Here is a 44,531-nt window from a genome sequence, read left to right on the forward strand (position 1 = left end):
TCCTTCTCGTATCCGGTAGCGGCCAGGCCCGCGACGGCGACCGCTGTCTCGTGGACTCTCACGGCTCCGGTGCGGTGGCCGAACGAGTTGTATCCCGCCTCCTTGGTGCCCAGTCCGCGCAACCCCCAGCCCGAGTCCATGGCGTCGAGCAGTCCCGGCGAATGGCGGCGGACCGGAAACGTGACCCGGCGGCATAGGTGGGACCATCCGCGCGCGACACGTTTCCAGCGGTCGTTCACCCCTCCCCCTCGGTGGCTCCACCTCCGGGTCGCGTGCCCTCGGGGCGGCGCACGTCGTCCTTGCCGGTGGTGCGGCGGCGAACAGCGCCGGGGCGCGTACCGCCGGCCGACCGGGAGCGCGGTCGGGATTCCTCCGCACCGGACGGTCGTCCTTCCGCATCCGCATCCGCGTCCGTGGGATGCGGTCGGGCGTCGACGCGAGCGCTGGAACGTGTCCGCTTGCGTCGGCGCGAGGCCGTGCCGGGCGCGGCCGACGCCCCATCGGTGCCGGTCGGGCACGACGCCACAGTCCGCGGCATTGTCCCTTCGGCACGAGACGGGCACGCCGACAGCGCCCTGTCGGATCCAGGCGGGGATACCGCCTGACTCGCTTCAGAATCGGCTGCGTTCGGTGGGACCAGGTTGTCGGACATCTCCGCGTCGACGGACTGCGCGGCTTCCGCCCGCCCGCGCGCCTCGCGCCCTTCGCGTTCCGCGCGCAGGCAGCGGCGGATCGACTCCGGGTCCAGACCCTCGTTGCAGGCCTGGTGCAGGAGGCGGGCGAACAGGTAGCCGGGGTCCGCGCCGAGGGCCATGGCCAGCGCTTCCCTGGCCTCGATCTCATCGCCGGCCGACCACGCGACCCAACCGGCCAGGGTGAGCGGCGCCGCCGCATGTTCGCCGTAGGGCCCGACGCAACGGCGGGCCAGTGCGCGCCACAGCCTCAGGGCCGGTCCCACTTCCTCTGCCTCCATCCACTCGGCGGCGCGGTCCCGGGTCGTACGGTCCTGCAGGCCGAGAATGAGTTCCGCCGCCTCTTCGTGCCCCAGCAGTTCGTCGTCGCGCAGGTCCGCCTGGAGGGCGCCCGACACGGGCGGCGCCTCGCCGAGGCGCGTCATGGTCCGCCTGGCCAGGCGGACCGTCTCCTCGGCCACGTCCGCCCGGCTCTTCAGGTCGAGCATCCTGGGCACCAGGGACATGCCCGCGGTGTCCAAGGCGATTTCCTGCTCCAGCGCGGCCGCGGTCTCCCAGGGCTGCAACCTGGCTCGCAATTCGCGAAGTGTGCCCCGAACCTGCAGCCCCGCGTACGTGGCCGCGGCGGCGAGCACGGATGTGCCGGGCAGACCCATCGGAAGACCCTCCGCGGGGCAGCATTCCTCGCTCGGACAACAGTACGACCAATAGTGGCCGTCGGAGATGCACAATGCCTCGATCACAGGAACGTCGAGCCGACCGCACTCCGTGCGCAGCAGCCCGGCGAGCGGGGCGAGCCGTTCCGTGATCTGCCGGCCGGTCTCACCGCCCGCCGGTTCCTGGCAGAGGTAGGCCACCATCTGCTCGGGGCGGGCGCCCCTGCGTTCGCTGCCGGTGATCAGTCCGTGGGCCAACTGCCGCGCCACGGCCGCCCAGTCGTCCTTGTTCGCGGGAATGCCGAGCCGGGCCCGTCCGCCGAACCGGCCGCGTCCGCCCCGGTCGTGCAGGGCGACCAGAACGATGCTGTCCTCGGGCCGATAGCCGAGCAGGTACGGCAGAGCGTCGGCCAGTTCACCCGGCGTCCGCAGAGTGACCTGGTGTTCGGCACCGTGTGCCTCGAACCCGACGCGATCGCCGATCCCCGAGCCACCGCTCTCCTGCCCGTCACTGCCCCGGCCGCCATTGTCGCCGTTTGCTGCCGATCCGGTCGTTTCGCTGTGATTCGTCATGCGCAGACGATCTCGCGGATCGCGAGCTTCCGGTTGCCCCTGTGGATAAGTCCGATCAGGGCCACGACAAACATCGTCCCGCCGTCCACAGCTCGGCCGCCGTGAGGCCCGTTGTCGGAGGTGTCCTGTTGTATGGGGGCATGACGCACACGAGCAAGGCGGAGTTGCGCGAGGCTGCCGACGGGATCCTCGCCCGGCTCGTCGGGGACAGCACCGGATCGGCGCGACTGCGCGAGGACCAGTGGCGGGCGATCGACGCACTGGTCGCCGACAAGCGCCGTGCCCTGGTCGTGCAGCGCACGGGGTGGGGAAAGTCCGCGGTGTACTTCGTGGCGACGGCCCTGCTGCGTGAACGCGGCGCGGGACCCACCGTGATCGTCTCTCCGCTGCTCGCGCTCATGCGCAACCAGGTCGAGGCCGCCGCCCGAGCGGGCATCCGCGCCCGGACCATCAACTCCTCAAATCCCGAGGAATGGGAGACCATCCGCGCCGAGGTCGCCGCGAGCACCGTGGACGTCCTGCTCGTGAGCCCCGAGCGACTCAACAACCCCGACTTCCGCGACAACGTCCTGCCCGAGCTGTCCGCCGCCACCGGCCTTCTCGTCGTCGACGAGGCGCACTGCATCTCCGACTGGGGTCACGACTTCCGCCCCGACTACCGTCGGTTGCGCACCATGCTCACCGACCTCCCGCCTGGCGTCCCGGTGCTCGCCACCACGGCCACGGCCAACGCCCGGGTCACCGCGGACGTGGCGGAGCAACTGGGCACCGGGACCGGCTCGGACGCGCTGGTGCTGCGCGGCCCGCTCGACCGCGAGAGCCTCAGCCTCGCCGTGCTTCAACTTCCTGACGCGGCCCACCGGCTGGCCTGGCTCGCAGATCACCTGGACGACCTGCCGGGCTCCGGGATCATCTACACGCTCACGGTCGCCGCCGCCGAGGAGATCACTGCCTTCCTGCGGCAGTGCGGGCACACCGTCACCTCGTACACCGGAAAAACGGAGAACGCCGAACGCCAGCAGGCCGAGGAGGCCCTTCTCGCGAACAAGGTCAAGGCGCTGGTGGCCACGTCCGCGCTCGGCATGGGGTTCGACAAGCCCGACCTCGGCTTCGTCGTCCATGTCGGCTCACCTTCTTCCCCCATCGCCTACTACCAGCAGGTGGGCCGCGCCGGACGCGGCGTCGAGCATGCCGAGGTACTGCTCCTGCCCGGCCGTGAGGACGAGGCGATCTGGTCCTACTTCGCCTCCGTCGCGTTCCCGCCCGAAGAGGCCGTACGGCGCACCCTCGACGCCCTCGCCCATGCGGAGCGGCCGTTGTCACTGCCCGCGCTCGAACCGCTGGTGGAGCTGAACCGCACCCGCCTGGAGATCATGCTCAAGGTCCTGGACGTGGACGGCGCGGTCCATCGGGTCAAGGGCGGTTGGATCGCCACCGGAGCACCCTGGTCGTACGACACCGAGCGCTACGCCTGGGTCGCCAAGCAGCGTGCCACCGAACAGCAGGCCATGCGCGACTACGCCACCACCACGGACTGCCGCATGGAGTTCCTACGTCGCCAGCTGGACGACGAACAGGCCGCTCCCTGCGGCCGCTGCGACAACTGCGCCGGGCCCCGTTTCACCGCCGCCATCTCCCCGGCCGCCCTGGACACGGCGGGTGGCTCGCTGGCCCGCGCCGGTGTCGTGGTGGATCCCCGCCGCATGTGGCCCACGGGTCTACCGGCCATCGGCGTCGACCTCAAGGGCCGTATCCCGCCCGGCGAACAGGCTTCCCCGGGCCGGGCACTCGGGCGGCTGTCGGACATCGGCTGGGGCAACCGGCTCCGCCCGTTGCTCGCACCACGGACCCCGGACGCCCCAGCCCCCGACGACGTGGCGAACGCCGTCGTGACCGTGCTGGCCGACTGGGCCAAGGCACCCGACGGCTGGGCCTCGGGCGCGCCCGACGCACCGGCCCGGCCGATCGGGGTGGTCACCGTGCCCTCGCGCAGTCGGCCCCAGTTGGTCCACTCGCTCGGGAGCCGGATCTCCGCCGTCGGCCGCATCCCGTTCCTGGGGTCCCTCGCGTACACGGACCACTCCGACGACCTCTCCGTGCCACGGTCCAACAGCGCCCAGCGCCTGCGGGCCCTGCACGGCGCGCTCACCGTGCCCCCGCCCCTGCGAGAGGCGCTGCAGGCCGCCGACGGTCCCGTGCTGCTCGTCGATGACATGACCGAGACCGGCTGGACCCTCGCCGTCGCCGCCCGGTTGCTGTTGCGGTCGGGCGCCCAGGGGGTGCTGCCTCTGGTGCTGGCCGTACGAGGCTGAACAGGCACCGGACACGCGCGTTCCCACTCAGCCCCTTACTGCCTGGCTCCATGGCCTCAGGCATCGATCGGTAAAACACTGGGTAGGGATATAAGCCACGAACCATAAGATTCGGGTCGGCGGCCCCAATTGCTCGTTGCCGCAACCAAGTTCGGCAGGAAGAATTGAGGTCCGCTCCCCGCACGGCTCGTCCGTGGACCGGTAGGGCTCTGCTGCGGTGCGCGCTCCCCCGAACCCGACCCCGCCCGAAGTATGGGCGCGTAGCCGAAGGGAGGACCGTGACCTTCGGATTCGCTCCGTCCTCCGCGGCGTCCACGTCGTCAGCCGACCTGTCCGCCGCATCCGCCAACCCTCTGGCCCGTCTGCTCGAACCCGCCGAGTGGGCCGAGGCCGGTATCCCCTTGCTGCGCAATCCGCGCGAGGTCGTCAGCGGCCTGCACTCCCGGCACCATCCCAAACCGGCGACCGCGATCGTGGCGGTCCTCGACCCGGACGAACGGCTGTGCGCGAGCGCCTCGTTCACGCGGCGCCAGGCACCGGCCGACGGCTGGCTGTTTCGGAACACGCTGCTCGCACAGCTGCGCCGGGTGATCCCGCACGACCTCCGGCGCCGCACCCCGGTACGCACCGCGGTGCTGCTCTACTGCCGTGCGGGCGACGCGCGTTGGACGGAGGAGGACGGCGCGTGGATGTGGGGCCTGCGTGACGCTTGCACCCTGCACGGGCTGCGATGCGGGGCATACATCACGCTGACACGTGACGGCTGGCAGGTACTCGGTGAAGGACGTGGCGGACGCCGCCCCAACGCGGACTCCGCGCCGGAGCCCTTCGCCACGTCCGAGTCACCGCCCTTGCTGCCGCGCACCGGCGGTGCCGCCTCGGAGGTCCTGCGCCGCGCAGCGGCTCGCTGAGAGCCGAGACCACCCTCCATCGCCGCTGCTCGGCCGTACGTCCCCGACGTACGGCCCACCCAGACCCACGATGTCGTGGTAACACCCTGCACGCGGGGCGAGCACATCCCGGGACAGGCAGATCGGGAGCAGGGCAACGGCGCCGACGCGGGCATGCGAGAACGCCCGCCGTGCAGGTGCCGCGCAGGCGGCACCTTTCGTCATCCCCGGGCGTCCCCCCGAACGCACCAGAACCGGCTCAGACGCCTGCGCCCAGTACCGAGTTGATCTGCTGCGGGTCACCGCAGACGATCAGCAGGGCTCCGGCCCGGGCGTGGGCCAGGGGCAGAACGTCGGCGGCAGCGGCGGCGGAACCGCCGTTGACGGCGACCACGACCACCGGACGGGACACGGCACGCGAGACCGCGGTGGCGTCCGCGTAGAACACGTCGTCACCGGCGTCATGCTGCGCCCAGTAGGCGGCTTCACCGAAGGACAGTTCATGGGCGGCCCACGGATGCTGTTCGCCGGTGGTGATCACCAGCACGTCACCGGGGGCGCGGCCCGAGTCCAGCAGGAGGTCGACGGCTTCCTCGGCAGCGTCGAGCGCACCGGCGGCCGAGGCCGGGATGAGCTGGATCTGCGGGGTCGCCGAAGCCTGAGTCGGAGCGGAGGCGGCGGGGGCAGTGGGGCCCGGCAGTCCGGGCTTGGCCACGTCGTGCGGCGTCCGTTGCACCGGCGGCGCGGGCCGCAGCGGGCCGGGACGACCGGGGCGCGGCGAAGCCGCAGGGCGTGGACCGGGTACGGGACGGGGGGTCGGCGCGATACGGCCGCTGGCCGGAGTGGCGCGGGGACCCTGGGCACTCTCGTGAATCTGAGGCTCCTCGGGAATGAGAGGCATGAGCTGATATTTATCAAACGTTGGTACGGCTCGCGTCGGCGGGTGGCACATCAGGTGCGAGCGGGACGTCAGAAATCGAAGCCGAGCTGACCCTCGATCTCCCGAACGCTTCCGTCCGCCCAGCTGCGGGCCTTCTTGAGGTGCCGCCACTGGGGCAGCGCATCAAGATAAGCCCACGACAACCGGTGGTACGGAGTGGGTCCCCGTACCTCCAACGCGGCCTTGTGCACAGGCGAGGGATACCCGGCGTTGGCCGCGAACCCGAAGTCTGCATGGTCGATACCCAGTTCGGCCATCATTTTGTCGCGCTGAACCTTGGCGATCACCGAGGCCGCCGCGACCGCCACACACGACCGGTCACCCTTGATCACAGTCCGAACCTTCCAGGGCGTCCCTAGATAGTCGTGCTTCCCGTCGAGGATCACCGCATCGGGGCGGACCGGGAGCGACTCCAGGGCGCGCACGGCGGCAATCCTCAGAGCTGCCGTCATCCCAAGATCGTCGATCTCCTGCGGAGTCGCGTGCCCCAGAGCGTACGACGTCACCCACTTCCGCAGTTGCTCGTCAAGTTCGTTCCGGCGTTTGACGCTGAGCAGCTTGGAGTCGGTGAGGCCCTGGGGCGGTCGGCGCAGTCCGGTGATCGCCGCACAGACGGTGACCGGGCCGGCCCAGGCACCTCGCCCCACCTCGTCGACACCGGCAATGATCTTCGCTCCGGTCGTGGCGCGGAGGGAGCGCTCGACGGCGTGAGTAGGCGGTTCGTACGGCATGGCGCCCTTAGCCTACGCCGACCGGATCACCCTGCGACACCCCGGTTCTGCGACCGGTGCCGGAACTCCCACGGGCGGTGGTCACGGACGACTCGGCCGCAGCAGCGGCAGCACGAACTGGTCGATCATCTCTTCGACATCACGGTCGCTCCATTCGCTGCCGCGCATCTTTGAGCGATACATCATCATTGCGGGGATGGCATCGAAGACGTAGTCGCTCGCCGCGTCCGGACGCACCTCACCCCGCTCTATTCCACGAGTGATGATCTCGCGCAGCAGTTTGACACTCGGCTCCACGACCCCGTTGAAGATCACCGCATGGAAGCGTTCCGCCTGGGACTGGTCGCATTCGTGAATGACTGCACGCAGTGCGAAGCCGGGGCGCGAGAACATCGCCTCACGTGCCTGCCGGCACAGTTCGAGCAGATCCTCGCGCACACCGCCGAGATCGGGCGCCTCGTCGAAGCGCGGCAGTCCGGCCCGAAGGGCATCCGCGACGAGGTCCTCCTTGGACGGCCAGCGACGATAGACCGCAGCCTTGCCGGTCTGGGCTCCGGCGGCGACGCCCTCCATCGTGAGGCCGTTCCAGCCGACCGTACTGAGCTGCTCCAGTGCGGCGTCGAGGATCGCACGCTCCAGCACGGCGCCGCGCCGGCGCAGGGAGGCCGTCTGAGCGGGGGCGGCCGTCCAGCGCGAGGTAACCATCTGAGTGTCTCCAACGAACAGAGAAGCGGGAATTCCGGGGACAGGAGGGACGCCGCGCGGCGACACAGGGGGATAAACCGCGCGCCGACAAACTTAAGTGAACGCTTGCGTTCACTAGTCGGGACTCACTACCGTTGACGCAACAGTGAACGCCACCGTTCACTAACGCGCCCGTGGGGGACCCATAGTGACAACCTCTCAGTTGATCAAAGATCAGAAACCGGGTGCGGCCCGCCGGGAAGGACGTCCCGGCATCGCGCTCACCGTCATCGCCGCCTGCCAACTCATGGTGGTACTCGACGCGACGATTGTGAACATCGCGCTGCCGCACATTCAAGACGCTCTCAAGTTCAGCACCACCGACCTCACATGGGTCGTCAGCGCCTACACGCTCACCTTCGGCGGTCTGCTGCTCCTGGGCGGCCGGGCAGGTGACATCCTCGGGCGCCGCCGGGTCTTCATGACCGGCATCCTGCTGTTCGCGTTCGCCTCGCTGCTCGGCGGACTCGCCCAGGAACCCTGGCAACTCCTGGCCGCACGCGTCCTGCAGGGTGTGGGCGGCGCGATCGCGTCGCCCACCTCGCTGGCGCTGATCACCACCACATTCCCCGAAGGGCCCGAGCGGAATCGGGCCTTCGGCGTCTTCGCTGCGGTCTCCGCGGGTGGCGGTGCCATCGGCCTGCTGGCGGGAGGCATGCTCACCGAGTGGCTCGACTGGCGATGGGTGCTCTTCGTCAACGTGCCGATCGGCGTACTGATCGCGATATTGACCCCGCTGTACATCAGCGAGTCCGAGCGCCACAGCGGCCGCTTCGACATCGCGGGCGCCCTGACCTCCACGGGAGGCATGGCCCTGCTCGTCTACGGGTTCATCCGTGCCGCCGACGAGGGCTGGTGCGACAGCCTGACCATCGGGTCCTTCGGCATCGCAGTGGTGCTCCTGCTCGCGTTCGCGTTCATCGAGTCGCGTGCCAAGGAGCCGATCACTCCCCTGCGGATGTTCGCCGACCGGAACCGCTCGGGCACGTACGTGATCATGCTGAGTCTCGCTGCCGCGATGTTCGGGATGTTCTTCTACATCGTGTTGTTCGTCCAGAACGTACTGGACTACAGCCCGATCGAGGCCGGACTCGCCTTTCTGCCCGTGACCGTCGTGATCGCGTTGGGTGCGGGCCTCTCGCAGCGGTTCCTGCCGGTGCTCGGCCCCAAGCCGTTCATGCTCACAGGCTCGGCACTCGCGGTCACCGGGCTCGCCTGGCAGGCCCTCATCAGCTCCGACAGCTCCTACGTCGGTGGAGTTCTCGGCCCCATGCTGATCTTCGGCTTCGGCATGGGCCTGAACTTCGTGACACTGACGATCACGGCAGTTTCCGGCGTCGCCCAGCACGAGGCCGGCGCAGCCTCCGGGCTGCTCAACACCACGCAGCAGGTGGGCGGTTCGCTCGGCCTGTCCATCCTGACGACGGTGTTCGGGTCGGCCAGCAAGGACGAGGCGGAGAAGCAGCTGCCGAAGTTCATGTCCGACGGTTCGGTCGAGCAGAAGGCGGAGTTCGCGAAGACGCACCAGCTGCCCGCCCCTTGGGGACACGAGGTGCTCGCCCAGGGCATCTCGACAGGCTTCGTCGCGGCCGCCTCCATGGCCGTACTCGCTCTGGTCACCGCCTGGCTGGTGATCAAGGTCCGTAAGAGCGACCTGGAGGCGCTCGCCGGCACGGCGGGGCCGGGCCTCGGCTGAGGGAACCAGGCTCACGATGAGCCGCGGACGGCCGGGCCGGGTTCGGGGGATCGACGGCGAGAACGCTGGTCCGACCATCCGCGCGACGAACACCACCAGCAAGGCGGCGAGCACCGACAACAACCCCATGGCCACACCCCCTGCGTCTCTCGCGCGACGTCCGCGTGCGGCGGCTCTTCCGCCGCACAGCAACTGCCACGACAACGCACGCACGGTCACGCAGAGTTCCCGGCATGCACAGAGAGTTTCGACGGAATTCCTGGACCGACGGAATTCCTAGACCGAGGACCGCAGCCACTCCGGGTAGGCCTCGGTCCGCTCCACCCAATGGGCGGGCGGCGCCCCGGTCTTCGCGCCGGCGATCACACCGCCCACGATGGCGCAGGTCGTGTCCACGTCGCCGCCTACCTGTGCGGTCGTCCAGAACGCCTCTTCGTAGTCGCTCAGGGACCGGGCGGCCGACCACAGCGCGAACGGCACGGTGTCGTGGGCCGTCGTGCGGCGCCCACAGCCCAGCACGGCCGCCACGGTCGAGGCGTCGCCGTAGTCGAGCATGTCCCGGGCCCGCCGCAGCCCCGCCCCGACGGCGCTCCTCGGGACGAGCGCGATGACCCCGTCGAGAAGGGCGCCGGGGCTGGGCGGACCGCCCGGGTCGGCGGCCAGCGCGGCGGCCGCCGCGACGGCCATGGCGCCGACGACGGCCTCACGGTGCTGATGCGTGGGATAAGCCGAGATCTCTGCCTGGTGGGTCGCCTGCTCCGGATCGTCCGCGTAGTACGCGCCGAGGGGCGGGATGCGCATCGCGGCGCCGTTGCCCCAGGAGCCCTGCCCGTTGAAGAGGGCCGCGGCGAGCTCGCGCCAGTCACCGCCCTCCCGGACCAGCCGCAGCAGGCGGTTGACGGCGGGACCGTAGCCCCGGTCGAAGTCGTGGTGATCGGCAAAGGAGTGGGCGAGGGCGTCCTGGTCGATGCGGCCGTGAGCGGCCAGGACGGCCACCACGGAGCAAGCCATCTCGGTGTCGTCCGTCCACTGCCAGTGATCGGGAGGCAGCTCCCGGTTCTTCAGCAGGGGGTAGTTCACCGGCACGAAGAATTGGGAGCCCAGCGCGTCTCCGACGGCCAGGCCACGCAGACTGGCCAGAGCGCGGTCCAGGCGCCCGTCAGCGGAGGAGTCAGCGGTCATCAAGGTGCCACTTTAGTCGCTGCTCCCGTACGGTTCCGGATCTCGCCAGCGTTCGAAGGGCCGGTCAAGCGCGTACTTGTCGTCCTCCCCGAGAACAAGCATCCGCATCTCCGCGTTCCCCGGGTTCGACAGGGACTCGAATTCCGCGACCGTCCAGTGGAACCAGCGCATGCAGAACAGCCGCATGGCCAGGCCGTGCGTGACGATCAGGACGTTCGGCGGATGGTCGGGCGCCTCGAAGCTGCGGTACAGGCTCTCCAGGAAGCCCCCGACCCGGTCGTACACGTCGGCCCCCGACTCGCCCTGGGCGAACCGGTAGAAGAAGTGCCCGTAGGCGTCCCGGTACGCCTTCTGGAGACGTACGTCGTCGCGGTCCTGCCAGTTTCCCCAGTCCTGCTCCCGCAGCCGAGGCTCCTCGCGCACCCGTATGAGCTCGGGGTCCAGATGGAAGGCGCGGAGCGTCTCGTGTGTACGGCGGTAGGGGGAGACGTACACACTGACGCGTTCACGGCCGAACACGTCGCGCAGCCGCTTACCGGTCTCCTCTGCCTGCCGCCAACCCTGCTCCGTCAGGGCCAGGGAGTGGTCGGGCTCGCGTTCATAGACGGTGTCATCAACATTGCCCGTTGACTCCCCGTGCCGGACAAGGACGATGCGCCGTGGTCGTGCCATGCCAAAACCCTAGATCGAGTGGGGGCATATCGAGCACTCGGACGGGCTCCATACGGCGTAGGTCACACAGTTTCCGCACCACGAGCCACATAGAGGAACACGTATAGCGGGTCCGGATCTCAAACTGTCCAGGCCGGTTCGAGGTCCACGAGGTCGCCTGTGAGGGCCGCTACGTCGGCCTCGGTCTGGGCGCGCAAGGCGAGCCGTTCCACCCGTTCGGTGCGGTACTTGCCGTGCTCTGCGGCCGATCGCCACATGGAAAGCACCAGGAACTCATGCCCTGGAGCCTCGCCGAACAGTCCACGAATCATCCCGGGCGACCCCGCCATCGCCGGGTTCCAGACCTTCTCCTGCATCAGCGTGAAGTGCTCTGCCCGCTCCTCGTGGACACGGCAGTGAGCGAAGCGCACCAGGTCGGCGTCGGTGAAACGGGGCTCGAAGCCCGTCTTCACGTCGAAGCGGTAGTCGAACAGCTTGACCTGGATGTCCTTGAACGTGCCTGACTGAGCCGCCGCGAGCCGATCATGGGAACGCGCCATGAAGGAGTCGTAGAAGGAACGGCTCTCCCAGAAGGAGAAAATGTGCGCCACACCCTGCCGCCCCCGGCTCCACCCTCCACCCTGTCCCCGAAACCCCGGCTCTCCCAGAAGCCCCGCCCACTTTCGCTGCCCCCGCTCGAAGCCGCGGCGGTCCACCACGGTGCAGCGAATCCACTTGACCAGCACCGCGCCATCGTAAGGCCACGGAGCGTGGCGCCGGTCACCCTCGGCGGCAGAGCCGACCCACAACTGACAGACACGCATGGCAGGATGGACAACCGGTCTTGCCCGACCGGCAGTTCGGGCCGTGGACGCAGGGGGAAGGGGACGTCTGGTGAGCGGCATCAACAAGGGGATCCGCAAGGTCGAAGTCGCACTCAAGTGGGATCCGAGTCCGGCCGGGCAGCCGGCCACCGACCTGGACATCGTCGCCGCGACCTATGTGGCGGGTGATCCGCACGGCGATCCCGCCTATGTGGTGCACTTCGACAGCCGGTCCCCCGACGGCACCATCTACCTCGACCGGGACAGCAAGGACGGCAAGGGCTTCGGCTGGGACGAGGTCATGACCCTCGAACTCGACCGTCTGGACGCCCGGTACACGCGCGTGGTGGTCGGCGCCGTCATACAGCAGCGCTCCGCGCACCGCACCTTCGTCGGCGTGATCAATCCCGCTCTGCGGATCCGCGAGGGCTACACGGTCCTGGCCGAGGACGACTTCGGGGGCGTCCTCGGCGCGACGGCGGCGACGGTCGGAGAGTTCGTACGCCAGGAATCCGGTAGCTGGGACTTCCATCCCGGGATCAGCGGCTTCGAGGACGACCCCGCCACGTTCACCCGGAGCATGGGCCGGGCGTGACGCGTCAGCCGGCGGTCCAGCCCGGGACCGTCGGCAGCACCGTCTCGGCGACGCGGAGCAGTGCCAGGTCATCGGGCACCACGTCGTCCTGACGCCATATGGACACTTCGAAGAAGCCGCCGCCATCCTTGGGGTCCCTGGCGACCAGCAGGCTGCGGGCGATACCCCCGGGACCGGTGTCGATCTTGTCGCCCGTGAAGGTCAAGGCGATGGTCCGGTCCGAGTAGAGGACCGCAGGGTGACCGTCCATCGTCCGGGTCTGCGCGGAGCTCCCCAGGAAGTCGGCCATGTCGGCCACCGCGACGTCGTCGTCCGACGTGGAGAGCTTCACCGAGTAGGTGTCCAGCTGGACCTCCGCCTCGGGTGAGACGCTCTTGGTGCCGTCGGCGGAGGTGCTCTCGCCCTCGTTGCCGCTGGCGTTCATCGCGTACTCGGTCGGGGTGCCGAGCAGCGCGGGCAGGTCGGCGCGGTTCAGCGCCATGCACAGCTGCGCTCCGGAGACGGGTTTCGACGGCCGGGTCTCATCCGAGGAGTGACACGCGGCCGGTTCGGGGTCGCCGGAATCCTGCTGAAAGATTCCTGACAACACCAGAGCCCCGAGACCCCCGACCACCACCAGCGCCGCGATGGCCTGGGCCCACTCACTCGAACCCTTCTCGGGCCGCCTCACACTGTTCGCGGCATCGGCGAATTGCTGCTCAGCCATGTTCCCCGTGTCCCCCACACTGCTGTTCGCGCCGGTCGTGCGCTGGGGGAGCCTAACTCGCGATCTCCTTGTGGAGAAACGGAAAAGGCCGAGGGCGGTGCAGCCGTTATCCGGCTGCACCGCCCTGGAACGGTCAGTTCACATCAGCTGCAACCGCTGGTCGAGCCGCAGCCCTCGCAGATGTAGCAGGAACCGGCCCGCTGCATCTTCGTACCGCAGGAGAAGCACAGCGGTGCGTCGGCCTGGATGCCCAGCTGCATCTCCACCAGCTCGGCGCTGGTGTGCGCCTGCTGCGGAGCCGGCTTGGCCGCCTCGACCTCGACCTTAGGCGTGGCGACAGCCTTCAGTTCCTGTGCGCGCGGCGCCGACTGAGCCAGGCCCTCGACGTCGACCTCGTCATCGGAAGGCTCGTACGAACCGGTCTCCAGGTGGCGCTGGCGCTCCTCCGCGGAGTGGATCCCGAGCGCGGAGCGCGTCTCGAAGGGCAGGAAGTCCAGCGCCAGACGACGGAAGATGTAGTCGACGATCGACTGCGCCATCCGCACGTCCGGGTCGTCCGTCATGCCGGCCGGCTCGAAGCGCATGTTGGTGAACTTCGATACGTACGTCTCCAGCGGCACGCCGTACTGGAGACCGACGGAGACCGCGATGGAGAAGGCGTCCATCATGCCCGCGAGGGTGGAGCCCTGCTTGGACATCTTCAGGAAGACCTCGCCGAGACCGTCGTCCGGGTAGGAGTTGGCGGTCATGTAGCCCTCGGCGCCGCCGACCGTGAAGGACGTCGTGATGCCGGGGCGGCCCTTGGGGAGGCGCTTGCGGACCGGGCGGTACTCGATGACCTTCTCGACCGTCTCGCGGATGGTCGCCTCGGCCTTCTCCGTGACCTCGGTCTTCTCCTTCTCCTTGGTCTTGGCGGAGAGGGGCTGGCCGACCTTGCAGTTGTCGCGGTAGATGGCGAGCGCCTTGACGCCCATCTTCCAGGCCTCGAAGTAGACCTCTTCGACGTCCTCGACGGTCGCCGTCTCCGGCAGGTTGACCGTCTTGGAGAGCGCACCGGAGATCCACGGCTGGATCGCGGCCATCATGCGGACGTGGCCCATCGCGGAGATGGAACGCTCACCCATGGCGCAGTCGAACACCTCGTAGTGCTCGTGCTTGAGGCCGGGAGCGTCGATCACATTGCCGTTCTCGGCGATGTGGGCGACGATCGCCTCGATCTGCTCCTCCTGGTAGCCCAGGCGACGCAGGGCCTGCGGAACGGTGCCGTTGACGATCTGCATCGAGCCGCCGCCGACCAGCTTCTTGAACTTGACCAGCGCGAGGTCGGGCTCAAGACCGGTGGTGTCGCAGGACATCGCGAGACCGATGGTCCCGGTCGGGGCGATGACGGACGCCTGGGAGTTACGGAAACCGTTCTTCTCACCAAGGCGCAGCACGTCCTGCCAGGACTCCGTGGCGGCGGCCCAGATCGGCGTGTCCAGGTCGTCCATGCGGACGGCCTTGGTGTTCTCGTCCGCGTGCTGCTTCATGACCCGCAGGTGCGGCTGCGCGTTGCGGGCGTAGCCGTCGTACGGGCCCACGACCGCGGCGAGTTCGGCGGAGCGCCTGTAGGACGTGCCGGTCATCAGGGAGGTGATGGCACCGGCGAGCGCGCGGCCGCCGTCGGAGTCGTACGCGTGACCGGTCGCCATCAGCAGGGCGCCGAGGTTGGCGTAGCCGATGCCGAGCTGGCGGAACGCGCGCGTGTTCTCGCCGATCTTCTGCGTCGGGAAGTCCGCGAAGCAGATGGAGATGTCCATCGCGGTGATGACGAGCTCGACGACCTTGGCGAACCGCTCGACCTCGAAGGACTGCTTGCCCTTGCCGTCGTCCTTCAGGAACTTCATGAGGTTCAGCGAGGCGAGGTTGCAGGACGTGTTGTCCAGGTGCATGTACTCGCTGCAGGGGTTCGAGCCGTTGATACGGCCGGACTCCGGGCAGGTGTGCCAGTGGTTGATGGTGTCGTCGTACTGGATGCCCGGGTCGGCACAGGCCCAGGCGGCCTCGGCCATCTTGCGGAACAGGACCTTGGCCTCGACCTCTTCGATGACCTCGCCGGTCATGCGGGACGTCAGGCCGAACTTGCCGCCCGTCTCGACGGCCTTCATGAACGTGTCGTTCACACGGACCGAGTTGTTGGCGTTCTGGTACTGGACGGACGTGATGTCGTCGCCGCCCAGGTCCATGTCGAAGCCCGCGTCGCGCAGGGCGCGGATCTTCTCCTCTTCCTTCACCTTGGTCTCGATGAAGTCCTCGATGTCGGGGTGATCGACGTCGAGGATGACCATCTTGGCGGCGCGACGCGTGGCGCCACCCGACTTGATCGTTCCTGCGGAGGCGTCGGCACCGCGCATGAAGGAGACGGGACCGGAGGCATTGCCGCCCGAGGACAGCAGCTCCTTGGAGGAGCGGATGCGGGAGAGGTTCAGGCCGGCGCCGGAGCCGCCCTTGAAGATCATGCCCTCTTCCTTGTACCAGTCGAGGATCGACTCCATGGAGTCGTCGACGGCCAGGATGAAGCAGGCCGAGACCTGCTGCGGCTGGGGCGTACCGACGTTGAACCACACAGGGCTGTTGAAGCTGAAGATCTGGTGCAGGAGGGCGTACGCCAGCTCGTGCTCGAAGATCTCGGCGTCGGCGGGCGAGGCGAAGTACTTGTAGTCCTCACCGGCCTTCCGGTACGTCTTCACGATGCGGTCGATCAGCTGCTTGAGGCCGGTCTCGCGCTGCGGGGTGCCGACGGCACCGCGGAAGTACTTGCTGGTGACGATGTTGACCGCGTTCACCGACCAGAAGTCGGGGAACTCGACGCCGCGCTGCTCGAAGTTCACAGAGCCGTCGCGCCAGTTGGTCATGACGACGTCACGACGCTCCCACGCCACCTCGTCGTACGGGTGTACGCCGGGGGTGGTGTGGATGCGCTCGATACGCAGGCCCTTGTTCGCTGCCGCCTTGGTGCCCTTGGCGCGGGAACTCCGTGCCGGACCGCTCGCCGTCTCTGTCATGCCGCCTCCCTGTACGGGCTAAAACGCCCTGAAGTGCCACGATGTTCCCGTGACACGGTGTTCTGTCTGATGCTGCGGGCACCCACTCGCTACCGCCCGCAACAGGTCTTGGATCGCCGCCGTCCGGCCGGCCCGGCCCCCAAAGCCCCGGTCCGGCCCGCCGATCAGTCGGCGGCGCGGGCGGGCTCGGGGACTTGAGTCCCGCCGGGCCCGCGATCGTCTTCCTGGCTCCCCGCGACGGCTTCCTCGCCGTCCGCAGCCCCTCCGCGGTCCTCGTCGTCCGCGGCGGGGGGTCCCGTCTGTTCCCTCAGTTCCGCGATGGCCGCATCGAAGTCCTCGAGCGAGTCGAACGCCCGGTAGACGGAGGCGAATCGCAGATACGCGACGAGATCAAGCTCCTGCAACGGGCCGAGTATGGCCAGTCCCACGTCATGGGTGGTCAACTCGGCACTCCCGGTGGCCCGCACCGCCTCCTCGACCCGTTGGCCGAGTTGGGCGAGCGCGTCCTCGGTGACAGGCCGTCCCTGGCATGCCTTGCGCACACCGTTGATGACCTTGGTACGACTGAAAGGCTCGGTGACTCCGGACCGCTTGACCACCATCAGCGAGCACGTCTCCACGGTCGTGAAACGACGGGAGCAGTCCGGACACTGACGGCGCCTGCGGATCGACGTGCCGTCGTCGGTCGTACGACTGTCGACGACGCGGCTGTCGGGGTGCCTGCAGAAGGGGCAGTGCATGAACGTCCAACCCTCCTCACAGCAGACTCAATAGCCTCGCTGAGCCCCATGGGCCCCTCGAAGCAGCCCCCAGCATAGGCGATCGCAGCGGGCGCGGAGACCCGGGGGACCACAACTTCTGGGCTGCTGTAGCAATCCAAGCACTACATGTAGGGATCGGCACTACGTACACGCCGTACGCGCGTGTCGCGCAGGTATTGGCATGTGCCATACGGCCACACCGTCCGCGGACCAACACCGCGCACAGCCGTATCGCTGCGACTCATGCGGAGATACCGTGGGCGCCACAAGGAGGGGACGTGGGATTCCCGCAGAGATGGCAGCCGGTACCCGGTTGACTGGGCACCGGATGGCAGACTGGGTCAACAACCCGCGAGGTCGCCATCGGCGGTGAAGAGTACAGCAATGGACCCTTTCGCTCGGTCGGCGGCGCGTTAGCCATACACCCAGACACATGATCGCGGCAGGTGCTTCGCGATTTTTCACTCGAACGTGTGTTTGGCGCAACCTTTCGAAAGCAACTACCGTTGTGCAGCAGGGAGACCATCGAGAGGGGCCGACGTGACCACGACCGCAGACAGTGCCACCATCACTGCCCAGGACCGTTCCCAGGGCCGACTCGAGCCGGTGCATGCGATGAACGAAGCCGCGAATCCCGAGGGGCACAAGCGCGCCCTGCCGGGCCGACCTCCAGGCATCCGTGCGGACAGCTCGGGACTCACCGACCGTCAGCGCCGGGTGATCGAGGTCATCAGGGACTCCGTGCAGCGGCGCGGCTACCCGCCGTCCATGCGGGAGATCGGCCAGGCAGTCGGCCTGTCCAGCACGTCCTCCGTCGCACACCAGCTGATGGCGCTGGAGCGCAAGGGTTTCCTGCGCCGCGATCCGCACCGCCCGCGGGCGTACGAGGTACGCGGCTCCGACCAGGGCACCTCGGCGCAGCCCACGGACACCGCGGGCAAGCCAGCCGCGTCGTACGTCCCGCTCGTCGGCCGGATCGCCGCCGGTGGCCCGATCCTCGCCGAGGAGTCCGTCGAGGACGTCTTCCCCCTGCCCCGCCAGCTCGTCGGTGACGGTGAGCTCTTCGTCCTCAAGGTCGTCGGCGACTCGATGATCGAGGCCGCGATCTGCGACGGCGACTGGGTCACCGTCCGCCGCCAGCCCGTCGCCGAGAACGGCGACATCGTGGCCGCGATGCTCGACGGCGAGGCCACCGTCAAGCGCTTCAAGCGTGAGGACGGCCATGTGTGGCTGCTCCCCCACAACTCCGCGTACGAGCCCATCCCGGGCGACGACGCGACCATCCTCGGCAAGGTAGTGGCAGTTCTGCGGCGCGTCTGAGCACCGCGACAGGCCTCGCCGATCCGACCGGGCCCCGGAACCCCTGCGCCGGTTCCGGGGCCCTGCGCTGTCCGGTCCCGGTCACCGGGCACTCCGCGTCGTGGGTTGGCCTGTCCCAGGCGCCGGGACAGGCCAACCGCGATCATCCGGCTTCTGCCTGGGCCTTCTCCGCATCGGCGACGAGCTCCGCCGCTTCCGTCGCCTTCGCCGCGGCGTCGATCGCCGCCAGCGACTTCCGGACCTGGTTACGGTCCGTGGTGTACCAGAAGTCCGGCAGTGACGCCTTCAGATAGCTGCCGTACCGCGCCGTGGCCAGCCGCTGATCCAGTACGGCGACCACGCCACGGTCCCCCGAGGCCCGTACGAGACGGCCGGCGCCCTGGGCCATGAGCAGCGCGGCGTGCGTGGCCGCGACCGCCATGAAGCCGTTGCCGCCGGCGTCCTCCACCGCCTTCTGGCGGGCGCTCATCAGGGGATCGTCGGGGCGCGGGAACGGAATCTTGTCCATGACGACCAGCTGGCAGCTGGGGCCGGGGACATCGACTCCCTGCCAGAGCGACAGCGTGCCGAAGAGACAGATCTTCGGATCGGCCGCGAAGTTCTTGATCAGTTCGCCGAGGGTCTCCTCGCCCTGCAGGAGGATCGGGAACTCCGGGATACGGGACCTCAGTTCCTCGGCGGCCAGCTGGGCGGCTCTCATGGAGGAGAACAGCCCCAGGGTGCGGCCACCCGCCGCCTGGATGAGCTCGGTCAGCTCGTCGAGCATGTCCCCGCGGTCGCCGTCGCGCGCGGGGCGCGACAAGTGCTTGGCGATGTAGAGGATGCCCTGTCTGGGGTAGTCGAAGGGCGAACCGACGTCGATGCCCTTCCACTTGGGGAGGTCTTCGCCCTCGGTTCCCTCCGGGGCGAGCCCCAGGGACGCCCCCACGCCGTTGAAGTCGCCGCCCAGCTTCAGGGTCGCCGAGGTCAGGACCACTGAACGGTCCGCGAACAGCTTCTCCCTCAGCAGGCCCGAGACCGACATGGGGGCGACGCGCAGGGAGGCTCCGAAACGGTCGTGGCGCTCGTACCAGACGACGTCCCACTCCGAGCCGTTCGTGATCCGCTCCGCGACGTCGTGCACCGACTCCACGGAGGCCAGCGCCTGTTTGCGGACCGCGTCCTCGTCCTGGACCGACTTGTCGCGGGTCGCGCCGATCGCCGAGATGACCGTGCGGGTGGAGTCGCGCAGGGCCATCAGCGCGTAGCCAAGGTCCTCCGGGATCTCCTCCAGGCGGCCGGGCAGGGCGAGCTCCATCAGCCGCTCGAAGCCTTCGGCTGCGGTCTGGAGCTGGTCGGCCGCCTTTTCGTTGACGAGTTTCGCGGCGCGGCGCACCGCACGGTTGACCTGGCCAGGGGTGAGCTCGCCGGTGGCGACGCCGGTGACCCGGGACACCAGTTCGTGCGCCTCGTCGACGATCAGCACCTCGTGCTGAGGGAGGACGGGGGCGCCTTCGATGGAGTCGATCGCGAGCAGCGCGTGGTTGGTGACGACGACCTCCGCGAGCTTGGCACGCTCCCGGGCCATCTCGGCGAAGCACTCGGCGCCGTAGGCGCACTTCGTGGCTCCCAGGCATTCGCGGGAGGACACGGAGATCTGTGCCCACGCGCGGTCGGAGACACCCGGCGTGAGGTCGTCGCGGTCACCCGTCTCGGTGTCCTGCGACCAGTCCCGCAACCTCAGCAGGTCCTGGCCCAGCTTGCTGGCGGGAGCCGCCGCCTCGAACTGGTCGAAAAGGCCCTCCTCCTCGTCCTGCGGTACTCCCTCGTGCAATCTATGCAGGCACAGGTAATTCGACCGGCCCTTGAGCATCGCGAACTCCGGGCGGCGGCGCAGCAGCGGGTGCAGCGCCTCCACCGTGCGCGGCAGGTCGCGCTCGACGAGCTGTCTCTGCAGGGCCAGGGTGGCCGTCGCTACGACGACCCGCTCCCCGTGCGCGAGTGCGGGCACGAGATAACCGAGCGACTTTCCGGTGCCGGTGCCGGCCTGCACCAGCAGGTGGGAGCCGTCGTCGATCGCGTCCGCGACGGATTCGGCCATGGTCACCTGGCCGGGGCGCTCCGTACCGCCGACGGCAGTGACGGCAGCATGCAGGAGTTCGGGGAGTGAGGGCTTCGTCATAGCGCGACCACCCTACGACCCGGCACTGACAAAGGGGTGATCAAGGCGGAGACGAGGGGCGGGATCAAGGCCGGGAGCTCCTCGGATGAGTAGCGGGTGGGCGTCGGATCCGCTCGGTTGGGTTTGGCTTCGGGTTGGTTCGGTGCGGCTTCGGACCGGTTCAGTTCAGCTTCGGTCGGTTCGGCTCGGCTCGGCTCCAGTCGGTTGTCATTCGGTCGGAAGCGATATCGGTCCATCGGCGGCCGGAATGACGGAGAACTCGGCGGTGCACTCGTGCGGTCCGAGGCGGCGGAAGAACTTCTCGGCACGAGTGGGAACCGACTCGGCACGAGTGGGAACCGACTCGGCACGAGTGGGAACCGACTCGGCACGAGCGGTGTACCAAAAGTGATTGCGCAATGACGCGCTGCTACAGCAGGTCGCGCAGGGACCGGTCTCTGATCACGAGGGCCGCCCGCTTGGCGGGCAGGTCCACCTCGGCGGAGAAGCGGAAACCTGCCCTCAGAAAGGCGGTGACGGACGAAATGTTGCGAAGGTCGGGTTCCGCGACGATACGGGTACAGGCAGCTCGCTGGTCGAGCACGAGATCGGCGACGGCTCTGAGGAGAGTGCTGCCGAGACCCCGCCCGCGATTGGTGACAGCGCCGATGAGGAGGTGGATACCGGTGTCGTGCGGTCTGATCGGATAGTGGTGGGCCAACGGGTCCAGGTCCGCCCGGTAGATCTCCCAGTAGCTCATCGGCGTGCCCTCCAGCACCCCGAGGCATGGAACACTGCGTCCGTCGCCGCTGAGCTGGGATCGCAGGTGGGCGGCAGTCACGTTCTGGGGCCCGGCCAGTTCCCAGAACTCGGTGACGGCTGGGTCGTTCATCCAGCGGCACACGAGTGGAAGGTCCCGCTCAACGCGTACGGGCACAAGTTGGAAAACGCCTGCCGGGGTGGGGATCGGCCCCCAGCCGCCGACACCGTCGAGCAGGTCGTTGCCGGTCGAGGTGCGGGAGGCGGGCAGTACGGTGCCGTCGCCCCGGCACTCTTGCGCACGCCTTTCTCCACCTCTGCCTGCGTCGGCTCCTCGTGCGTCCAAGAGCGCGAGGAGTTCCTGTGGCAGACGAAGATCCAGCGTGTCCTCGCTGTCAGTGACCCGGCCGACGCCACGGGCCACGCCGTCCTCGCTCGTGTCGGAACAGATACCGGTGCCGACGCCGGTCATGGGGGTGGAAACGGCGTGGGCACTCGCGTCGGTGGGAGACACGGGGAGCGGTCCTCTCAGGAGCCGGAGCGGGTCATGTTCCTCAGGAGTGAAGGGGGTTGGCGATGGTGACGTAGACGGACTGGGTATCGACCGGACCGACGAGTTCGTCGAGGCCGTGCACGCGGGTCAGCAGGTTGGCCTTGCAGCGCAGGACGGGTGAGTCGAGCAGGTGGCCGGGGAGGGTCGTGCGCAGCCGGGCGGGTCCGGAGGCCACATCGTCGAGGAAGCGGCGGAAGGCGGCGAGCAACAGCCGCTCGTCGGCCAGGTGCTGGGAGCCGAACGCGCCGATGAGGCCGAGGACGTTGTTGATCGCGAGGTAATAGGCGAAGCGCTCGTCGGTGACCTCGTCGGAGACGAAGGTGTCGCTGCACTCGCCGATGCCGGGCAACCGGGCGTCGAGTTCGGCCCGTCGGGACTCACGGAAGTAGTAGCCCTGGTTGTCGCGATAGCGACCGCCGACGGGCCAGCCATCGGCGTCCAGCAGGACCAAGGTGTTCTGCTGGTGTGCCTCCAGCGCGACGCCTGCCTCCCCGTCGAGCCACAACACCGGGCGGACAACCTGTTCGAGATAGCGCAGGAACCACTCGGCGGAGACGGCTCCCCGGGGGCGGCCGGTCCGTGCGGCGAGGCTGGTGATGACCTCAGTCAGCCGAGACCGCCATGCCAACGGGTTCCGGTTCGGGCGGTTCGTGTGGGGGCGATCCGCGTTGGCACGGTCCGTGTTGGGGCGGTCCGTGTAGGGGCGGTCCATGTTCGGGCAGTCCCAGGTGGCGCCCGCCGGGGCGTGAGGGCGGGGCGAGACGAGTCCGGCGATACAGGAGACGTCGTCCGAGGGACTGTACGGGTTGTGCCGGATCACCACGTCGAGGCCCGGGGCAGGGCAGCCGTCGGGCCCGTCGACGGCGATCCAGGCAGGGTCGCGCACGATGTCGAACGCCGGGTGAGCAGCCTGCCACTCAGTGGAGAGACCACTGCGCAGAAGCCGGTGCACCTCGACGCCATGGTGGAGTTCCTTGCGGAGGTTCTCACGACGGGAGTTGGTGATGCTTAGGCCCAGCGAGAGCTTGAGCATGGCGGGGGCACCGGTGCGGTGGACGGTGCGTACGGAGGAGGTGGGATACCACGGAGAGCCATGAGCGCCCAGGTCGCGGAGCAGCCCTGCTTCCAACAGCGGGGCGGTCTCGGGGCGGTGCCGGATCTCGCGAAGCTGCCAGGGATGCAACGGAAGGGCCGTGTGGCCGTCGGGCAGCGGCAGGCCGGGGCCGGCAAGGCGCTGGGTGAGCTGGACGGCGGTGACGGGACGGCCGCGTTCGGTCCAGGCCGAGTCGGTGGCGAGGAGGGAGGGGTCGACAGCGAGCCAGTGCAGGGGGAAGGAGCCGCGCAATTCGGGTGAGTACGAGGCCGCTTCGGCTTCCGAGAAACCTTCACGGCTCTTCGGAGCCGGGTGAAACGGGTGACCGAGGACGAGTGCCTGCTCTGCGGTGAGGAAGAGGTCGGGGCCATCGTCGGGGTGCTGGCGGCGCTCTCGGACGAAGATGGCCGTCCGGCGGACGGAGTCGGCCACGCGGGCGACGAGTTCGGCACCGGCGGCGGGGGTTTCTGCCGGCAACGACTCGCGTGTGAGCAGTGCCGCGACGGTGACCGCGTCGGCAGGCGGGGCCTGTTCGGGGGCGCCGACGAGATGGGGGAGGCCGAAGCGGTGCCATCCCGTCGGGGACCAGTAGCGGACGGGAACGAGAAGAGAAGTGCCGCTGGCGGGCAGGGGGATGCGGAGGGTGCCGCTGTCCGGAGCGGAGAGGCCTGTCTCCCGGACCCAGCAGCGCAGCAGGTTCTCCACCGTCGCCGCTTCGGCTGCGGTGTATCGGTCCGGGTGGTCCAGGAGGTCGGTGGTGGCGCCGCCCGGGCGTTGTCGTTCGGGCGGGCCGCCCTGGACCGGGGTGCGGTCGTGACGAGAGCGGTACTGAGGGGAGGGGGCGGTGGCAGAGGAGTTATGCGGGAGCGTGGGAGTGCGGTCGTCGGGGCTGGAGGTGGTGTTCAAGTTCGGGGTCCTCGGGGTGGTTCTGCCTCGTGGGTGGTGCTGTTTCGGCGGCTGTCTCGTGAGTCAGAAAGTGGGATTGAGGTGCGGGGCCGGGACTGATTGGCCGGGCGTGGCCCAGGGATGGTTGGCCGGCCGCGGGGTGGTGGATGAGGTGTCGAGTCGGGCGGAGATGAGTGGTGTTCGGGTGGGATTCGGTGAGCAATCGGCTTGACGGCGGGGCTCGTCCGGGCGCACAGGCAAACGAGACATTGCTCGTTGGCTGGTGTGAGGCGCGACAACGCCCTCGGGCTGGGCTCCGGCTCCGGCTCCGGCTCCGGCTCCGGCTCCGGCTCCGGCTCCGGCTCCGGGTGAGGCCATCACAACGGCTTCGAGGCGAGTTGCCACTCCGCCTGAGGGTGAGGCTGCGGCTCCACTTCCCCACGCGACTCCAGCCAACGCACCGGCGGCTGCCGCCCCTTCGGCTCGCGCTGCTATCCCGCCCGCTCCGCGCGAACACCCCGGCTCCGGCGCCCAAGTTGCTGTTGTCTCCCGCCCTCGGGGCGATGACTCCGCGCCACCGCTGCCACGGCGTCGGCCAGTCGGTCCAGAACGGCGACCGTCTGCTCGTCGGTGATCGTCAAAGGTGGGAGCAGGCGAACGACACTCGCGTGACGGCCACCGAGTTCGACGATCAGACCACGCCGGAGGCACTCCCGCTGGACGGAAGCGGCAAGCTCCGCCGAGGCAGGCCGAGGGGCAGCAGCGGCGCCCGGCACCGCGGCGGTGGTCTCAACACCCCCGGCACCATCCAGCCCCATGAAGCCCCCCAGCCCACCGAAACCACCAGAATCGCCGAACGCGCCGCGCTCGCCACGGCCACCGAGCCCATCACCCTCGCCAGTCCCACCCGCTCCGCTAACCCCCCGCCCCTCCCCCTCCAGTTCCACCATCTCCAGTCCGATCATCAACCCCCGCCCCCGCACTTCACCGATCACAGGGAACTCCCTTGCCAGCCGCCGGAGTTGCTCCAGCATTCGCGCGCCGAGCGTTGCCGCGCGTTCCGTGAGGGCGTTTTCGCGAACGTAGGCCATGGTGGCCGTGCCTGCGGCCATGGCGAGTTGGTTGCCGCGGAAGATGCCCGCAGGGGCTCCGGGATCCCAGACATCGAGGTCGTCGCGGTAGACGACGACGGCGAGAGGCAGGCTGCCGCCGATGGCCTTGGAGAGGACCATCACATCGGGGGTGATGCCACTGTGCTCCACAGCCCAGAAAGCGCCGGTGCGACCGACTCCCGTCTCGATCTCATCGGCGATGATCGGGATCGAGCGGTCAGCCGTGATCTGCCGCATGCGCCTCATCCACTCGTCCGAGGCCGGGAGGACCCCGCCGTCGCCCTGGACGGGTTCGAGGATCATGCCGGCGGGCAGCGGCACCCCCGACTTGGGGTCGTCGAGGACGGACTCGGTCCAGCGGGCGGCAAGTTCGGCGCCGCGCGGCCCGCCGACACCGAAGGGGCAGCGGTAGTCCTGCGGATAGGGCAGCCGGGCTACCCGTACGTCGAAGGCGTCGCCGGGCGCTTCGATCGCGCCGGAGGTCATCCCGTGACAGGCACCGGCGAAGGCGAGCATGCCGTTGCGGCCGGTCGCGGCCCGTACGAGCTTGAAGGCGGCCTCCACCGCGTCGGTACCGGCCGGTCCGCAGAACTGCACGCGTGCGTGGTCGGCGAGGCCAGGCGGCAGGGTGCGGAACAGTTCGGTGATGAAGGCGTCCTTGACGGGCGTGGCGAGGTCGAGGACGTGGAGGGGCGCGCCCGAGTCGAGAACTTTGCGGATCGCTTCCAGGACGACGGGGTGATTGTGCCCGAGGGCCAGGGTGCCGGCGCCCGAGAGGCAGTCCAGGTAGCGGCGTCCGTCAGCGCCCTCGATGGTCAGGCCGCGTGCGCGGACAGGGACGATCGGGAGGGCACGGGCGTAGGTGCGCGCCGCCGACTCGCGGGCCGACTGACGTCGAAGGATGCCCTCGTGTGCGGAGCGTGCCGCAACCTCCTGCGCGGCGCGGGCCGCCGTGTCCTGCCCGGTTCGGGCCGGCGACGGTTCCTCGACGGCGGGGGACCCCGCCGTGGCCTCCCCGGATGCGGTCTCGGTCACGGCCATGGTTCTCCCGTCGTCGCGCTGTGCAGGGGCAAGTGGTTCTTTCGCGGACTCGCCCGCCCCGACATACGGAACCCCGCGAGCCTTTGCTCGACATCTCGGCATGTTGATGCACCGATGTCTGGAAAATCTCCGGGGATCGGGGCCCGGGGGACCGAGCCGTCCGCCGGCGGCAAGACCCCACCGCTACCAACCCCGGGCCGTTCAACGGGTTACGGGCTGTCTGAAGATCTTTGGCGTGACGGAACTGTTGCGATTCCGTCGGAAGTCACCCACAGCGGGCGCATAGTGTGTGATGCCGTTCCATGACGCGGTGCCGGAAGGCGAACTCGCGGGACGTCTGCGGGAAGTCGTCGACTCTGGCATCCGGTTCGTCCACAGCAGGGGGAGGCAGAGCATGCGATCCGAACCGCTGTCGTTGACCGCTCACGGCGAAGGCGAGAGGGGAGCGCGCCGCAGAACCTCCCCCGTGCTGGCCGCCATGGCCCTCGCGTCAGTACTGACGCTGACCGCGACCGGCTGCGGCTCGGGCGACGCAGACACGGACGCGAACGCGCAGGCCTCCGCCTCCGAAGCGACCGAGGGCGACGGCAAGATCACGATCCCGGACGACATCAGGGACCAGCTCAAGGAGCACGGAATCGATGTCGACAAGTGGAGGAACGGCGCCTGGAAGGACTGGGACAAGGACGACTGGCTTCGCGAGGCCCAGGACTACATCAACCCCATCATCGAAGGACTGTGGGACCCCGACCGGATGCGTCAGGCCGAGGATCCCGATCGCGGGGTCCAGGAGAGTGACCTCTCGGGTGACCAGGGTGTGACCGACCCGGAGCCGACTCCGGTGGACGCGAAGGCCGTATCGCCTACGTACCACGACACCGTCCCCGAGTCGGGGAAGGTGTTCTTCGACTCCCCCGAAGGCACGATGGTCTGCTCGGCGACGGTCGTGGAGGACCCGGCCCACCCGGGCAAGTCCAACATGGTGTGGACGGCGGGACATTGTGTCCATGCGGGCAGGAGCGGTGGCTGGTACCGCAACATCGCGTTCGTGCCGTCGTACAACGACCGGGCTTTGTCGGCAGGGGAGTTGGCGAGCGCGACCGAGGAAGAGCTCGCTCCCTACGGAGTCTGGTGGGCCGATTGGGCCCAGACCTCGGAGCAGTGGATCGCGCAGGGCGGTCCGACCGGCGGGGCAGGTGCCCCGTACGACTTCGCCGTCATCCATGTGACTCCGGAGGAGGGTGGCACGGGCAAGTCGCTGGAGGAGACGGTGGGTTCGGCCTTGCCGGTGAACTTCGACGCTCCTGCGGTGCCGCGGGTGGAGAGCATGACGGCCAGCGGGTATCCGGCGGCCGCACCGTTCGACGGGGAGACCTTGTACCAGTGCCAGGACCGGCCGGGACGGCTGTCGATCAACGCCTCGGACCCGACGATGTACCGCATCGGCTGCACCATGACCGGTGGTTCGTCCGGCGGTGGCTGGGTCGCGACGGGGGCGGACGGCGAGCCGGCGCTGGTGTCCAACACCTCGATCGGCCCGGTGAACGCGGGTTGGCTGGCCGGGCCGCGGCTGGGCGAGGTGGCCCAGGGCGTGTACGACTCAGTAAGCGAGAAGTTCGCGGGGCAGTGACGGCAAAGTCCCCCGCCCCGACCTCCTCGCCGACCGCGCCCCCCACTCCGACCCGGCCCCGACCCCGCCCCCTGCCCCCTGCCCCCAACTGTGCCCCGACCGCAGCCGCCTACCCTGACCGGAACACGCTTGAGGCCCGCCCCTCGCGAAGGGGACGGGCCTCAAGCCTGCTGCAGAACTACGACACTCAGACCACCGGGACCGGAACCGGCACGTACGGCGCCAGATCCGCGGCCAGTTCCTCGTGCACCCGAACCTTGAGCAGGGTGCCCTCCGCCGTGTGCTCCTCGGAGATCACCTCGCCCTCGTCATGGGCGCGGGCGACCAGCTTGCCGTGGGTGTACGGCACCAGCGCCTCGACCTCGACGGACGGCCTGGGCAGCTCGTTGTCGATCAGGGCGAGCAGTTCGTCGATGCCCTGGCCGGTTCGGGCCGAGACGGCGATGGAGCGTGTCTCGATCCGCATCAGCCGCTGGAGCGTCAGCGGGTCGGCCGCATCGGCCTTGTTGATCACGACGATCTCGGGCACGCCGGTGGCGCCGACATCCCTGATCACCTCGCGTACGGCGGCCAGCTGCTCCTCCGGGACGGGGTGCGAGCCGTCCACCACATGCAGGATCAGGTCGGACTCTCCGACCTCCTCCATGGTGGAGCGGAACGCCTCGACCAGGTGGTGCGGCAGGTGCCGTACAAAACCGACGGTGTCGGCCAGCGTGTACAGGCGGCCGCTCGGGGTTTCCGCCCGCCGGACGGTCGGGTCCAGGGTGGCGAACAGGGCGTTCTCGACCAGGACGCCTGCGCCCGTGAGGCGGTTGAGCAGGGACGACTTGCCGGCGTTGGTGTAACCCGCGATGGCGACGGACGGCACCTTGTGACGCTTGCGCTCCTGGCGCTTGATCTCACGGCCGGTCTTCATGTCCGCGATCTCCCGGCGCATCTTCGCCATCTTCTCGCGAATCCGACGCCGGTCCGTCTCGATCTTGGTCTCACCGGGACCACGGGTGGCGAGGCCGCCGCCCTTGCCGCCGCCCATCTGACGGGACAGCGACTGACCCCAGCCTCGCAGCCTCGGCAGCATGTACTGCATCTGCGCGAGCGCGACCTGCGCCTTGCCCTCGCGGGACTTGGCGTGCTGGGCGAAGATGTCGAGGATCAGGGCCGTACGGTCGATGACCTTGACCTTGACGACGTCTTCGAGGTGGATGAGCTGGCCGGGGCTGAGTTCACCGTCGCAGATGACGGTGTCCGCGCCGGTCTCCAGGACGATGTCCCGCAGCTCGTCGGCCTTGCCGGAACCGATGTAGGTGGCCGCGTCGGGCTTGTCGCGACGCTGGGTCACGCCGTCGAGCACGAGCGCGCCCGCGGTCTCCGCGAGTGCGGCCAGCTCCGCGAGGGAGTTGTCCGCGTCCTGCACGGTCCCCGAGGTCCAGACGCCGACGAGGACGACCCGCTCCAGGCGAAGCTGGCGGTACTCGACCTCGGTGACGTCCTCGAGCTCGGTGGAGAGGCCGGCGACGCGGCGCAGGGCCGCGCGCTCGGAGCGGTCGAACTGTTCGCCGTCCCGCTCTCCGTCGATCTCGTGGCTCCAGGCGACGTCCTCTTCCATCAGGGCATCGGCCCGAAGACCTTCGGCGTATGTGTGCGCGAGTCGCTGCGTGTCCTGGGAAGGGGATGAAGAGGAGGTCATTGGATCCTTACGTCGTTGGGGAGTGCGATACGGCGGTGATGGGTCCGTGGTGGTCACAACGCCACCGCGGTCACCTTTCTCAACGCACGAATACCCCGGGAGATTCCCGTGTCCCGTGCCGCGCCGACCTGAAGATGGTCGCACGGCACGGGGCGTCTCGTCACCGCCTTATTTCACCGGGGCCACGGCCTTCCAGTCGGGGTGCCCTGGCATCGCCGGGGTCTTCTCGCCGTAGAGCCAGTCCTGGAGGAAGTCGCCGAGGTCCCGTCCGGAGATCTCGGAGGCCAGCCGCACGAAGTCCGTGGTCGTCGCGGTGCCGTCCCGGTGGTCCTGCACCCAGGCCCGCTCCAGGCTCTCGAAGGACTTGCGGCCGATCTCCTGGCGCAGGGCGTACAGGACGAGTGCGGCACCGTCGTAGACGTTCGGACGGAAGATGCCGATCTTCTGGCCGGGCTCGGGCGGCTTCGGGGCGGCCGGCGGTCCGCCGGCGGCGCGCCAGCCGTCGGAGGCGCCGTAGGCGGCCTTCATGCGCGCCTCAAGGGTGCGGCCCGCCTTCTCCTCCGCGTACAGGGCCTCGTACCAGGTGGCGTGCCCCTCGTTGAGCCACAGGTCGGACCAGGCGGCGGGGCTGACGCTGTCACCGAACCACTGGTGGGCGAGCTCATGGACCATGATCGACTCGACGTACCACTTGGGGTAGGCGGGCTCGGTGAACAGGTCCTTCTCGAAGAGGGAGAGGGTTTGAGTTTCCAACTCGAAGCCTGTGTCGGCGGCGGCCACAAGGACGCCGTACGTCTCGAAGGGGTACGGCCCGACCTTGTCCTCCATCCACACGATCTGGCCGGGGGTCTTCTTGAGCCAGGGTTCGAGCGCGGCGCGGTCCTTCGTCGGGACGACGTCTCGCACGGGCAGCCCGTGCGGGCCGTCGCGGTGCAGCACGGTGGAACGGCCGATGGAGACCTGGGCGAGTTCGGTGGCCATGGGGTGCTGGGTGCGGTACGTCCATGTGGTCGCCCGCCCGGCGCGGTCCACGTCGGTCGGCAAGCCGTTGGCGACGGCCGTGTAGCCGTCGGGCGCGGTGACCCGGATGGTGAACATCGCCTTGTCGGACGGGTGGTCGTTGCAGGGGAACACCAAGTGCGCGACGTCGGCCTGGTTGGCCATGGCGAGGCCGTCCGTGGTGCGCACCCAGCCGCCGTCACGGTCGGCGGTGGAGACGGGGTCGCTGGTGTGCCGGACGGTGATCCGCATCCAGCCACCGGCGGGTAGCGGTTCGTCGGGGGTGACCACGAGGTCCTCGCCGGCACTGGTGAACGCCGCGGGCCTGCCGTCGATCTCCACCGAATCGACGTCGCCGTGCGCGAAGTCGAGATTGACGCGGTCCAGTTCGGTCGTCGTCCAGGCGTCGATCGTGGTGACGGCCGTAAGCGGCTTGCTGTTGTTCCCGGAATAGCTGAACGAGAGGTCATACGACGCCACGTCGTAGCCCGGGTTGCCCAGATACGGGAAGAGGCGGTCACCGACGCCGAGCGGCGCGGCCGGGGCGCTCGCGGCGAGCAGACAGACGGAGACGGCGGAGGCGAGGAGTGCGGCCGCCCGTCGTCGGGCGCTTCCGGTACGGCGACGGGGGGCATCGATGCCGGGCCGGTCGGCGTCGGTGGTGCGGGCGAGGGTGCGGGGGGTGAGCGGCATGCACCACCGCTTACCAGCGCGCGCGTGCGCGACGGTGACGACGCGCGACCGGCCCACCCGAACGGGGTCCTCCGGTGCCGTCGGGGCGACGCGTGCCGACCTGCGACCGACCACACGCGTGTGACGGCCTGCATGGCCCTGTCGGGTGGAAGGCGGCAGCGCGTGCCGAGTCGAGACCCGCGCAAGGCGAGCGGACCGACCGGGGCGTCGAGGCACGGCAAGGCTGTTCCACAGCGGAACAGCAAGGGTCCAGGGCCCGACTCCGGAGCCGGCCTGGCCCCCGAAACGCCTTTCAGACCCCCGGCGTCTGTGCCCTGCTCACGTCGTACACCCCGGCCACGTTCCGCATGGCCCGCATCAGCGAAGGCAGCAGGGCCGCGTCCGGCAGGTGGACGGTGTACGTGTGGCGGACTCGCTGCTGGCTCGGGGGTTCGACGGTCGCCGAGACGATCTCGGCGCCCTCGACGGCCATGGCCTCGGTGAGGTCGGCGAGCAGGTGCGGGCGGCCGAACGATTCGGCGTACAACGTGACCCGGCACTCGGTGGTATCGCCCCAGCGCACGCCGACCTCCCTGCGCCCCACGCCCTTCATACGCGCCACCGCGGCGCACTCGACGCGGTGCACGGTGACCACTCCCCCGCGCACGGCGAAGCCGGTGATCTCGTCGGGCGGTACGGGCGTGCAGCAGCCGGCCAGCCGTACGGTCACACCGGGCTGGTCGACGAGGGCGTTGGCGCTGCCCGAGCGGACGCCTGGGTCGTCGAGACGCTGCGACTCGGCGGTGCTCCGGCCCGCACTGTCGGGCGTGTCGGCGTGAGCGTCGGCGGCCGACTCGGCGACGGACGGCTGGACGGACTTCGCCTCCCCCTGCAAGGGCTTCGCATCCCCTTGCAAGCGCATCGCATCCCCTTGCAAGGGCTTCACCTCACTCCGCGCGGTCTGCACACCCTCGGCCGACACCCCGAGCGCCCCGGCTCGTCCCTCTGCCTCCGGCGGGGCCTGGTGCGCCGGGTGCGTCGCGATCCACCGCTGAATGGCGATCCGCGCCGCGGGGGTGTGCGCGTGCTCCAGCCACTCCTTGGAGGGCTCGGCGGCCGGGTCCTGCCCCATGAGGAGCTGCACGGTGTCGCCGTCCTTCAGGACGGTGCTCAGGGTCGCCAGGCGGCCGTTGACGCGAGCGCCCAGGCACGCGTGCGCGTCCTCACCGTACTGCGCGTACGCGGCGTCCACACAGGTCGCACCGTCGGGCAGACCCAGGGTGCCGCCGTCGGGCCGGAAGACGGTGATCTCGCGGTCCTGGGCGAGGTCCTCGCGCAGGGTGGACCAGAAGGTGTCGGCGTCGGGCGCGGCCGCCTGCCAGTCCAGGAGCCGGGAGAGCCAGCCGGGCCGCGTGGGGTCCACCCGCTCCTCGTCGGGGCCCGCGCTCTGCTGCTCCGCGGGGTCCGAAGGGGAGGCGTACGGATTGCCGAGCGCGACCACACCGGCCTCGGCGACCTTGTGCATCTGGTGGGTGCGGATGAGGACTTCGACGACCTGGCCGTCGTCACGCGCCACAGCGGTGTGCAGTGACTGGTACAGGTTGAACTTCGGTACGGCGATGAAGTCCTTGAACTCCGAGACGACGGGCGTCATACAGGTGTGCAGCTCGCCCAGGACGCCATAGCAGTCCGCGTCCTCGCCGACCAGGACCAGCAGTCGCCCGAAGTCCGAGCCGCGCAGCCTGCCGCGCTTGCGGGCCGTCCGGTGCACGGAGACGAAGTGCCGTGGCCGGATGACGACTTCGGCCTGGATGCCGGCCTCGCGCAGCACCCCCCGCACCTCTTCGGCGATCTCGGCGAGCGGATCGTCCGCGCGGGAGGCGTTGTCGACGATCAGCTCGCGGGTGTGCTCGTACTCCTCGGGATGGAGGATCGCGAAGACCAGGTCCTCCAGTTCGGTCTTGAGGGCCTGAACGCCCAGCCGTTCGGCCAGCGGGATGAGGACGTCGCGGGTGACCTTGGCGATGCGGGCCTGTTTCTCGGGCCGCATCACGCTCAGGGTGCGCATGTTGTGCAGCCGGTCGGCGAGTTTGATCGACATCACGCGAACGTCGTTGCCGGTGGCGACGAGCATCTTGCGGAAGGTCTCGGGCTCGGCGGCGGCGCCGTAGTCGACCTTCTCCAGCTTGGTGACGCCGTCGACCAGGAAGCGGACCTCCGCACCGAACTCGCTGCCGACCTGATCGAGCGTCACCTCGGTGTCCTCGACGGTGTCGTGGAGCAGAGAGGCCGTCAAGGTCGTGGTCTCGGCGCCGAGTTCGGCGAGGATCAACGTCACGGCGAGCGGATGTGTGATGTACGGCTCACCGCTCTTGCGCATCTGGCCGCGGTGCGAGGACTCGGCCAGGACCCACGCGCGGCGCAGGAGTTCGAGGTCGGCGTCGGGGTGGTGCGCGCGGTGGGCCTCGGCGACATGGCCGATGGCGTCGGGCAGCCGGTCGCGGGCGGTGGGGCCGAGCAGCGCGGCGCGGCCCAGGCGGCGCAGGTCGATCCGCGCCCGCCAGCGGGCGGCCGCACCTGTTACCGGACCTGGGGTCGCGGGGTTCGTGGCCTCCGCACTCATGGGCACCTCCGGCTGTGGACCGGCGGACGGGGTGCCCCATGGCGGACACGGCTCAGGGGATGGCATCTGTCCCCCGTCCGGGCCGGTGCTTGATGCTACCGAGCCCATCACGCCCGGCAGACCGCCTCTCGGCGAGCGTGAAACGGATCACCCATTCGAGCGAAGGTTTGTAGGTTTACGCTTTCGCGCCGCCTGAATTGCGGACATCCGTGGTTTCGCATCGCGCCGAGGGCCGGAGGCTGTGGTTCCATGCCTCCGACGCCCCGAACGCTGTGATTCATATGGTCAACGAACCGCGTTTTCAAGCCAGTCGGCGTCGATCTCGCCCTCGGCGACGATCACTGCGGGGCCGGTCATCTCGATCTCGCCGTCGGGCCGCTCGGTGATCACCAGGGTGCCGCCGGGCACATCGACGGTGTACGTCACCGGAGCGCCGGTGACCGCCGGGTCGGCGCCGTCCCTGCGTGCGGCGGCGACGGCGACGGCACACGCGCCCGTGCCGCACGAGCGGGTCTCACCGGCGCCGCGCTCGTGCACCCGCAGGGCGACATGGCGGGGGCCGCGGTCGACAACGAACTCGACGTTGACCCCGTCGGGGTAGGCGGCGGGCGGACTGAAGGGCGGAGGGGCGTACAGGTCGCCCGCGTGCGCGAGGTCCTCCACGAAGGCCACGGCGTGCGGGTTGCCCATGTTCACGTTCCGCGCGGGCCAGCTGCGGTCGCCGACGCTCACCGTGACGTCGCCCTCGGGGAGCCGCGCCCTGCCCATGCCGACGGTGACGTCGCCGGTCTTGTCGATGTGTACGGCCTTCACGCCCCCGCGCGTGGCCACCGCGAGGTCACCCTCGGTGACGTGGCCGACGTGCTGGAGGTAGCGGGCGAAGACGCGGACGCCGTTGCCGCACATCTCCGCGATCGAGCCGTCGCCGTTGCGGTAGTCCATGAACCACTCGGCCTGGGCCGCCATGTGCTGGGCCTCGGGGTGTGACGCGGATCGCACGACATGGAGGAGGCCGTCACCACCGATGCCTGCCCGACGGTCGCAGAGGGCGGCGACGGCAGCGGGGGGCAGGTCGAGGGTGTTCTCGGGGTCCGGGACGATCACGAAGTCGTTCTCGGTGCCGTGGCCCTTGAGAAAGGCGATCCGGGTGCTCATGTATCGATCGTACGGCGCGGGCCGGTGGGGGCCGGTCGCGCCCACGGGGCGGAGCCGCACATGGACACAGCCCCGCGCCCCTGGGTGTGCTGCTCTACCGCAGTCTTGCCACGCGCCATACCGCCAGCACGACCACTACGGCCACCAGTAGCACGTATGCGATCACGACCCGCCAATCCGCGCGCCGACCGGAACCCCTCTTCGGCAGCCCCGGCCACGTGTAACCAACCCGGCGCGCGGCCATCATTCCCCAGCCCGCCGCGCAGGAGCAGATCAGCATGCCCAGCATCGCGATCACCGCTCCGCTGTCGCCGAAGTCGAAGGCCAGCGGGAAGGCGAACATCAGGGAGCCGACCGCGGCCAGGGACACGATGGGGGCGAGCTGCCAGATGCGCAGGCGGCGCTGTGGGCGCAGCTCGACCTCGACCTCTTCCCCGCCCGCGAACATCTCCTCGGGCTCGGGGCCGTCGTCGGTCACACCGCCCTGCACCTCGTCGGGCCCGTCGGGGCTCAGACGGTCGCCGTCCTGCTCCGGTTCACCGTTCTCGACGGTGAGGGGCTCGGTGCCTTGTGCGGTGTCGCGAGGGCCGGCCTCCATCACCACGCGCCCTCCCAACTCGGACTCCACTTGGTCGATCGAAGCTCGATGATGGCACGGCGCCGGAGGCCGGGATGACGGCCGGAGCGTCCCGATGCCATGACGTGATCAGGCTGTAACCGGTCGTTCGACCAACGCCAATGCAAGCTGCGGAAGTTCTGTGAGATGCGCCGCAGCCCCACTCAACCAATGCACCCGCGGGTCGCGCCTGAACCATGAATCCTGGCGGCGCGCGAAGCGCTTCGTGGCACGGACGGTCTCCGTCCGCGCCTCCTCCAGCGTGCACTCCCCCGCGAGCGCCGCGAGCACCTGCTGGTACCCGAGCGCGCGAGAGGCCGTGCGCCCCTCGCGCAACCCGCGCGCCTCCAGCTCCCGCACCTCGTCCACGAGGCCCGCGTCCCACATCCGGTCGACCCGGCGGGCGATGCGCTCGTCGAGCTCGGGCCGGGCCACGTCGACACCGATCTGGACGGTGTCGTAGACGGAGTCATGGCCGGGGAGGTTGGCGGTGAACGGCTTGCCGGTGATCTCGATCACTTCGAGGGCTCGGACGATACGGCGGCCGTTGCTGGGCAGGATCGCCTGCCCGGCCTCGGGGTCGGCGGCGGCCAGCCGGGCGTGCAGCGCACCGGAGCCGCGCAGCACCAGCTCGTCCTCCAAGCGGGCCCTGACCTCGGGGTCGGTGCCGGGGAACTCCAGGTTGTCGACGGCCCCGCGGACGTACAGCCCCGAGCCGCCGACGAGGATCGGCCAGCGGCCCTCGGCGAGCAGGGAGTCGATCCGGGCGCGGGCCAGCCTCTGGTACTCGGCGACGGACGCCGTGACCGTCACGTCCCAGATGTCCAGGAGGTGGTGCGGGACGCCGCCGCGCTCCTGGGGCGTCAGCTTGGCGGTGCCGATGTCCATCCCTCGGTACAACTGCATGGAGTCGGCGTTGACGACCTCGCCTCCCAGGCGCTGGGCGAGAAAGACGCCCAGATCGGACTTTCCGGCCGCGGTGGGTCCGACGACGGCGATGACGCGGGGGGAGGGGGGTGCGCTGCTCACTGCACCAGTCTCGCAAACCTCGGGGCGCCACCTCGAACGAGTTACGTGACGGCCCGCGTCCGGGGTCGTTGCCAGTTGCGTGGTTTCCGCCGCCCTGTCCATGGAGGCGGCGATCCGGCCGACGCAAACGGGCGCACCGGAAGACGCGGGTTTTCCCCCGCACGAGTAACGTATGGAGTGGATATGGGCGTTTTCGCACGACTTCTCCGGAGGTCGAAGGCTACGGAGGAGGCGTCAACCGCCGAGACGCAGGCCGCCACACGGACGGCCGAGCCCACGGCGGACGAGGCGGCAGAGGTGAAGGGGTCGACCGGGACCGAGGGCGAGGGCACGACCGAGGCCGGAAACAAGGCCGAGACCGGGCCCGACGTCACGGAGACGGCCGCAGCCGAGGACGCGGAAGGATCGACGGCGACGGAGGCCGTCGATGACGGCGCGTTCGAGGACGTCGAGATCCCCAAGCAGCAGTCCACCGATGAGGCGGCCGAACGTGAGGCCGGCGAAGGCGCCCGCACGTAATCGCCCCCGCGCGGGAAGGTGAACGATGGGTCTCCTGGACAATTTGAAATCCAAGCTCAGCCCGGCCAAGGACAAGGTCTCCGGGCTTGCCCAGCAGCACGGTGACAAGGTCCAGCACGGTCTCGACAAGGCCGCGAAGGTCGTGGACGAGAAGACCAAGGGCAAGTACAGCGACAAGATCCAGACGGGCACGGGCAAGGCCAAGAACGCCATGGACCGACTCGCGCACAAGGACGGCACGGAGGGACCGGGTGGCGGCACCACGCCGCCGGCCTCGCCACCGCCTGCTTCCTGAACGGCAGTACGGCACACCGACGGACGGCCGCGGGGCAGGACGCCCCCGGCCGTCCGCCGTTTCCGAGACCCGCCCGAGGCGACTCCCCTACGGCCGTCAGGACCAGGTCGCGACCATGTACCCCACGCCGTACGGCGCGTCCTCGTACAGCAGCGAGCCGCCGAGGCCCACACCCTCAGCGGCGCCCGCGAGGACCTGCCAGCAGGCCCGGCCGGAGGCCTTCAGTTCGTACGCCAGCTCGGCGTCCAGGGACTGGAGCGCCGCCACGTCCGCCCCGCCCAGCGCACGCGCGACCGCCGCGTCGAAGGGGGCCGCGCGCTCGTCGAGGTAGCCGGGTGCCTTGAGCGTGCGGCAGGCGCTGGCGTCGCCCATCACCAGCAGCGCCACCCGCTCGGCCCGGGCGGCGATTCCCCTTCCGGTCTGAATACACCGCTCGGGCTCCAGAGGTTCCCCCACCCCGAGTCCCTCGATCGGGGCGTCGGACCAGTCGGTACGGTCCAGAAGCCAGGCGGCGACGGCGAGGGAAGCCGGAAGTTCCCGCTCGGACTCCGCGTCCCGACCCAGCCGTACGTCGAGATCCACACCGAAACCGCGGAACGACCCACGGGTGCCCTCCGGCAGCACACCGCGTCCGCTCCGCTCGGCCGGCCCGACGACCACGAGGAGTTCGGGCCGGGCCGCGGCGAGCACCCCCAGCGCGTCCGTGCACGCGGCACGCGCGGCGTCCAGCTCGGGCGCGGCGCCCGCGGCGACCTCGGGCACGAGGAGCGGGGGGCAGGGGCAGACGGCGGCGGCGACAAGCATGATCAGGAGCCTATCGCCGAGCCTCCCGACCCGGGGTCGGTGCTCCACACGAGCTCGGCCAGCCGGTACGTCACGGCGAAGGTGGACACCTTGCCCTTGATGCTCACGTAGTAGGCGTCCCCGTCGCCGGTCCGGAAGACGTCACGGCGCTGCTGACGCAGACTCCTGCGCGGCAAGTGGGTGCAGGCGATCTCGTAGAGACGGGCGCGGGCCCGCTCAGGAGTGTCGTCGAAGCGCTCCACCTCGTTGCAGCTGTAGTCGTCATAGCCTCTCGTGCTGGCCTGTACGACAACCACCCAGTGCCCCATGCCCCGTCCCCCCGTCCATCCTGCTCAGTGAGCCGCGCAGCCACCCGTAACCGCCGGCAGCGGCTCCGGTACCCCGATCTTCGGCAGCCCCAGCAGCACGCCCGCCGACTTCGCCGTCTCGGCCGCGTTCCGCTTCTCCCACGCGTCCCCCGCGCGCGTGCGCCGCACGTCGAGTACGGCGCCCTCGGCGAGGAGGTGGTGGGGGGCGGCGTAGGTGATCTCGACCGTGACCACGTCGCCGGGGCGGACCTCCTGGCCGGGCTTGGTGAAGTGGACCAGGCGGTTGTCGGGGGCTCGGCCGGAGAGGCGGTGGGTGGCGCCGTCCTTGCGGCCCTCGCCCTCGGCGACCATCAGCTCAAGGGTGCGTCCGACCTGCTTCTTGTTCTCGTCCCAGGAGATCTCCTCCTGGAGGGCGACGAGACGCTCGTAGCGCGACTGCACGACGTCCTTGGGGATCTGCCCTTCCATGGTCGCCGCGGGGGTTCCGGGGCGCTTGGAGTACTGGAAGGTGAAGGCGTTCGTGAAGCGGGCCTCGCGGACCACGTGCATGGTCTGCTCGAAGTCCTCCTCGGTCTCGCCGGGGAAGCCCACGATGATGTCGGTCGAGATCGCGGCGTCCGGCATGGCGGCGCGGACCTTCTCGATGATCCCGAGGTAGCGCTCCTGGCGGTACGAGCGGCGCATCGCCTTGAGGACCGTGTCCGAACCGGACTGCAGGGGCATGTGCAGCTGCGGCATGACGTTCGGGGTCTCCGCCATCGCCGCGATCACGTCGTCCGTGAAGTCGCGGGGGTGGGGGGACGTGAAGCGGACGCGCTCCAGGCCCTCGATGGAGCCACACGCGCGCAGCAGCTTGCTGAAGGCCTCTCGGTCGCCGATGTCGGAGCCGTATGCGTTGACGTTCTGGCCGAGCAGGGTGATCTCGGAGACACCCTCGCCGACCAGGGCCTCGATCTCGGCGAGGATGTCGCCGGTGCGACGGTCCTTCTCCTTGCCGCGCAGGGCCGGGACGATGCAGAAGGTGCAGGTGTTGTTGCAACCGACGGAGATCGACACCCAGGCCGCGTAGGCGCTCTCGCGACGGGTCGGCAGGGTGGACGGGAACGCCTCCAGTGACTCGGCGATCTCGACCTGCGCCTCCTCCTGCACGCGCGCGCGTTCCAGCAGCACCGGAAGCTTGCCGATGTTGTGCGTACCGAAGACGACGTCCACCCAGGGCGCCTTCTTCACGATGGTGTCACGGTCCTTCTGCGCGAGACAGCCACCGACGGCGATCTGCATGCCGGGCCGCGAGGCCTTCCTCGGCGCAAGGCGGCCGAGGTTGCCGTAGAGCCGGTTGTCGGCGTTCTCCCGGACCGCGCAGGTGTTGAAGACGACGACGTCCGCGTCCCCGTCGGAACCCTCGGGCGCGGGCACATACCCCGCCTCCTCCAGCAGGCCGGACAATCGCTCGGAATCGTGGACGTTCATCTGGCACCCGTAAGTGCGCACTTCGTACGTTTTCGGAGATGAAACGTCCACTGCCGTGCTCCGGTCGCTGCTGATGGTCATGGCTCAAGGGTAGGCGCTTGCGGGTGATGCGAGGCCCGGCCGCCTGTGGCCGCCACGGAGACCGCTGGGAACCCGGGCATGCCCGGACCGCGGTCAGGTCGGCATGCCCCGCTCGGCCAGGCCGCTCTCGTAGGCGATGATCACCAGCTGCGCGCGGTCCCGGGCGTGCAGCTTGGCCAGGAGGCTGCCGACGTGGGTCTTCACCGTGGGCATGCTGATGACGAGGCGCTCGGAGATCTCGCTGTTGGACAAACCGTTGGCGATCAGGACGAGGACTTCCTGTTCCCGGTTGGTGAGGCCGATGAGCCGTGGAGCAGGACGTGCCGTCTCGCCGCGGCGGGAGAAGTCGGCGATGAGGCGCCGGGTGACGGTCGGGGCCAGGACACCCTCGCCCGTGGCGATGACCCGGATGCCGTTGACCAGGTCGGACGGTGAGGCGTCCTTGAGCATGAAGCCGCTGGCGCCCGCCTGGAGCGCCGGGTAGACGTACTCGTCCATGTCGAACATGGTCAGGGCCAGCACCCGGACACCGGAGAGCATCTCGTCGGAGCAGATCTCCCGGGTGGCGGCGATCCCGTCCATGACGGGCATACGGAGGTCCATGAGGACGACGTCCGGAGCGAGAGCGCGAGTGAGCCGCACCGCCATGGCCCCGTCCCCCGCCTCGCCGACGACCTCCATGCCGGGCGTGGAGTCGACCAGGACCCGGAAGCTCCCGCGCAACAGCGCCTGGTCGTCCGCGATCAGGACCCGGACCGCCTCGGCCATTGCGTGATCCTCGATCCTCGTCCGCTTGCGGGGGTTGACGATATACACCACTTTAGCGGGGTTCCCTCAACTCGACTGCGCCGTACGGTCTTTCACGCCACGTCCAGGAGCAGCTCCCCCGTGCCGTCGTCCGACGTCCTGACCTTCGTACCGTACGGCTGGGAGAGCTGAGCGACGTCGGTGAGAGTCTTTTCGGCCGCTACCCGGTCGGCCAGCCGAGGGCGGCCACGGCGGTGGACCGGTCGGCCGAAGCCGAGGTCGACCGGGTGCAGCCGGGCCGCCGTCAGGATGCCGTCGTCGAAGGTGAGGACCGGCACGAGCGACTGCCAGTAGCGGTGGTGCGGGGCGAACAGCCGGGTGCCGTGGCCGCTGAGCCGGTCGTAGTAGCGGCCGGGGGTGGGGGGCCGTTCGGTGGTGACCTTGGCGTAGTCCTCGGCGGAGACGCGGTCGGTCAGTCAAGTCGATCCGGCTGACGGTGTTGCCCAGGCTGTAGAAGATCGGCTTTTTCCGGTACAGCTCCACCCCTCGTAGGAAGTGCGGCCCGTGTCCGACCACGGCGTCGGCGCCCTCGTCGATCATCCGGTGGGCGAACGCGCGCAGCTTCCGACTCCGAGGCACTTCGTGAGCTCGTCGAAGTCGCCGACTTCCTGCAGCATGGGGCGCTCGTAAATCGCGGACATGGATGTCCTCCCGTGTCGGATCGGTCGGGCCGACCTGTTCGGCCCGTGATCTGTCAGGGAAGTTACGGGGCGGAATGTCCCGCAGGCATGGGGCAGCTGTCCTATGCCGGTCCTGTCAGCTGTCCCACCGCCGCTGACGCACCCACCCCCACGCCACGGCCGCGACGGTCCAGGCGAGCAGCACCGTGAACCCGAAGGCGGTGTGCGGGGAGTCGACGGTGAGCAGTTCGTTTCCGGCCTGGTCGGGGAAGTAGCGGGCCATTTCCTTGGTCGCTCCGAGGAGCGAGAGGATGTGCGTTCCGGCGAGCACCATCGGCAGCAGGACTGCCAGCGGTACGACGGCGTTCCGTGCGATCGCCGCGATACCTGCCGCGAACAGGCACATCAGGGTCAGATAGACAACGGCCCCGGCCAGGGCGCGCGGGACGCCGCTCGCGCCGAGCGAGGAACCGTGGGACCCGAGCGCGGCCTGCGTGACCAGGTAGCCGAGGACGGTGACCGGGACGGAGACGGCGACCGCCGCCAGGGCGGTGACGCTCATCTTCGCCGCGTAGAGGCGCCCGCGCCGGGGCACCGCGAGCAGGGAGACCCGCATCATGCCGGACGTGTACTCGCTGGTGACGACGAGCACGCCGAACACGATCAGCGCCAGCTGGCCGTAGAGGATGCCGTCGAGACCGGCCTGCTCGGGGGTGAAGTCAGAGCGCAGGCTCGGGTTGTCGGACTCCAGCGCGTTCTTCGCGGACCAGCCGTCGAGGGCCGCGATGAGGATGCTGACCACGGCGAACAGCAGCAGCGACCACTGGGTGCCTCGGATGCCGCGCAGCTTGGTGGTCTCGGCGCGGACGGCCGCGAGTGTCTCAGACACGGAAGTTCCTGCCTTCCTCACCGATGTTGCCTGTGCCGATGTCCCCGGCACGGGCGCCTGCCTCGCCGATGACGCCGAGGAAGGTCTCCTCCAACGACCCGGCGTGGGTGCTCAGTTCGTCGAGCGGGAAGCCGCCCGCGGCGGCGATCCGGCTGATGTCCGCGGCCGGCATCCCGACGACGTCGAGGCCACCGCCGGGGATGCGTGTCACGGTCACGCCGGCGCCCTCCAACTCCCTTGCGAGCCTGTCGGGTTCGGGGGTGCGGGCCCGTACGTAGGAGCGACCGTGGCGCGCGAGGAAGTCCGACATGGCGGTGTCCGCGAGGAGCCGGCCCCGGCTGATGACGACCAGTTGATCGGCGACCAGGGCCATCTCGGTCATCAGGTGGCTGGAGATGAGGACGCTACGGCCCTCGTCGGCCATCGAGCGCAGCAGGTCGCGCAGCCAGCGGATGCCCTCCGTGTCCAGGCCGTTGACCGGTTCGTCGAGCACCAGGACGGGCGGGTCGCCGAGCAACGCCGCGGCGAGGCCCACCCGTTGGCCCATTCCCAGGGAGAAGGTGCCGATCCGGCGCCGGGCCACGTCCTCGAGCCCGACCGTCTCCAGCACCTGGTCGACCCGGCCCCGGGCGATCCGGTTGCTCTGGGCGAGCCAGCGCAGGTGGTCGCGCGCGGTCAGGCCGCGGTGCGGGGCCGAGGTCTCCAGCAGGGCGCCGACGTGCCGGAGGGGGTGGGTCAGGTCGACGTAGGCGTGCCCGTCGATCCGGGCGGTTCCGGTGTCCGGTCGGGTCAGGCCCAACATCATCCGCATCGTGGTCGACTTCCCGGCGCCGTTGGGGCCGAGGAAGCCGGTGACGGCTCCGGGCCGCACCGTGAAGGTCAGGCCGTCCACGACGGTGGCCTGCCCATACCGTTTCGTCAGGTTCTGGACGTCAATCACGCGACGAGTCTGGTCGTGGGGGCCGCCGGAGACATCGGACCGGGGTCGGGAAGGTGCAGGAAGGTTCACGGACCGGCCTCATACCGGGGTATGAAGCCCCTTTCGGCCATACCTGTGGTGCCCGGATCCGGCGCGTCCTCAGTACGGCAGTGTCGCGAGGACGTGGAAGCCCTGCGCGCCGGGCCGGGGTCCCGCGGTGAGGGTCCCGCCGTGTGCGGCGACCCGTTCCTTCATCCCGACGAGTCCCATCCCGCCGCCGGGGACGGTCGCCCGGTGCCCAGGGCTCGGTCCCTCGTCGGTGACGTCAACCGTCAGCACGCCATCCCGCGCGGTGACGCGGACGTGACAGCGCGTCGGGGCGGCGTGTTTGACGACGTTGGTCAGCGCCTCCTGGACGATGCGGAAGGCGGCCAGCGCGACGCCGTCGGGCGGTTCTTCCGCGTGATCGGTGCGCAGGTCGACGCCGACGCCCGCCTCCTCGGCCGTACGGACCAGCGACGGCAGGTCCGACATGCCGCGGACCGGCTGGAGGTCCCGCTGTTCGTCGCCGTGCTCGCGGCGCAGCACCTTCAGGGTGGCCCGCATGTCACGCAGCGCCCGGCGGCTGACGTCCTCGATGACGGTGAGGGCCTCTCTCGCCTCCTCGGGGTGGGTGGCGACGACGTGGTTGGCGACACCGGCCTTGATCGCGATCAGGCCCACGCTGTGCGTGACGACGTCGTGGATGTCCCGGGCGATCCTCATGCGTTCTTCGACCTTGGCCTGCTCGGCCGCCTGCTCGATGGTCCGCCGCAGACTCTCGCGTCGCTCCCGTACGGCCGCCCCGGCGGCCCACGTCGTCCCCAACACCAGCAGCCCGAACAGCAGTTGTACTGCCAGGGTGCCGCCCTGGTAGTGCTGGCCGCCCGTCACCGTCAGCAGGGCCGCGCCCGCCGCGCTCGCCCCGCCGACGAGCACGGCCGACCGCCCGAGCTGTTGTCGCCGTGTCGTCGCGACGAGGTACAGGGCGTAGGCGGCGGCGAGGAAGACGGCCGGACCGAGCCCGGCGGCCAGCGCCGCGCAGGACGCGGTGAGGACGATCGCGAACACCGGGACGGGCCACAGGCGTCGTACGGCGAGCGGCAGCGCGGTGGCGAGCGAGAGCAGTGCGACGGCGACCCCGTCGGGCGTGCCGCCCGTGCCGGGCCGTACCACCATCAGCTGAGGGAGCAGGGCGAACCCGAGGGCGGCCGCCCCGTCGAGGAGGATCAGACGCCGGCGCGAGACATCTCCCATGCGCCGAACCTATGTGTGCGATCACGCGGACGTCCAACTCGGCCTGAAGGCGACCATATGGGTTCGGCCGCCGTACCACGGGGGTGCGAAGTCGTGCGGATCAACCTGTTCATTCTCAGAGGTCGTTTTCTCCCGTTGTTTCATCCCGAGATGCGGGTTTCATCCGGTGGTGTCGGGTCGCGCCAGGAGATCGTGGTCTCGCCGGTGAGGCG

At 69.6% G+C, this 44,531-nt stretch carries 37 protein-coding genes and 2 pseudogenes (1 of these 39 cut by a window edge); 8 read left to right on the forward strand and 31 right to left on the reverse strand.

The genetic code is table 11. From position 1 onward, the window contains the following. Together ACI2L1_RS21320 and ACI2L1_RS21325 are read right to left on the reverse strand one after the other, a co-directional pair. Window positions 1–161 (reverse strand): annotated as a pseudogene (locus tag ACI2L1_RS21320) (glycogen debranching protein) (its annotated part extends 358 nt beyond the left edge of the window); the annotation flags it as partial. A 74-nt stretch (window positions 162–235) separates the two neighbouring features. Beyond that, window positions 236–1,921, reverse strand: coding sequence for a DUF4192 domain-containing protein (locus ACI2L1_RS21325; protein ID WP_404740903.1), 1,686 nt, complete (start codon window positions 1,919–1,921; stop codon window positions 236–238). A 140-nt stretch (window positions 1,922–2,061) separates the two neighbouring features. On the opposite strand from ACI2L1_RS21325, the gene ACI2L1_RS21330 reads away from it, so the two are divergent. Continuing rightward, window positions 2,062–4,233, forward strand: a complete 2,172-nt coding sequence (locus ACI2L1_RS21330; protein WP_404740904.1) for a RecQ family ATP-dependent DNA helicase — start codon at window positions 2,062–2,064, stop codon at window positions 4,231–4,233. 278 nt (window positions 4,234–4,511) lie between these two features. After that, complete coding sequence (locus tag ACI2L1_RS21335) at window positions 4,512–5,144, forward strand: hypothetical protein (protein ID WP_404740905.1); 633 nt, start codon at window positions 4,512–4,514, stop codon at window positions 5,142–5,144. Window positions 5,145–5,382: 238 nt separating this feature from the next. Here the strand turns inward: ACI2L1_RS21335 and ACI2L1_RS21340 are convergent, their stop codons facing one another. The 3 genes from ACI2L1_RS21340 to ACI2L1_RS21350 all read right to left on the reverse strand — a co-directional run bounded on the left by ACI2L1_RS21340 (window position 5,383) and on the right by ACI2L1_RS21350 (window position 7,499). After that, complete coding sequence (locus tag ACI2L1_RS21340) at window positions 5,383–6,024, reverse strand: hypothetical protein (RefSeq protein WP_404740906.1); 642 nt, start codon at window positions 6,022–6,024, stop codon at window positions 5,383–5,385. A 68-nt stretch (window positions 6,025–6,092) separates the two neighbouring features. Beyond that, the gene (locus ACI2L1_RS21345) at window positions 6,093–6,794 is read right to left on the reverse strand and encodes a ribonuclease HII (protein WP_404740907.1); all 702 of its coding nucleotides are present in this window, start codon (window positions 6,792–6,794) and stop codon (window positions 6,093–6,095) included. An 81-nt stretch (window positions 6,795–6,875) separates the two neighbouring features. Beyond that, window positions 6,876–7,499 carry a TetR/AcrR family transcriptional regulator gene (locus ACI2L1_RS21350; protein WP_404740908.1) on the reverse strand — a complete coding sequence of 208 codons (624 nt, stop codon included), beginning with the start codon at window positions 7,497–7,499 and terminating at the stop codon, window positions 6,876–6,878. A 187-nt stretch (window positions 7,500–7,686) separates the two neighbouring features. Between ACI2L1_RS21350 and ACI2L1_RS21355 the strand changes: the two genes are divergently transcribed. After that, window positions 7,687–9,234: an MFS transporter gene (locus ACI2L1_RS21355; protein WP_404740909.1), complete on the forward strand. Its 1,548-nt coding sequence runs from the start codon at window positions 7,687–7,689 to the stop codon at window positions 9,232–9,234. Between the two features lie 276 nt (window positions 9,235–9,510). Here the strand turns inward: ACI2L1_RS21355 and ACI2L1_RS21360 are convergent, their stop codons facing one another. The 3 genes from ACI2L1_RS21360 to ACI2L1_RS21370 form a co-directional block, all read right to left on the reverse strand. Continuing rightward, the gene (locus tag ACI2L1_RS21360; RefSeq protein ID WP_404740910.1) at window positions 9,511–10,416 is read right to left on the reverse strand and encodes an ADP-ribosylglycohydrolase family protein; all 906 of its coding nucleotides are present in this window, start codon (window positions 10,414–10,416) and stop codon (window positions 9,511–9,513) included. Between the two features lie 12 nt (window positions 10,417–10,428). Further along, window positions 10,429–11,088: a histidine phosphatase family protein gene (locus ACI2L1_RS21365; RefSeq protein ID WP_404740911.1), complete on the reverse strand. Its 660-nt coding sequence runs from the start codon at window positions 11,086–11,088 to the stop codon at window positions 10,429–10,431. Window positions 11,089–11,207: 119 nt separating this feature from the next. Next, entirely contained in the window at window positions 11,208–11,813 is a 606-nt protein-coding gene (locus tag ACI2L1_RS21370) for a YdbC family protein (RefSeq protein WP_404740912.1), read from the reverse strand. A 148-nt stretch (window positions 11,814–11,961) separates the two neighbouring features. Between ACI2L1_RS21370 and ACI2L1_RS21375 the strand changes: the two genes are divergently transcribed. Then, on the forward strand, window positions 11,962–12,486 hold the full coding sequence (locus ACI2L1_RS21375) for a TerD family protein (protein ID WP_404740913.1): 525 nt from the start codon (window positions 11,962–11,964) through the stop codon (window positions 12,484–12,486). 4 nt (window positions 12,487–12,490) lie between these two features. Here ACI2L1_RS21375 and ACI2L1_RS21380 read toward each other — a convergent pair whose 3' ends face one another. The 3 genes from ACI2L1_RS21380 to nrdR all read right to left on the reverse strand — a co-directional run bounded on the left by ACI2L1_RS21380 (window position 12,491) and on the right by nrdR (window position 16,976). Then, window positions 12,491–13,192: a DUF6215 domain-containing protein gene (locus ACI2L1_RS21380; RefSeq protein WP_404740914.1), complete on the reverse strand. Its 702-nt coding sequence runs from the start codon at window positions 13,190–13,192 to the stop codon at window positions 12,491–12,493. 143 nt (window positions 13,193–13,335) lie between these two features. Further along, window positions 13,336–16,236 carry a vitamin B12-dependent ribonucleotide reductase gene (locus ACI2L1_RS21385; RefSeq protein ID WP_404740915.1) on the reverse strand — a complete coding sequence of 967 codons (2,901 nt, stop codon included), beginning with the start codon at window positions 16,234–16,236 and terminating at the stop codon, window positions 13,336–13,338. Window positions 16,237–16,400: 164 nt separating this feature from the next. Next, a complete protein-coding gene (gene nrdR, locus ACI2L1_RS21390; protein WP_404740916.1) occupies window positions 16,401–16,976 on the reverse strand; it encodes a transcriptional regulator NrdR in 576 nt (191 codons plus the stop codon). A gap of 561 nt (window positions 16,977–17,537) precedes the next feature. Here nrdR and lexA point away from each other — a divergent pair. Beyond that, window positions 17,538–18,317 carry a transcriptional repressor LexA gene (lexA, locus tag ACI2L1_RS21395; RefSeq protein WP_404740917.1) on the forward strand — a complete coding sequence of 260 codons (780 nt, stop codon included), beginning with the start codon at window positions 17,538–17,540 and terminating at the stop codon, window positions 18,315–18,317. 142 nt (window positions 18,318–18,459) lie between these two features. On the opposite strand, the gene ACI2L1_RS21400 is transcribed toward lexA, so the two are convergent. The 4 genes from ACI2L1_RS21400 to ACI2L1_RS21415 all read right to left on the reverse strand — a co-directional run bounded on the left by ACI2L1_RS21400 (window position 18,460) and on the right by ACI2L1_RS21415 (window position 25,900). After that, window positions 18,460–20,478: an ATP-dependent DNA helicase gene (locus ACI2L1_RS21400; RefSeq protein ID WP_404740918.1), complete on the reverse strand. Its 2,019-nt coding sequence runs from the start codon at window positions 20,476–20,478 to the stop codon at window positions 18,460–18,462. 409 nt (window positions 20,479–20,887) lie between these two features. Then, the gene (locus ACI2L1_RS21405) at window positions 20,888–21,730 is read right to left on the reverse strand and encodes a GNAT family N-acetyltransferase (protein ID WP_404740919.1); all 843 of its coding nucleotides are present in this window, start codon (window positions 21,728–21,730) and stop codon (window positions 20,888–20,890) included. A gap of 40 nt (window positions 21,731–21,770) precedes the next feature. Beyond that, entirely contained in the window at window positions 21,771–23,768 is a 1,998-nt protein-coding gene (locus ACI2L1_RS21410; RefSeq protein WP_404740920.1) for an IucA/IucC family protein, read from the reverse strand. Between the two features lie 470 nt (window positions 23,769–24,238). Beyond that, window positions 24,239–25,900 (reverse strand): diaminobutyrate--2-oxoglutarate transaminase family protein, encoded by a 1,662-nt coding sequence (locus ACI2L1_RS21415; protein WP_404740921.1) that lies wholly within the window; start codon window positions 25,898–25,900, stop codon window positions 24,239–24,241. 394 nt (window positions 25,901–26,294) lie between these two features. Between ACI2L1_RS21415 and ACI2L1_RS21420 the strand changes: the two genes are divergently transcribed. Continuing rightward, window positions 26,295–27,530 (forward strand): trypsin-like serine peptidase, encoded by a 1,236-nt coding sequence (locus tag ACI2L1_RS21420; protein WP_404740922.1) that lies wholly within the window; start codon window positions 26,295–26,297, stop codon window positions 27,528–27,530. Between the two features lie 187 nt (window positions 27,531–27,717). On the opposite strand, the gene hflX is transcribed toward ACI2L1_RS21420, so the two are convergent. The 6 genes from hflX to miaA all read right to left on the reverse strand — a co-directional run bounded on the left by hflX (window position 27,718) and on the right by miaA (window position 36,311). Further along, a complete protein-coding gene (gene hflX, locus ACI2L1_RS21425) occupies window positions 27,718–29,217 on the reverse strand; it encodes a GTPase HflX (RefSeq protein WP_404740923.1) in 1,500 nt (499 codons plus the stop codon). 168 nt (window positions 29,218–29,385) lie between these two features. Next, a complete protein-coding gene (locus ACI2L1_RS21430) occupies window positions 29,386–30,909 on the reverse strand; it encodes a M1 family metallopeptidase (RefSeq protein ID WP_404740924.1) in 1,524 nt (507 codons plus the stop codon). 292 nt (window positions 30,910–31,201) lie between these two features. Continuing rightward, window positions 31,202–33,511, reverse strand: a complete 2,310-nt coding sequence (locus tag ACI2L1_RS21435; RefSeq protein ID WP_404740925.1) for a RelA/SpoT family protein — start codon at window positions 33,509–33,511, stop codon at window positions 31,202–31,204. A gap of 285 nt (window positions 33,512–33,796) precedes the next feature. Then, window positions 33,797–34,666 (reverse strand): diaminopimelate epimerase, encoded by an 870-nt coding sequence (gene dapF, locus ACI2L1_RS21440; RefSeq protein ID WP_404740926.1) that lies wholly within the window; start codon window positions 34,664–34,666, stop codon window positions 33,797–33,799. 94 nt (window positions 34,667–34,760) lie between these two features. Beyond that, complete coding sequence (locus tag ACI2L1_RS21445) at window positions 34,761–35,264, reverse strand: hypothetical protein (RefSeq protein WP_404740942.1); 504 nt, start codon at window positions 35,262–35,264, stop codon at window positions 34,761–34,763. Window positions 35,265–35,372: 108 nt separating this feature from the next. Then, the gene (gene miaA / locus ACI2L1_RS21450) at window positions 35,373–36,311 is read right to left on the reverse strand and encodes a tRNA (adenosine(37)-N6)-dimethylallyltransferase MiaA (RefSeq protein ID WP_404740927.1); all 939 of its coding nucleotides are present in this window, start codon (window positions 36,309–36,311) and stop codon (window positions 35,373–35,375) included. 183 nt (window positions 36,312–36,494) lie between these two features. Here miaA and ACI2L1_RS21455 point away from each other — a divergent pair, with 183 nt between their 5' ends. Next, the gene (locus ACI2L1_RS21455; protein WP_404740928.1) at window positions 36,495–36,830 is read left to right on the forward strand and encodes a hypothetical protein; all 336 of its coding nucleotides are present in this window, start codon (window positions 36,495–36,497) and stop codon (window positions 36,828–36,830) included. A gap of 25 nt (window positions 36,831–36,855) precedes the next feature. Continuing rightward, entirely contained in the window at window positions 36,856–37,125 is a 270-nt protein-coding gene (locus tag ACI2L1_RS21460; protein ID WP_404740929.1) for an antitoxin, read from the forward strand. A 96-nt stretch (window positions 37,126–37,221) separates the two neighbouring features. Here ACI2L1_RS21460 and ACI2L1_RS21465 read toward each other — a convergent pair whose 3' ends face one another. The 10 genes and pseudogenes from ACI2L1_RS21465 to ACI2L1_RS21510 all read right to left on the reverse strand — a co-directional run bounded on the left by ACI2L1_RS21465 (window position 37,222) and on the right by ACI2L1_RS21510 (window position 44,319). Beyond that, complete coding sequence (locus ACI2L1_RS21465) at window positions 37,222–37,929, reverse strand: class III extradiol dioxygenase subunit B-like domain-containing protein (RefSeq protein ID WP_404740930.1); 708 nt, start codon at window positions 37,927–37,929, stop codon at window positions 37,222–37,224. A 2-nt stretch (window positions 37,930–37,931) separates the two neighbouring features. Further along, the gene (locus ACI2L1_RS21470; RefSeq protein WP_404740931.1) at window positions 37,932–38,237 is read right to left on the reverse strand and encodes a hypothetical protein; all 306 of its coding nucleotides are present in this window, start codon (window positions 38,235–38,237) and stop codon (window positions 37,932–37,934) included. A gap of 24 nt (window positions 38,238–38,261) precedes the next feature. Beyond that, window positions 38,262–39,788, reverse strand: a complete 1,527-nt coding sequence (gene miaB / locus ACI2L1_RS21475; RefSeq protein WP_404740932.1) for a tRNA (N6-isopentenyl adenosine(37)-C2)-methylthiotransferase MiaB — start codon at window positions 39,786–39,788, stop codon at window positions 38,262–38,264. A 93-nt stretch (window positions 39,789–39,881) separates the two neighbouring features. Further along, a complete protein-coding gene (locus ACI2L1_RS21480; RefSeq protein ID WP_404740933.1) occupies window positions 39,882–40,556 on the reverse strand; it encodes a response regulator in 675 nt (224 codons plus the stop codon). A 92-nt stretch (window positions 40,557–40,648) separates the two neighbouring features. Beyond that, complete coding sequence (locus tag ACI2L1_RS21485; RefSeq protein WP_404740943.1) at window positions 40,649–40,873, reverse strand: hypothetical protein; 225 nt, start codon at window positions 40,871–40,873, stop codon at window positions 40,649–40,651. Between the two features lie 211 nt (window positions 40,874–41,084). Further along, window positions 41,085–41,135: pseudogene (locus ACI2L1_RS21490) on the reverse strand (hypothetical protein); the annotation flags it as partial. Next, entirely contained in the window at window positions 41,132–41,236 is a 105-nt protein-coding gene (locus ACI2L1_RS21495; protein ID WP_404740934.1) for a lasso RiPP family leader peptide-containing protein, read from the reverse strand. The pseudogene ACI2L1_RS21490 and the gene ACI2L1_RS21495, both read right to left, overlap by 4 nt. A gap of 115 nt (window positions 41,237–41,351) precedes the next feature. Further along, the gene (locus tag ACI2L1_RS21500; RefSeq protein ID WP_404740935.1) at window positions 41,352–42,104 is read right to left on the reverse strand and encodes an ABC transporter permease; all 753 of its coding nucleotides are present in this window, start codon (window positions 42,102–42,104) and stop codon (window positions 41,352–41,354) included. Next, window positions 42,097–43,044, reverse strand: a complete 948-nt coding sequence (locus ACI2L1_RS21505; RefSeq protein ID WP_404740936.1) for an ABC transporter ATP-binding protein — start codon at window positions 43,042–43,044, stop codon at window positions 42,097–42,099. The genes ACI2L1_RS21500 and ACI2L1_RS21505 overlap by 8 nt, the downstream gene beginning before the upstream one ends. 138 nt (window positions 43,045–43,182) lie before the next feature. Then, window positions 43,183–44,319 (reverse strand): sensor histidine kinase, encoded by a 1,137-nt coding sequence (locus ACI2L1_RS21510; RefSeq protein WP_404740937.1) that lies wholly within the window; start codon window positions 44,317–44,319, stop codon window positions 43,183–43,185. Between the last annotated feature and the right edge of the window lie 212 nt (window positions 44,320–44,531).

This window comes from Streptomyces sp. NPDC019531 (assembly GCF_044903305.1).
GTDB lineage: Bacteria > Actinomycetota > Actinomycetes > Streptomycetales > Streptomycetaceae > Streptomyces.

What these genes read in the sequence shown, in the direction of transcription:
- ACI2L1_RS21325 (WP_404740903.1), bottom strand. Translation starts at nt 1,921, where the DNA reads ATGACGAATCACAGCGAAACGACCGGATCGGCAGCAAACGGCGACAAT.
- ACI2L1_RS21330 (WP_404740904.1), top strand. Translation starts at nt 2,062, where the DNA reads ATGACGCACACGAGCAAGGCGGAGTTGCGCGAGGCTGCCGACGGGATC.
- ACI2L1_RS21340 (WP_404740906.1), bottom strand. Translation starts at nt 6,024, where the DNA reads ATGCCTCTCATTCCCGAGGAGCCTCAGATTCACGAGAGTGCCCAGGGT.
- ACI2L1_RS21345 (WP_404740907.1), bottom strand. Translation starts at nt 6,794, where the DNA reads ATGCCGTACGAACCGCCTACTCACGCCGTCGAGCGCTCCCTCCGCGCC.
- ACI2L1_RS21350 (WP_404740908.1), bottom strand. Translation starts at nt 7,499, where the DNA reads ATGGTTACCTCGCGCTGGACGGCCGCCCCCGCTCAGACGGCCTCCCTG.
- ACI2L1_RS21360 (WP_404740910.1), bottom strand. Translation starts at nt 10,416, where the DNA reads ATGACCGCTGACTCCTCCGCTGACGGGCGCCTGGACCGCGCTCTGGCC.
- ACI2L1_RS21365 (WP_404740911.1), bottom strand. Translation starts at nt 11,088, where the DNA reads ATGGCACGACCACGGCGCATCGTCCTTGTCCGGCACGGGGAGTCAACG.
- ACI2L1_RS21380 (WP_404740914.1), bottom strand. Translation starts at nt 13,192, where the DNA reads ATGGCTGAGCAGCAATTCGCCGATGCCGCGAACAGTGTGAGGCGGCCC.
- ACI2L1_RS21385 (WP_404740915.1), bottom strand. Translation starts at nt 16,236, where the DNA reads ATGACAGAGACGGCGAGCGGTCCGGCACGGAGTTCCCGCGCCAAGGGC.
- nrdR (WP_404740916.1), bottom strand. Translation starts at nt 16,976, where the DNA reads ATGCACTGCCCCTTCTGCAGGCACCCCGACAGCCGCGTCGTCGACAGT.
- ACI2L1_RS21400 (WP_404740918.1), bottom strand. Translation starts at nt 20,478, where the DNA reads ATGACGAAGCCCTCACTCCCCGAACTCCTGCATGCTGCCGTCACTGCC.
- ACI2L1_RS21415 (WP_404740921.1), bottom strand. Translation starts at nt 25,900, where the DNA reads ATGGCCGTGACCGAGACCGCATCCGGGGAGGCCACGGCGGGGTCCCCC.
- ACI2L1_RS21420 (WP_404740922.1), top strand. Translation starts at nt 26,295, where the DNA reads ATGCGATCCGAACCGCTGTCGTTGACCGCTCACGGCGAAGGCGAGAGG.
- hflX (WP_404740923.1), bottom strand. Translation starts at nt 29,217, where the DNA reads ATGACCTCCTCTTCATCCCCTTCCCAGGACACGCAGCGACTCGCGCAC.
- ACI2L1_RS21430 (WP_404740924.1), bottom strand. Translation starts at nt 30,909, where the DNA reads ATGCCGCTCACCCCCCGCACCCTCGCCCGCACCACCGACGCCGACCGG.
- ACI2L1_RS21435 (WP_404740925.1), bottom strand. Translation starts at nt 33,511, where the DNA reads ATGAGTGCGGAGGCCACGAACCCCGCGACCCCAGGTCCGGTAACAGGT.
- dapF (WP_404740926.1), bottom strand. Translation starts at nt 34,666, where the DNA reads ATGAGCACCCGGATCGCCTTTCTCAAGGGCCACGGCACCGAGAACGAC.
- ACI2L1_RS21445 (WP_404740942.1), bottom strand. Translation starts at nt 35,264, where the DNA reads ATGGAGGCCGGCCCTCGCGACACCGCACAAGGCACCGAGCCCCTCACC.
- ACI2L1_RS21455 (WP_404740928.1), top strand. Translation starts at nt 36,495, where the DNA reads ATGGGCGTTTTCGCACGACTTCTCCGGAGGTCGAAGGCTACGGAGGAG.
- ACI2L1_RS21460 (WP_404740929.1), top strand. Translation starts at nt 36,856, where the DNA reads ATGGGTCTCCTGGACAATTTGAAATCCAAGCTCAGCCCGGCCAAGGAC.
- ACI2L1_RS21465 (WP_404740930.1), bottom strand. Translation starts at nt 37,929, where the DNA reads ATGCTTGTCGCCGCCGCCGTCTGCCCCTGCCCCCCGCTCCTCGTGCCC.
- ACI2L1_RS21470 (WP_404740931.1), bottom strand. Translation starts at nt 38,237, where the DNA reads ATGGGGCACTGGGTGGTTGTCGTACAGGCCAGCACGAGAGGCTATGAC.
- miaB (WP_404740932.1), bottom strand. Translation starts at nt 39,788, where the DNA reads ATGACCATCAGCAGCGACCGGAGCACGGCAGTGGACGTTTCATCTCCG.
- ACI2L1_RS21480 (WP_404740933.1), bottom strand. Translation starts at nt 40,556, where the DNA reads ATGGCCGAGGCGGTCCGGGTCCTGATCGCGGACGACCAGGCGCTGTTG.
- ACI2L1_RS21495 (WP_404740934.1), bottom strand. Translation starts at nt 41,236, where the DNA reads ATGTCCGCGATTTACGAGCGCCCCATGCTGCAGGAAGTCGGCGACTTC.
- ACI2L1_RS21510 (WP_404740937.1), bottom strand. Translation starts at nt 44,319, where the DNA reads ATGGGAGATGTCTCGCGCCGGCGTCTGATCCTCCTCGACGGGGCGGCC.